Origin of the sequence: Actinomadura sp. 9N407, assembly GCF_044326315.1 — a bacterium.
Lineage (GTDB): Bacteria > Actinomycetota > Actinomycetes > Streptosporangiales > Streptosporangiaceae > Spirillospora.
In genome coordinates this window covers 111,582-167,804 of record NZ_JBIRAW010000004.1, presented here as the reverse complement: position 1 = coordinate 167,804, position 56,223 = coordinate 111,582, and the positions used below count along the sequence as shown (strand labels likewise).

The following is a 56,223-nucleotide window of genomic DNA, read 5'->3' as shown; positions in this document are numbered from 1 at the left end:
GCCAGGCGTCCTCTTCGGGCAGTAGCCGCACCTCGATGGGGAAGCTGATCCGCCAGCCCCGCTTCTCGTAGAGGGCGCGCAGGTCCCGCAGCGTCTGTACGAGGCGCTCGCGCGGGATCGCGTACTCCTGCTCCTTGAAGCGCACCGTACGGGGGCTCGTGAACACCTTGTAGGAGGTGTCGCTGTACGTACGCGCCCCCAGCGCCTTGGCCGAGATGCCGTTGACGAACGGGGTCACCTTGGGGACGCGGTGCGTCACCCGGTTGATGAGGCCGAAGACCTTGTTGGACAGGAACTCGTCGTCCAGCCAGTACTTGAACCTCGACAGCGGCTCGGCGGGGCCCTCGACGCGATTGTTGCGCTTGGTCAGGCAGTTGTCCGTATGGGGGAACCAGTAGAACTCGAAGTGCTCGTTGGCCTCGTCGAACTCGTCCACCCGCTCCAGGACCTCGTCCCAGCGCATCGGCTCCTCGCGTGCCTGGAGCACGAACGCCGGTACGGTCCGCCAGGTCATGGCGGTGACGATGCCGAGGGAGCCGAGACCGGCCCGCGCCGCGTCGAACAGGTCGGGGCGCTCGCCGGGGGAGCAGGTGACCACGCTGCCGTCGGCCAGCACCATCTCCATGGCGGTGATCTGGGAGACGAGCCCGGCGGCGTCGCGGCCGGTGCCGTGCGTGCCGGTCTGGGAGGCGCCCGCGACCGTCTGCTCCTGGATGTCGCCCATGTTGGCCAGGGCGAGCCCGTGCTCTTCCAGGATCCGGTTGAACGTGCGCAGCGGCAGGCCGGCCTCGACCGTGACCAGGCCGCTCGCGGTGTCGACGTAGCGGACCGCGGTCAGGCCGGTGGGACGCAGCAGCACGTCCTCGGCCACGGCGGCGCCGGTGAACGAGTGGCCGGTCCCGGCCATCCGCACCGTGCGGCCGTCGTTGGCGGCGGTGCGGACCGCCGCGGCCACCTCCGCGGTGGTCCGGGGGGTCACGATGCGATGGGGCGTGGCGCGCTGGTTACCTGCCCAGTTGTGCCAGGTATGTGTACTGCCGGGGGACATGCGAGGACTCTACTCGGGCAGCGATCGCGAGGAAAGTTCATGTTTTGTCGGTGGCGGGCGGACCCCCGCCGGCGCGCGCGGCACCGGCGGCCCGGTCGCCGGTTCTCATGATCCCCCGCTTCTCATGATCTTCGTCCCGGCCAGCCCGACCGCGGCCGCCGCCAGCGCCGCCGCCATCGGCACCAGGAACGCCGCCTGCGCCCCGTGCGCGTCCACGACGTACCCGGCGACCGACGAGCCCCCCGCCAGCCCCACCCCGACCGAGGTGGACACCAGCGCGAGGCCCTCGGTGAGCTGGTGTTCCGGTACGAGCCGTTCGACCAGCCCGTACCCCGGGATGATCGTCGGCGAGATCGCCAGCCCGGAGAAGAAGACCACGACCATCATCAGGTAGAGATCGCCGACCAGCACGGGCGGCACCATCGCGACCGCCACCAGCAGCAGGCCGACCCGGAACCGCCGGTCCAGCGGGGTGCGCCAGTGCCGCGCGCCGTACCAGAGCGCCGCCACCCCGCTGCCCAGCGCGTAGCAGCCGAGCAGGACCCCGGCCATCGCCTTGTGCCCCTCCTCCTCCGCGAACGCGACCCCGCTGACGTCGATCGCCGCGAACACCACGCCGAGCAGCAGGAACACCGGGATCATCACCAGCATCGCCGGGTTGCCGAGCACGCCGCGAGCGCGCGCCCCCGGCGGCCGGGGCCGTGGCGGCGGCTCGGTGCCGCGCTGCCCCGCCAGCAGCAGGCAGCCCACCAGCGTGAACGAGGCGGCCGTCCCCAGCCCGGCGGCCGGATGGACCGCGGTGGCCAGCGCGGTGACGATCAGCGGCCCGGCCACGAAGATCGACTCGTCCACCACCGACTCGAACGAGAACGCCGCGTGCAGCCGCGCGGGCGTCTCGCGCAGCACGTGCGACCACCGGGCCCGTACCCACGCGCCCAGCGAGACCTGCGTGAGCCCCGCCATCGCGGCGGCGGGGAAGAGCGTCCAGACGGGCAGTCCGAGCTCCGCGAACAGGATCAGCACGGTGAAACTCACCGCGTTGGCCAGCACCACCGGCACCAGGACGCGGTGCTGCCCGTACCGGTCGGCGTAGCGCGCGCTCAGCGGCGATCCCACCGCGTAGGACAGCGAGAGGGTCGCGGCCACTCCACCGGCGATACCGTACGATCCGGTGACCGCGGACACGAGTAGGACAATTCCGATGCCCACCATCGCCATCGACATGCGTCCCACGAAGCCCGCTGCGACGAAGAGGCGGGCGCCGGGAACGGCCAGCAGCTCCCGGTACGGACCGGACATCCACGCCCCCCTCCACCCCTCGGGAGGCACCCCGCCCCCGGCCGGGCGCCCGACCCCCGGCGCCAAGATCACGTTACCGGGGCGAAACAATGACAAGGACCTGTAACTCGGTCACGGCGACTCTCGTTGGGAATGGATGTGGCTCCACCTTCACCGCGCGCACCCGGCCAAGGCCCCGGCTCCGGCCAGGCCCCCGGCCGTGCGCCCCGTGCGCCGGCGGCCCCGCAGCCCCGCGGTAAGGGGCTGCGCACGGCCGCCCTCGGCATCGCGGTGCTGGCCGCCGCGACCCTCGGCGGGGGCGTGTACGCCGTGGTGACGGCCGAGGACGGCGCGCCGGGACGCAAGGCCGCCGCCGCGGGCGGCGGCGCCCCCGAAGGCCCGGTCAAGAACGTCGCGGATGGCGGCCAGGTCGCCCCGCTCAAGCGGGTGGTGCCCCCGGACGTCCTCGCGGTCGGGACCGCGCCCATCGGCAAGGCCCAGATCCAGAAGATCGCCAAGCTCGGCCGGGTGCGGGACGTGATCGCGGTCGCCGGCGGCGCCGTCCAGCTGCAGGGCCGCTCGGTCAACGCGTTCGCGGTCGACCCGTCCACGTTCCGCTCCTGGACGCCGCCCGGCACCGCCAAGGCCAACGACCTCTGGGCCGCGCTGGCCGCGGACCAGTTCGTGGTCTCCACCGCCGCCGCCGATCAGCTCAAGCTCAGCAAGGGCTTCCCGTACCCGGTGGTCGGACGGACGATGCCCAGCCTGATGATGGGCGGCTCGGGCTCGCTCGGGCTCCCGGGCATCGACCTGCTCGTCCACCAGAAGACCGGTGCCTCGATGGGCCTGGTGCCCAACATCGCGGTGCTCGTCAACGCGCCCGGCGTCGAGCCCACCACCACCGTACGGGCGGTCGGCAGGATCCTCGGCGCGGGCGCCAAAGTGATCAATCTGCACGAGCAGCGCTACCAGGCGCCCTCCGGCGGCAGCTACCTCGACCTCTACAAGAAGGCCGCCAAGACGTGCCCGCGGCTGTCCTGGACGGTCCTCGCCGCCATCGGCCAGGTGGAGAGCGACCACGGCCGCAACCCGGGCCGTTCCAGCGCCGGAGCCCTCGGCCCCATGCAGTTCATGCCCGCGACGTGGAAGTCGTACGGCGTGGACGGCGACAACGATGGCAAGGCCGACATCATGAACCCGTACGACGCCATCCCCAGTGCGGCCCGCTACCTGTGCGACCACGGGGCGTCGGGGGGCGGCCGGGCCCTCTACAAGGCCATCTGGAACTACAACCACGCCGACTGGTACGTACAGAAGGTCCTCGCCCTGGCCAAGGCCTACGCCAACCGCTACAGCTGACCCGGCTCCTGGTTGGATGGAGGCATGAGTCATGCGAGCACGTACGACGCGTTGCTCCTGGTGTCCTTCGGCGGGCCGGAAGGGCCCGATGACGTCATCCCGTTCCTGGAGAACGTCACCCGGGGGCGCAACATCCCGCGCGAACGCCTAGAGGTGGTCGGGGAGCATTACCACCTCTTCGGTGGGGTCAGCCCCATCAATCAGCAGTGCCGCGAGCTGAAGGCGGCCATCGAGGCCGATTTCGCCGCGCACGGGCTGGACCTGCCGGTCTACTGGGGCAACCGCAACTGGGACCCCTACCTGCCCGACACGCTGAGACGGATGACGGCCGACGGCGTACGGCACGCCGCCGCCTTCGTCACCTCCGCCTACAGCGGCTACTCGTGCAGCGACCAGTACGTGGAGGACATCGAACGCGCGCGCGCCGAGGTGCCCGGCGCGCCGCAGGTGGACAAGCTGCCGGTGTACTGCCTGCGGCCCGGGTTCATCGATCCCTTCGTGGACGCGGCGCGGGACGCGCTGGAGCGCCTCCCCGAGGGGCCTCGCCGCCTGGCCTTCACCGCGCACAGCGTCCCGCTGTCGCAGCCCGGACGGCCCGACTACGTGGCCGAACTGGAGCAGGTCGCGCAACGGGTGGCCGAACGCGCCGCGCCCGGCGTCCCGTGGTCGCTGGTCTACCAGAGCCGCAGCGGGCCGCCGTCCCAGCCCTGGCTGGAGCCGGACGTGTCCGACCACCTGGAGAAGCTGCGCGGCGAGGGCGCGCCGGCGGTGGCCGTCGTCCCGATCGGGTTCGTCTCCGACCACATGGAGGTCAAGTTCGACCTCGATGTGGAGGCCGCCGACCGCGCCGCCGAGCTCGGGCTGGCCTACGTCCGCGCGGGCACGCCGCACACCGACCCGCGCTTCGTCGCGCTGCCCCGCGAGCTGCTGACCGAACGCTGAACCGAAAGCCCGGGAACGGGAAGCCGGAACGCGCATCACCGGAAACGCGCATCACCGGAACGCGACCAATGGGGGGAACCGAAGAGATGAGCCTGCCCGAAGAGCTGCTGGAGCTGGCGGTCGCGACCGCCCGCGAGGCGGGCCGGATGCTGGTCGACAAGCGCCCGGCGGGAGGCCCGGACGTGGTGCAGACCAAGTCCAGCCCGACCGATGTGGTGACCCAGATGGACCGGGCCGCCGAGCGGCTGATCATCGAACGGATCCGCGCGGCCCGCCCGGACGACGGCTTCCTGGGCGAGGAGGGCGGCAGCCACGCCGGGGACAGCGAGGTCCGCTGGGTGATCGACCCCATCGACGGGACCGTCAACTACCTCTACGACCTGCCCGACTGGGCCGTCAGCATCGCCGCCGAGGTGAACGGGGTCGCGGTCGCCGGGGCGATCGAGATGCCGCGGCGCGGCGAGACGTACACCGCCGTACGGGGCGGCGGCGCCCTGCTGCACAGTGCCACCGGAACGCGCGAGGCCACCGGAACGCGAGAGCTGCGCTGCAACGCGGACGTACCGCTGGACCGCATGCTGGTCGCCACGGGCTTCGGGTACGCGGCCGAGCGCCGCGCCCACCAGGCCACGGTGCTCACCGCGGTGCTGCCCGCCATCCGCGACATCCGGCGCGGCGGCTCCTGCTGCGTGGACATGTGCGCGCTGGCGGCGGGACGGGTGGACGCGTACTACGAGCGCGGCGTCCAGGCCTGGGACATCGCGGCGGGCGCGCTGATCGTCGAGGAGGCGGGTGGCCGGGTCGGGGGCCTGAACGGGGCGGCGGCCGGGCCGGAGCTGGCCGTGGCCGGCGGGCCCGGCGTCTTCGAGGCCCTGCACGACCTGCTCGTACCGCTGGATCCGGCCCGCGACTGAGCGAGGGCCGGGGAAGAGGGGGAGAGAGCCATCCAGGGGCGGCCGCGCCGGGCGCTGCGGCCGCCGTGACCGCCCCGTCGGATCTGGCTCTCTCAGCGTTGGATCTCTCAGTCGCAGCGGGGTGGTTCGATGCCGATGTCGTGATTCGCTGCGATCCGGCGCAGTTCTTTGATCTCCTCCTGGCGGATGTCCGCCAGGTAGATGTCATCGTCGGCGTGGGCGTGGCGCAACGACTCGTAGGCATCGTCGAGTCGCTGCTTGATGGTCTGTGACAGCTCGCCCATGGGCCTCCCTCCGGATCAGGCCCTGTCTACCCATCCCTACGCTGAAAATAAACCTGTTTCGACCCCCCGGCTTGCGGGTGAATCTCCGGTGAACTCCGGGTGCCGCGCGACGGCCTCCTGAGCTGGGATCCTTCCCGGGGTCCTGCCGGGATCCTGCCGGGATCTTGCCGGCGTCCTTGTGGAGGCGCCGGGGAACGTACGGCTTACGGGCGTCTTACGGGCGCCATGGCATACCTGGATGCTGGACGGCCCCGCCCTCCGGCGGGCGAGCCGCCGCTGCGCGGGTCCGGAGGGAGGGGACGCAGTGCGTGTTCTGGTCGTCGAGGACGAGCGGGTCCTGGCGGACGCGATCGCGACCGGCCTGCGCCGGGAGGCGCTGGCCGTGGACGTGGCCTACGACGGCGCGGGCGCGCTGGAGCGGGCCAGCGTCAACGACTACGACGTGATCGTCCTGGACCGCGACCTGCCCCGGATCCACGGTGACGACGTCTGCCGGGAGCTGGTGACCCACCGCTACCCGGCGCGGATCATCATGCTGACCGCCGCCGGCGAGCTGGACGACAAGGTGGAGGGCCTGTCGATCGGGGCCGACGACTACCTGGCCAAGCCGTTCGCCTTCGCCGAGCTGATCGCCCGGGTGCGCGCGCTGGGCCGCCGCGCGGTGTCGCCGCTGCCGCCGGTGCTGGAACGGGCCGGGATCTCGCTGGACCCGGGCCGCCGTGAGGTCACCCGCGACGGCCGCCCGGTCGAGCTGACCCGCAAGGAGTTCGCCGTGCTGGAGGTGCTGCTGAGCGCCGACGGCGCCGTGGTCAGCTCCGAGCAGCTGCTGGAGAAGGCATGGGACGAGCACATCGACCCGTTCACCAACGTGGTCCGGGTGACGATGATGACGCTGCGCAAGAAGCTGGCCGATCCTCCGGTGATCGAGACCGTTCCCGGCGTGGGGTACCGGCTGTGAGTACCGCCCCGGAGCGGCCAGAACGGCCGGAGCGGCCGGAGCAGGCGCAGCAGTGGCCGCACCCTGGGCGGCCCGAGGCCGGGCCCGCCCAGCCGGTCGCAGGGGCTTCGCCGCCCGCAGGGGCGGCGGCGAGGCCCTTCGCCGGCGGCAGGAAGCGCGGCCACGGGTTCCCCCCGGATCTGCGCATCACGCCCGGACGGGTGAGCGTGCGGCTGCGCCTGACCGTCCTGTACGGGCTGCTGTTCTTCATGGCCGGCGCGCTGCTGCTCTTCGTGACCTACGTCCTGGTCGGGCAGATCCTCGACCAGGTCTTCCCCGAGGGCACCAGGATCTGCTCGCAGACCGGCTGCCTCGATTCCGAGGTGCTCAAGACGCTCACGATGAAGCAGCTGGTGAGCCGGTCGCTGGTGGCGCTGGCCGGGGTCGGGATCATCGCGCTGGCGGTCGGCTACTTCGTCGCCGACCGCGCGCTGAGCCCGCTGCAGCGGGTGACCGGTACCGCCCGCCGGCTCTCGGAGAGCACCCTGCACGAGCGGATCGCGCTGGAGGGCCCCGACGACGAGATCAAGGAGCTGGCCGACACCTTCGACGCGATGCTCGAGCGGCTCGGCCAGGCCTTCGACTCCCAGCGCCGCTTCGTCGCCAACGCCTCGCACGAGCTGCGCACCCCGCTGGCGATCAACCGGACCCTGCTGGAGGTCGCGCTGGGCGATCCCGAGGCGTCCGACGACCTGCGCACGGTCGGCCGCACGCTGCTGGCCACCAACGCCCGGCACGAGCGGCTGATCGAGGGCCTGCTGCTGCTGGCCCGCAGCGAGCGCGAGCTGACCACCCGTACCCCGGTGGACCTGGCCGAGGTCGCCGCCACCGTGCTGGAGAGCTCGGGCCGGCGGAAGAGCGAGCGCGAGCACGAGCTGACCGTCCACCAGGAGCTGACCCAGGGGACCACGCTCGGCGACCCGGTGCTGCTGGAGCATCTGGTCACCAACCTGGTCGACAACGCCGTCAAGCACAACGAGGACGGCGGCGAGGTCTGGACCCGTACGGGCGTGCTGGAGGGCTGGGCCACCGTCCAGGTCGAGAACACCGGCTCGATGGTGCCCGCCTACGAGGTGGACCGGCTGTTCGAGCCGTTCCGCCGGCTGAACTCCGACCGGGTCGAGTCGGCCAAGGGCGCGGGCCTCGGGCTGTCCATCGTCCGTTCCGTGGTGCTGGCCCACCGGGGATCGGTGCACGCGGCGCCGCGCCAGGGCGGTGGGCTCATCGTGACCGTACGGCTGCCGCTGATCCACCCCGCCCCCTGAGGGGCCTGCCGTTTGAGGGCCGTGCTGTTGGAGGGCCCTGCCGCCTGAAGGCCCTGCCACCTGAGGGGCGCTACCCGCCCGCTGGAGGGCTCACTTGTACGCGGCGGTCGCGAGGGTCGGGTCGCCCTCGAAGTCCATCTGGAGGCCGGTGAACTTGCCGTTGCGCAGTGCCGCGGCCCCGGTGTGCAGGAGTGGGATCAGGGCCATGTCGTCCAGGGCCCGCTTCTCGGCCTCCAGCATTCGCTGCCGTACGCCGGCGGCGTCCTTGGTCCGCGGCGCCTCGTAGATCAGCTGGTCGAACCGCGCGTCCTTCCAGCCGGAGTAGTTCGTCCAGCCGTTGTCGGCGGTGGCGACCAGATCGCTCGACAGCAGCGGCCGCAGCATGCTGAACGCGGTCGGGACGTCCGGCCGCCAGGCGAAGGTGGCCAGCCCCGAGGCGTCGTCGGAGGAGAGCTCGCGCGCCCATTCGCCCAGGTCCTTCACGATCTTCATCTCGACCTCCCAGCCGAGCGTGCTCTCCAGCTGGCTCTTCACCACCTCGGCCCAGCGCTGGTACGAGGTCAGCCCCCGGACGTACAGGTTGATCTTGGCGCCCGGACTCAGCCCCGCCGCCTCGGCGTACCGGCGGGCCGTCGCCGCGTCGTGCTGGTCGCAGGAGGAGCAGACCCCCTTCTTGCCGAAACCCGGGACCGCAGGGGAGACGATGCCGTGCGCCACCGGGAACGCACCGCCGTACAGCGTGCTGCTCAGCGCCTGCCGGTCGAGCGCGTACGAGACCGCGAGCCTGGCGTCCTTGGACTTCATCGGGCCGCGCGCGGTGAGCGGGATCAGGTAGTTCAGGCCCTGCGAGGGCTGGTGGACCAGGGCCCGGTCGCTCCGGGACGCGGCGATGTCCTCGGCCGCCAGCGAGGCCCATCCGTACCGCCCGCTGTGGAACCCGGTCCTGGTACGGCTCGTCGCCTCCGTGCCCAGCTCGATGACGACGCGATCGAGCTTGGTCCTGCCGAACGCCCAGGCGTCGTTGCGGACCAGCATGATCTGGCGGTCCTTCTCGTACGACTCGATCGTGAACGGGCCGTTCCCGACCGGCTTCAGGTTGTAGGCCGCGTTGTCGTGCTTGCCCGCGCTCGCCGGAACGGGGGCGAGCATCGGATCGGCCAGCCGCCGGTCGAACGCGCAGTCGGGCGAGATGAGGTCGACGTTGAACCCGCTACCGGACGGGCGTAGCCCCGAGATGGTCGCGCTCTTGCCGGTGCGGGCCTCGCTGAACCCCTTGACGTCCCCGAGCAGCAGCGAGGCCAGCCCGTCGGTCCGCTGCGCGGCGCGCACCCAGGCTCGGACGAAGGCCTGCGCGTCGACGGGATCGCCGTTGCTGAACGTGGTGCCGCCGCGCACGCCGATGTACCAGCTGGAGCAGTCGGTCCCCGGATCGAGCTTGCTGGCCAGCCGGTTGCGGACCGTACCCGACGAGGTCAGCTCGACCAGCCCGGTGAACACCTGCTTGGCCACCAGTCGCTCGGTGCCGTACACGGCGTCGGACGGTGCGAGGCCGTCCCCGGTGACCGCGTCGAGCGACATCCGCAGCTCGCCGCCCGTCCTGCCGGCGCTACCGGACCCGCTGCCGGACGGATCGTCCCCCCGGACCTGCATGGCGATCGCGGTGCCGGTCAGGACCAGCACGACCAGGGCAGCACTGCCGGCTCCGGCCAGCACCCCGATGCCCGGCCGCCGGCGGCCACCGGGCGCGGACGGCGGTACGGCGCCACCGGGCCAGGTGCCGGGCTGCCCCCACTGCGGCGGCTGCGTCTGCTGGGGCGGTGCTTGCTGGGGCAGCGCCTGGTGGGGCGGCGCCTGGTGGGGCGGCGCCTGGTGGGGCGGCGCCTGGTGGGGCGGCGCCTGGTGGGGCGGCGCCTGCTGGGGCGGCGGCGCCTGCTGGGGGAAGGGCGCGGGCGTGGTCCACGCGTCCGGCCGCTGGAAGGGGACGGGAGCCGCCGCGAGGCGGGAGTTGGCGTGCGCGGACGCGGCCTCCACGCCCTGGTTGAGCACCGCGGTGGACTCCAGGTCGGGGCTCTGGGCCTGCCCCGCGCCGGTGCCGGGCTGGGGAAGGCTGCCCGCCAGGCTCAGCAGGTGGACGAGGACCTGCTCGGACGAGGGCCGGTAGGACGGCTCCTTGTTGAGGCAGGCCTGCACGAGCCCGCGCAGCGGCTCGTTCAGCGATCCCAGGTCGGGCGGGAAGCTGAGGATGCGGTGCATGACCGCCGGGATGGAGTCCTGCCCGAACGCGGGCCGCCCGGTGGCCGCGTAGATCATCGTGGCGCCCCAGGCGAAGACGTCGGTCGCCGGGCCGATGGCGCCGCCGGAGATCTGCTCGGGGGCCATGTAGGCGGGCGTGCCCACGGCGGTGCTGGACAGCGTGCCGGTCGCGTCCAGGGCGCGCGCGATGCCGAAGTCGATCACCCGCGGGCCGTCCGGGGCCAGCAGCACGTTGTGCGGCTTGAAGTCGCGGTGCACGACGCCCGCCTGGTGGATGGCCGCCAGCGCGGTCATCGTCCCGATCGCGAGCCGGTCGAGATCGGCCCCCGAACGCGGCCCCTCGGCCGACAGCACCTCCGACAGCGGGGGACCGTCGATGTACTCGCTGACGATGTAGGGGCGGTCGCCCTCGACGTCGGAGTCCAGGACGCGGGCGGTGCAGAAGGCCGCCACGCGCTGCGCCACCCGCAGCTCGTCGGCGAACCGCGCCCGCGCCTTGGCGTCGCCGCTCAGCCGCGCGTGCAGCAGCTTGACCGCGACCCTGCCGCCGCCCTCCGCGCCCGCGCCGTGTTCCGCGCCCGCGCCGGGTTCCGGGCCGTCGTCCGCCGGGCCGCCTCCCGGCGGGACGTGCTCGCCCAGGAAGACCGAGCCCTGCCCGCCCTCTCCGACCAGGCCGATCAGCCGGTACGGGCCGAGAGTCCGGGGATCACCCTCGCGCAATGGGGCGATCTCGGGCATCGCGCTCCTCGAAGGCCGGGGGACGGGGAGATAGATCAACAATAACGGCGACCCGGCGCCGAGGGCGCCGGGTCGCCGGTCGTGACCGGTTCGGGTCAGCTCTTGCGCACGCTGCCGAACGCGTCGTAGGAGGTGGCGGAGATGGTCTGCCGCCATTCCCAGCGCATGCTGGTGCTGGTGATGTTCTTGAACGTGACGTAACCGGAGGCGCACAGGTCGCCCGTCTGGCCCGCGGTGGGCGTCTCGCGGTACTGGGCCTCGCCGTCCTCCTCGCTGCCGGAGATCAGCGTGAGCCTCGTCCGGCAGGTCGCCGAGTCGGAGTAGGTGTAGCTCGCCGACCCGGTCCGGCCCGCCATGTAGAAGGTGGGACTGAAGGTCGTGCGGCCCGATCCGGCGCTGGGCTGGTAGCCAGTGCCCCGGTAGATCCCGATGATCCCGGTCCCGGCGCCTGAGGTGGTCCTCGGCGAGGCCGAGTAGGTGAACGGCGGCGGGTCGGGGTCGTCGTCCCCGCCGCCGATGGCCACCGCGATCACCACGACGACGATGGCCAGCACCGCCAGGACGGCGCAGCCGATCCCGGCGATCAGCGGGCCGTTCGACGAGGACCGCTGGGTGGGCGGCGGCCCCGGGTAGGGCGGCCGGGGAGGCCCGCCCTGCTGCATGGGCTGCATGGGCTGCATGCCCTGCATCGGCGGCTGCATCCCCTGCATGGGCATCGGCGGCGGCGTCGACCCCTGCCCCTGGTACATCGGCATCGGCGGCGGGGTGATCGGCTGCGGCGGCGGCGTGTTCATCCCGCCCTGGTGCATCGGCATCGGGGGCGGGGTGATCGGCTGCGGCGGCGGCGTGTGCTGCGGCATCTGCGGGACGCGCGGCGGCGCCGGCATCTGCGCGGCGATCCGGGTGCCCTGGTTGAGCAGGTCCTCCTGCGCGTTCGGGTTGGCCGGAGCCGCCCCGACATGGCCGAGCAGGTTGAGCAGCAGCTGCGCGGCCGGCGGGCGCAGGCCCGCGTCCTTGGACAGGCAGCGGCCGACCAGGTCGCGCACCGGCCCGGCGGGCAGCGCCGACAGGTCCGGCTCCTCGTTCAGGATCCGGTTGATGATCACCGGCAGCGTGTCGGCCTCGAACGGCGACTGCCCGGTGCCCGCGAACACCATGGCCGCGCCCCAGGCGAAGATGTCCACCGCGGGCGTCAGCGGTGCCCCGGTGAGCTGCTCGGGCGCCAGGTAGCCGGGGGTACCGACGACCATGCCGGTCGCGGTGACCGCGCTCTCCTGCGAGTTGACCGTACGGGCGATGCCGAAGTCGACCACCCGGGGCCCGTCCGAGGCGAGCATGACGTTGTTGGGCTTGAAGTCGCGGTGCACGATCCCGGCCTCGTGGATCGCGGCCAGCGCGGTCACGGTGCCGATCGCGAGCCGTTCCAGCTCGCTCGCGCCGAGCGGGCCGTTGTGCGCGACCACGTCGTGCAGCGACGGCCCGTCGATGAACTCGCTGACGACGTAGGGCTGGTCGCCCTGGACATCGGCCTCGAGCACCCGTGCCGTACAGAACGGCTCGACCTTCTGCGCCGCCGAGACCTCGCGGACGAAGCGGGCGCGCGCGGCCGGGTCGTTCGCCATCTGGGCGTGCAGCAGCTTGACGGCGACGTAGCCGCCGTCGTGCCCCTTGCCGAGGTAGACGGCGCCCTGGCCGCCCGCGCCGAGCCGCCCGACGATCTCGTACTGACCCAGCGCCCGGGGATCGCCTGGCTCCAGCGGAGCGGCATCCGGCATTCTGACCCTCCATTGACCCGCAGTGATGGTGACCTGCAGTGATATTGACCCGCAGTGATGTGCCGCGGGACGGTCGTGATGGTCCGGTGTGACACCGGCCCCCCGCCGGCCGTTCTCGCGTGCCCCGGGCCGCCCGTACAGTGGGGCCCGTTTCTTACGACCTCAGGCGGGCACGATATCGCGTTACTTCTGACGTTTCACCGCCGCGGCTGGTTCGCCTCGCGGCCGATCGATCTTCCCGAGTGGCCGCCCACGGCCGGGTCGCCGCGCGCAAGCCGCCCGGGACCGATATGATCCCGGCCGCCGCGGCATCCCGCGGCACGCGTTCCGACCCAGATCAACGTCGTGACCTTCGTCCGGATATGTGACATACGACACATAGGCGGGGATGGTTTCGGGTGTTCGGTGTCACCACAGGGGCCCGTCGCGCCTCGTGTGTCGTACACCACCGCCCGTGACAGAATTTCCCGCCCGGATCGGGCACAAGAACGGTCCCCCGTGCGTTAGATCCGCGCGACGGGGCGCATAAAGCACTGAGGGGGATGGAGATAGAAGATGGCGACCGACTACGACAGTCCACGTAAGACGGATGACGACCTCAACGAGGACAGCCTCCAGGAGCTCCAGGCTCGCCGGGCCGACAAGGCGGCGAGCATCATCGACGAGGACCTGGACGCCGGCGAGGTCGCCGAGCTTCCGGGCGCCGACCTGTCGAACGAGGAGCTGACCTTCCGCGTCGTCCCGCGGCAGGCCGACGAGTTCACCTGCACACGCTGCTTCCTGGTGCACCACCGCAGCCAGCTGGCCACGGAGAAGAACGGCCGGCCGGTCTGCCGCGAATGCGCCGCCTGACCTCCTGACCCGTGCCTCTGGAGTAGGCGTGCTTCTGGAGCACCCGTGTTTCTGAAGCGCCCTTGCCTCGGGAACGCGTGCTTCTGGAACGCGTGCTTCTGGAACACCTGCTTCTGGAACACGGGAGGGCCAGGGCCCGCCCAGCGGCACGGCGGGAGGCTGGGAAGTGTGTCCTAAAGGAAAGTAGAGGCAGCGATCGGAGCGGCCGGTGACGGGAGATCTCGAACGCCACGAGGAACGCGACGCGGAGCATGACGGGGAACGGGACGAGGTACGCGGCGCGGAGCACGAGCAGGAGCAGGAGCGCGGCGCGGACCTCATCCCGGTGGAGGGCGGCCCGCTGGAGGGCGAACCGGTGGAGGGCGGCGACTCGGCCGAGATCGGCGCGCTGATCGGCCGGCTCTCCGGCGACGAGGGGCTGGACGGCGAGTCCCGTGGCCGCCTGCTGGGCCGGCTGACCAGGTTGCTGGGCAGGCACGCGCGCCAGGCGGGCGCCTCGGGCGTGGCGCGCGGCCGCTGGCTGACCGAGCTGCTCGTCGCCGCGGCTCCGCACATCCCGATCCGGGACGCGCGGACGCTGAGCGAGCACCACCACGGCCTGACCGGCGAGGAGCTGGCAGACAGCGTGGTCCGCGTCGCGGGCAACGCCACCACAGCGGTGGGCGCGGCCGGCGGTGCGCTGGCCGCGGCCGAGTTCGCCGCCCCGCCCCTGCTGCTCACCGCCCCGGCGCAGCTGGCGGCCGAGACGCTGGTGGTGGCGGCGATCGAGGTCAAGATGATCGCCGAACTGCACGAGGTGTACGGGGTGCGGGTGGACGGCTCGGGCACCGCCCGGGGCGCCGCGTTCCTCACCTCCTGGGCCAGGCAGCGCGGCCTCAACCCCCTGGAGGCCGGCTCGTTCACCAGCGCGCTCGGCTCGGCGGCCAAGTCCGCCCTGCGCAAGCGGCTGCTCAGGACGTTCGGCCGCAGCATGAGCACGCTCGGCCCGTTCCTGACCGGCGCGGCCGCCGGTGCGGTGCTCAACCGCACCGCGACCAAGAGCCTCGCCGCCGCCGTCCGCAGGGACCTGTCGCCCAACCTGGCGTCCCCCGGCGCGCTCCCGGGTCCCCTCCCCGTGATCGGCCCCGGCGAGCGCAAGGGCCGCCAGGGCAAGGGGCGCGCAGGCAGGGGCGGCAAGAGCTGACCCTGCCCGGGGGGAGCGCCGACCTTGCTCGGTGAACGCTGATCTTGTCCGGGAAACGCTGATCTTGCCCGGAGAGCATCGTGGCCGGTCCCTTCGTGATGCGGGACCGACCACGATACCGAGCGTTTGCTCGGTCAGACCTTCGCCTCGGTCAGACCTCGGCCTTCAGCTGCGAGGGGAGCTCGCCCGTTCCCTTGGCCCACTGCTTCGCCGCCGCCCGGGTGGCCAGCAGCCGCGCCACCTCCATGCCGATGCCCATGACGACGACCCAGCCGATCGCCTCCTTGAGCGCGACGTCGGGGGATTCGGGGTTGGTCGGCGGCTCCTTGCCGGTGCTCTTCTTCCAGGCGAGCGCGATCGCCTTCTTGGCGACGAAGCCGCCCGCGAAGGCCGCGGCGCCGGCCGTGACCCGCCAGCCGAGGTCGCCTCTGTCCGCCATGATCGTCCTTCCGTCGTCCACGTGCCTCCGACGCTACCGGACCGGCATCGGCTCGATGACCTTCGCCGTGCGCGGTTCAATCGGCGTGCGGGCGTCCCGGCTGTTACTAGCATTGGCGCATGACCGCTCAGCCACGTACACCCGAAGTTCCCGCCAAGCCCACCCTGGACGGCTTGGAGGACAAGTGGGTACGCCGCTGGGACGACGCCGGCACGTACCGCTTCGACCGGACCCGGCCACGCGCCGAGGTCTACTCGATCGACACCCCGCCGCCCACGGTCAGCGGATCGCTGCACGTCGGCCACGTCTTCTCCTACACCCACACCGACGCCATCGCGCGCTACCAGCGGATGCGCGGGCGCGCGGTCTTCTACCCGATCGGCTGGGACGACAACGGCCTGGCCACCGAGCGCCGCGTCCAGAACCACTTCGGCGTCCGCTGCGAGCCCGCGCTGCCGTACGACCCCGGCTTCGAGCCGCCGGCCAAGCCCGATCCCAAACGCCAGGTCTCGGTCAGCCGGCGCAACTTCATCGAGCTGTGCGAGCGGCTCACCGAGGTCGACGAGCAGGCGTTCGAGGAGATGTGGCGCCGGGTCGGGCTCTCGGTCGACTGGAGCCTGCTCTACACGACGATCGGGAACCACTCCCGCGTCGCCTCGCAGCGGGCGTTCCTGCGCAACCTGGCGCGGGGCGAGGCGTACGGCTCGGAGGCGCCCACGCTCTGGGACGTCACGTTCCGTACCGCCGTCGCGCAGGCGGAGCTGGAGGACCGCGACCAGCCGGGCGCGTTCTACAAGCTCCGGTTCCTTGGGCAGGACCGGCCGGTCTACATCGAGACGACGCGGCCGGAACTGCTGCCTGCCTGCGTCGCGCTGGTCGCCCACCCCGACGACGAGCGGTACAAGGAGTTGTTCGGCACCACGGCCCGCACGCCGCTGTTCGGCGTCGAGGTCCCGATCCTGCCGCACCGGCTGGCCGAGCCTGACAAGGGCACCGGGATCGCGATGATCTGCACGTTCGGCGACACCACCGACGTCACCTGGTGGCGCGAGCTGGACCTGCCGACCCGGCCGATCATCGGCTGGGACGGCCGGCTGGCCGCCGAGCCGCCCGCCGGGGTCCCGGCCGGGCCGTACGCGGAGCTGGCCGGCAAGACCGTCTTCTCCGCCAAGGAGCGCATCGCCGAGCTGCTGCGCGAGTCCGGTGACCTGGACGGCGAGCCGCGCGCGATCGTCCGGCCGGTCAAGTTCTACGAGAAGGGCAGCAAGCCCCTCGAGATCGTCACCACCCGGCAGTGGTACATCCGCAACGGCGGGCGCGACCGCGCGCTGCGCGACCGGATGCTCGCCCGCGGCGGCGAGCTGGCCTGGCATCCCTCGTACATGCGGGCCCGCTACGACAACTGGGTCGAGGGCCTCAACGGCGACTGGCTGATCTCCCGGCAGCGGTTCTTCGGTGTCCCGTTCCCGGTCTGGTACCGGCTGGACGACTCCGGCGAGCCGCTCTACGACGACCCGATCGTCGCGCAGGAGGCGTCCCTTCCGGTCGATCCGTCGTCGGAGCCCGCGCCCGGCTTCACCGAGGACCAGCGCGGCGAGCCGGGGGGCTTCACCGGCGACACCGACGTGATGGACACCTGGGCGACCTCGTCGCTCACCCCGCAGATCGCGGGCGGCTGGGAGCGCGACCCCGACCTGTTCGCCCGCGTCTTCCCGTACGACCTGCGCCCGCAGGGCCACGACATCATCCGCACCTGGCTGTTCGCCACGATCGTCCGCGCCCATCAGGAGCACGGCTCGCTGCCGTGGACCGACACCGCGTTGTCGGGCTGGATCCTCGATCCGGACCGCAAGAAGATGTCCAAGTCCAAGGGCAACGTCGTCACCCCTGTCGGGCTGCTGAAGGAGTACGGCTCCGACGCGGTCCGCTACTGGTCGGCCAACGGCCGCCCGGGCACCGACACCGCGTTCGACACCGGCCAGATCAAGGTCGGCCGGCGGCTCGCCATCAAGATCCTGAACGCCTCGAAGTTCGTGCTGGGGCTGGGCGACGTCGCCGCGGACGCCCCGGTCACCGAGCCCATCGACCTGTCGATGCTGGCCGCGCTGGGCGCCGTCGCGACCGAGGCGACCGAGGCGTTCGAGGGCTACGACTACGCCCGTGCCCTCGAACGCACCGAGCGGTTCTTCTGGGAGTTCTGCGACGACTACCTGGAGCTGGTCAAGACCCGCGCCTACGGTGACGGCCCGGAGGCGCAGTCGGCCCGTGCCGCGCTCCGTACGGCCCTGTCCGCCCTCCTGCGGCTGTTCGCGCCCGTCCTGCCGTTCGTGACCGAGGAGGTCTGGTCCTGGTGGCGTGAGGGCTCGGTCCATCTCGCCTCCTGGCCGCGGGCGTCGGAGCTTCCCGCCGGCGGTGACCCGGACGTGCTGGCCGCCACCGCCGAGGCGCTGCGCCAGGTCCGCAAGGCCAAGTCCGCGGCCAAGGCGTCGATGCGCGCGGACGTCTCGCACGCCGCCGTGCAGGGGTCCGCCACGTCCCGCATCGCCCGTACCGACCTGGTCGCCGCCGGGCGCATCGCCGACCTGACCCTGAAGGAGACCCCGGACGATCTGACGGTGACCGTCACGCTGGCGCCCGTGCCCTGACCCAGCCGTCCTGACCCGGCCGTCCTGATCGGGCGGCTCTACCGAATGACATTCGGGTTGCGGCGCGCTAGCGTAAGCAGCCGCTGACATCGTCGTCTCCGGAGGAGCCGCCCCGTGACGGATCTGGACGAGTACGGGCGCGAGGCCCGCGCCTGGCTCGAGGCCAACGCGCGCGACCTGCCGCGCGAGACCGACCTCGCCACCGCCCGTACGTTCATGGCCGGGCTGTACGACGCCGGGTACTCCGGCATCACCTGGCCGTCGGAGTACGGCGGGCAGGGGCTGAGCGCGGCGGAGGAGCGCGCGTTCCAGCAGGCCTCCCGCGACTTCACGCTGCCGGTCGGGGCGTTCGGCATCGGCCTGGGCATGTGCGGGCCCACGCTGCTGTCGATCGGGACCGAGGAGCACAAGCGCCGCTACATCCGGCCGCTGCTGCGCGGCGAGGAGATCTGGTGCCAGATGTTCTCCGAGCCGGGCGCCGGATCGGACGTGGCCTCGCTGCAGACCCGCGCCGTCCTGGACGGGGACGCCTGGATCGTCAACGGGCAGAAGGTGTGGACGTCGGTCGCCAAGCAGGCCGACTTCGGACTGCTGATCGCCCGGACCGACGCGGACCTGCCCAAGCACCAGGGCATCACGATGTTCGTCATCGACATGCACGACCCGGGCGTCACCGTACGGCCGCTGCGCGACATGACCGGCGACGCGCACTTCAACGAGATCTTCTTCGATGACGTGCGGGTCGCGCCGGACCAGGTGGTGGGCGAGGTGAACGGCGGCTGGTCGGCCGCGGTCACCACGCTGCTGCACGAGCGGGTCTCGATCGGGATGGGCGCGACCCGGACCGAACGGCCCGCCTCGTTCGAGAAGATGACCAAGGCCGCGCGCGAGCGGGGGCTGCTGGACGACGCCGCCGTCCGCGACCAGTTGCTGGACCTCTACCTGCAGGAACGCGCGTTCGACCTGTTCAACGCGCGGCTGTCGCAGGAGGTCCACGCCGGGCTCCAGCCGGGCGCCCGGGGCTCGATCGCCAAGCTGCTGCTGGCCGAGCTGACCATGTCCAGTGCCGACGCGGCGAGCGAGATCCTCGGCGCCGACGCCGTCGCCTACGACGAGGACGGCCGGATCGCGCGGGCGCTGGCGTTCGCGCCCGGGATGGCGCTGGGCGGCGGTACCAACGAGATCATGCGCAACATCATCGGCGACCGCGTGCTCGGCCTGCCGCGCGAGCCGCAGGTCGACCGGACGGTGCCGTTCCGCGATCTCAAGGTCGGCACCCAGGCGAAGGAGGCGGGCAAGTGAAGCTGATCATGACCGACGACCAGCGGGAGCTGGCGTCCTCGGTCCGGTCCTTCCTGGCCGGTACCGCGCCGATGGCCCGGGTCCGGGAGATCGCCGAGTCGCCCGAGCCGTACGACCCCCGGGTCTGGGAGCGGATGTCGGGCGAGCTGGGCCTGACCGGGCTGGCGATCCCCGAGGAGCACGGCGGCGCCGGCGCCGGGCACGGCGAGGTCTCGGCGGTCCTGGAGGAACTGGGCGCCGCGCTCACGCCCGCGCCGTTCTTCGCCTCGGCGGTCCTGGCGGCGAACGTGCTGCTGGAGGCCGGCGACCAGGAGGCGCGCAAGGCGTACCTGCCCGGGATCGCGGCGGGCACCACCGTCGCCACCTTCGCCGTGCCGGGTGATGGCCCGGCACCGGAGGTACGTGACGGCAAGCTGCACGGTTCCGTCCCGCACGTTCTGAACGGGGCGGACGCCGGCCTGATCCTGATCGCGGCCGAGGACGGGCTCTACGCGGTCGAGTCAGGCGCCGAGGGCCTCACCCGCACGCCGCTGACGACCCTCGACCTGACCCGGCCGGAGGCCCGGCTCGAGTTCGCGGGCACGCCGGCGCGGCGGATCGGCTCTGTCGGCGGGGTTCGGGCCGACGGGGTCCGGGCCGGCGGGGAGGGGGCCGACGGGATCCGGCGGGCCCTGGACCTGGCCACCGTGGCGCTCGCGGCCGAGCAGCTCGGCGGGCTCCGCCGCTGCCTGGACACGATCGTCGAGTACGCCAAGCTGCGCGTGCAGTTCGGCCGTTTCGTCGGATCGTTCCAGGGCGTCAAGCACAAGCTCGCCGACATGCAGTGCACGCTCGAACAGGCCGAGTCGATCGTCCGGTACGCCGCCTGGGCCGCCGACGAGAGCCCCGAGGAGCTGCCCGTCGCGGCGGCGCTGGCCGGGTCGTACATGGGCCGGGCCTACTTCCAGGTCGCCAAGGACCACCTGCTCCTGCACGGCGGCATCGGGTTCACGTGGGAGCACGACGCCCACCTGTACTACAAGCGGGCCAAGAGCTCCCAGGTGCTGCTCGGATCCCCCCGCCACCACCGAGCCCGCCTTTCAGAGGCGTTGTTCGCCTGACGTACGCGCCGGTGCGGTGACCACGACCTTCACCGCCGCCTCAGGTTGACTCGTGGCGTGTTAGCCTCCAAGAGCGACGCCAGGGGCGAACACGCCACGAGTCAACGAAGAGAGCGCCGGCCGGGAGCCGGGGAACGTAGGTGGTCACCGCGCTAGTACGCGAACGGCAGGTGCTTGATGCCGTTGATGAAGTTGGAGAAGAGCCGGTCGGGCCGTCCCGTGGAACGGATCTCGGGGACCCGCGTGAACAGCTCGCGGAACATCACGGTGATCTCCTGCCGGGCCAGGTTGGCGCCCAGGCAGAAGTGCGGTCCCGGGCCGCCGAACCCCACGTGCGGGTTCGGCGAGCGGGTGATGTCGAACGTGTCGGGGTCGGGGAAGACGGCCTCGTCGCGGTTGGCCGAGTTGTAGAACAGCAGGACCTTGTCGCCCGGCCGGTAGGTGTGGCCGTTCATCTCGTGCTCGCGGGTCACGGTGCGGCGGAACTGGATCACCGGCGTCGCCATCCGGACGATCTCCTCCACCGCGCCGCCGATCCGGCCGTCGAAGTCGGCCATCAGCAACTCCCGCTGCTCGGGATTGTCGGTCAGCAGCTTGAGGCCGTGCGACATCGCGTTGCGGGTGGTCTCGTTGCCGGCCACGACCAGCAGGATGAAGAACGAGCCGATCTCCTGGTCGGTCAGCGACTCGCCGTCGACGTTGGCGCTGATCAGGGCCGAGACCAGGTCGTCCCCGGGCTGCCGGCGCCGCCGCCTGGCGAGCTTCATCGCCAGGTGGTTCAGCTCGTACCCGGCGGCCATCCCGGCCGCGAGCCCGTACAGGACGCCGGTACGGGTGATGCCGTCGGTGTACTGCCGCCCTCCGGTGTACTCCGGATCGCCCAGGCCCAGGATCGTGTTCGTCCGCTCGTACACCATCGGCCGGAGCGGCTCGGGGATGCCCATCATGTCGCAGATGACCTGGACGGGCAGCCGGGCGGCGACGTCGGTGACGAAGTCGCCCGGCCCGTCCAGGCCGGTCACGATCCGGGTCGCGGAGGCCTGCAGGTCGGTCTCCAGCTTGGCCAGCACCCGTGGGGTGAACGCCCGCGAGACGATCCGCCGGATCTTGGCATGCCGGGGGTCGTCCATGTTGATCATCGAGCCGAAGTAGCGCGCCATGTAGCGGGGCAGGTCGGCGATGCTGTTGGAGCACGGTTCGCTGCTGAACACCTGCGGGTTGCGGCTGGCCTCGACCACGTCGGCATGGCGGGCCAGCGCGTAGTAGCCCGGCCCGTGCTTGATGAACGGCAGCTTGAGCTCGGGGAAGAACGCCGGATGGTCCAGCCCGCGCAGCCGCGCGAACGCCCGCTCGCGCTCGCGCGGCGGCAGGGACCAGAACTCCAGGTCCGAGAGGTCGACGCCGGCCGTGTCCCGTATCTCGGTCGCCATGCCCGTCCCTTCAGATCCGAACGTGGTTCGGTTGCCATCGAACCCGTGGCCCGGACGCTGCGTCAAGGGATCGCGACGATACGGCGATGCAAGATGGCGCGTTCCGAAGCCGCCCAGGTGGTCGAGGCCAGCAGGTAGAGCCCCGCCGCCAGCGGTACGAACGCCGCCACCGCCACGGTCCCGAACGGCAGCAGCCGCGCCACGTTCCCCATCGGCCCCGTGACGGTCACCCGCCGCGACGACCACCACGCCACCAGCGCGAGCAGCACCAGGAGCCCCGCGAACACCAGGGCCCCAGAGGAGAACAGCCCCACGCTCAGCAGGTTCTGCCCGAGGGGTGCGCCCAGCAGCGTGTGCGTGAGCAGCAGGTTCTGATGTCCGGCCACAGTGGCGGACACGAAGAGTTGATACATGACCGCGAAGAACGGCCACTGCGCTAGACCGGGCAGGCACCCCGCCAGGGGCGACGCCCCCTCTGCCGCGTACAGATCGGCCGTCGCCTTGCGGAGCTGTTGCGGATCCTTGGCGTGCTTCTTCTGCAGTGCCTGAAGCTGGGGGAGGAGTCGTGTACGGGTCCGTTCCGCGCGCGCTTGGGCGACGGCCAGCGGGAGGAGCAGCAGCCGTACGGCCGCCGTGAACAGGACGATGGCAGCGGCAGTGGACGGCTCACCGAGGGCGTCCAGCGCCCCGGCCAGCGAGCTGACCAGGTCATGGGCAGCCGAAACAGGGACATCGAGCAGGAACATGAGAAGGCCTTCCGGGGAGATGGAGATCGATCAGCGAACTGCGATCTCCGGTCCCGGGGCTCTCGGGCGCGGCCGTCCCGCCGCGTCCGGATCGCGCTGAGGCAGGAAGGCCATGCGCAACGTACGCTCGCGCAACGTCGTGCGGACACGGGCCGGTGAGGCGCGGTGATCGTGCCGTACAGCAAGGGGCGTGGCCACCAGCAGGAGCAGCCCTGCCACCGCGAGCGTGCCCACGCCCACCGCCAGGCTCTGCCCGGAGACGAGGTCCGCCACGGCCATCAGCAGCGGCGGCAACAGCACGGGTGAGCCTTCCTCAAAGCGAGCGATCCGCCCATAGAGACGTCTCAGCCACCCGGAGGGTTCCCGCCGTTCAGCAGGAGGAGGGCCAGGGCGGTGGGGATGGTCAGGGCGGTGGTGTTCTTGATCCAAGGCATGCGATGGGTGATGGTGGCGGCGCGGCCGGGGTCCTGGGAGGCGTAGGTCAGGGCGGCGCTGAGGGCTCGCCCCAGGCCGAAGGCGGTTCCGGCCAGGAGTGTGGGGATGAGGGCGTGCCTGCTGAGGAGCAGGCACAGGGCCAGGACGTACGGGGCGGACGCGGAGACGTAGGTGCGTACGCCCGTTCCCAACTCGAAGCCGAACTGCAGCGAGCCCCGGCGCATGCGGAACTGCAGGACCTCCTGCGGGATCTGGCGGGCGTTCTGCGGCAGCGGCAAGGGGAAGAGGCCGAGTTCGCGGGCCGCGCCCAGTACGGCGATGAGCAGGATCGCCGACGTGCGCGCGTACGAGGGGAGCGGGGCGGTGAGGCCCGACAGCAGCCAGACGACCGTTCCGCTCAGGGTGCCCCCCAGCAAGAGGCCGAGGGTGAAAACGGCGAGGATCTCGCCCTGCCGTACGTGGGCCCGCCAACCTGGCGAGAACAGCACCGACTCGCTGTTACGCGTTCAAACGGAGCCCGAGAGCGCGTAGCCGGCCATCGCGCCCACCGAGGCCCAGCACAGGACGGTCGCCTCCAGGGCGGCCGAGGCCACGGCCAGGAGGGCGAGCGCGGCGACGGGCAGGAGCGGTTCGGTGAGGCCCCGGCGGAGGCGCCCGGCCGTCAGTTGAGGCACGAGGTCGCCTTGCGGCAGATGGTCTTGTACCAGTTGCCCTTCTTGGACTTCTTCCAGCCGTCGTGGCAGCGCCAGGTGACGCCCTTCGAGCAGCTGCCGCAACTCTTGGAGTACGACCAGAGCCAGCCGTCCCAGCCACTGCCGTAGCACTGGCCGGGGCGGAGCTTGTAGCGGCCCGGGTCGGAGACGCCCGACTTGTGGAAGCCCTTGTACTTGCCGCTCGTACGGCAGCACACCGAGCAGACCAGGCTCGGCCCGCAGCCGGGCGAGCAGTTGTGGTTGGCCGCGTACGACGGGCAGCGCCCGTAGATGTCGTAGTAGCCGCGCATGCTGTACCCGGCGGCGATGGCCTTGCGGGCGGGCGGGAAGACGCCGAGCGCGTTGAGGCCCACGGCGGCGCCGGTGGCGGCGATCCCCGACAGGACGCTGCGGCGGCCCACCCGCGTGCGCGGAGTCTCGCGGCGCCGCCGGACCCGTTCGGCCCCCGCGGGACGGGGGCCGTTCAGCGGCGGGATGTCCTCAAGCTCGATCATCGCGTTCCCTCCGGTTCGATTCCCGCCTCAACCCGCCCTGTGTCTGTTCCCGCCTCACCCCGCCCCGGACCTGTTCCCACCTCAACCCGCCCCGGTTCCAATAGCTCACGGAGTACCTCGGGCGAGCCGGCCGGCTCCGCGGTACGGATGCGGCCGGAGGCGTCCACGATCACGGCGAACGGGGTGGCGGGTACCCGGTAGTCGGCGAACAGGCCGTCCTGCTCATGGGTGAGCACCGTTGCGGGCGAGCCGTCGGGCGCGGGCCCGGAGAAGATCGCCGTGACCGGGCCCTCGACCGCCCCTTGGCCCTCGACCGACTCCAGGCCCTCGACCGACTCCAGGACCTCGGCGCACACCCCGCAGTCGCGGTCGAGGAAGAGCAGCAGCCCCGGGCCGAGCCGGTCGAACGCGGGCGCGGCCGAGCCGGGCGGCAGGCCGAGCGCGCGGCGGCGCTCCGATGGGCTCTGGCCGAGCGCGTGCACCTGCCGTACGAGCCCGGCGACCACCAGGGACAGCAGCAGGATCGCGACCCACGAGAGCAGCAGCGCGCTGGTCTGGAAGCTCATGCCGCGGTTCTCCCCTCGAGTTGCTGGTTCATCTGCTCGTTCATCTGCTCGTTCATCTCGAGTTGCTGGTTCGTCTGTTCGTTCATCGCCCGCGGAAGCGTCCAGAGGAGCACGGCGAAGGTCAGCCCCGCCAGGACGGTCATCGCGGTCTCGGCGCCACCGCCGGACGGAAGGGCGGCGAACGCGCCGACGGCCGCCGGCAGCGCGAGCGCGGCGGCCCGTACGGCCACCCAGATCGTCATAGGGGAGTCGAGGTCTCCCGCGCAGCCGCAGGGTGCGGCAGGCCGGGTACGGGTGACGTGGAGGCTGTACGCGGCGTACGAGGCCAGCAGGACGGCGGTGCACCCCAGGGCGCCGCGCAGCAGATCGTCGCGTCCGAGCAGCAGGCCGGTCGCGGCGGCCAGGCCCAGGACCGCCTCGGCGGCCGGGACGAGGACCGCGACGGGCCTGATCAGGAACGCCGGCAGCGTCCGCTGGGCGCGCAGCGCGGAGCCGAGCAGGCCGGGACGGCGCAGGTGGCCGGCCAGGGAGCCCAGCAGGACGAGCGGGACCGCGATCGCGCCCACGCCCGCGAGCAGTCCGCTCACCGGACCGCCTCGACCGCCAGCCCGGCGAGCCGCCCCGGGACCTCGCGCACCCGGTCCTCCTCCGGCAGCACGGTCACCAGCAGGGCGCGGGTGGCGAGCAGGAAGTACGGGCCCTGCCCCTCGACGGTGTCCTGGAAGAGTTCGCCGCCCGCGACCTGGGCGCCGCGCCAGGGCGGCAGCCGCCGCCGGGTCCGCCCGTTCAGCGCGGTGATCTCCAGCAGGCCGAGCCCGGGGACCTCCTTGACCAGGTCGGCGGGGTCGGGACGGGCCGCGCGGCCGCGTGGCTGCGCGGTGACGCCGTCGTCGTGCTCGGTCAGCCGCAGGGTGCCGAAGAACTCGATCGCGTCGGCCGGGACCCCGTGGTAGAGGTGCGTGAAGACCGCGTGCCTGCGGCCCTCCCAGACGGCGGCGAGCACCGGGTCGGCGACGCGGGTCTCGGGGTCCCGGGCGGAGGTACGGCCGATCCGCAGCCGCCCGCCCTGGATCCGGTACTCCTGGTGGAAGCGCTCGACGCCGATGTCCTCGGCCCACGCCCGGGCGTCGGCCTTGGTGCCGCTGGAGATCTCGTGCAGCCGGCCGCCGTCGGCGATCCGCGCGACCGAGGTGGTGGGACGGTCCAGCTCGTACGCGCCGCGGAACCGCACGCGAGTGCCGTCCAGGGACCGATGGGTGACGTCTCTCAGCAATTCGGACCCTCCGTACGAAAAGTACGGTCAGTGACATCGTTGACGCTACGCGCCCAGGGCCGTCCCTGGGATGGGCGTGCCGGAAGTGGTCACGCTGTCCAGGCGGGCGGCGCCCGCCGGGCGGCGCCCCTCCGAGTAGATCACGTTCAGTAGATCATGGGCGACGCTCCGTACCCGGATGGACGCGCCCACCGCGCGTGCCTGGCGCGCCGCGGACCGGGCAGTCGATAGGGTCGGACGCGCCCCGGCGGGCGCGACACATCCCGAGCTTGAGGCACATCCCCGAGCTTGAGACACATCCCCGAGCTTGAGACACATCCCGAGCTCGAGGCACATCCCCGAGCTTGAGACACATCCCGAGCTTGAGACACATCCCGGACTTGAGGTGACCCCGTGACGAACAAGGTGGACGTGCTCATCCGCCGGCTGGACCCGGAGCTGCCCCTTCCCTCGTACGCGCATGCGGGCGACGCGGGCGCGGACCTGGTCGCCGCCGCCGACGTGGAACTGCCTCCGGGAGAGCGCGCGGTCGTCCCCACCGGGATCGCGATCGCGCTGCCCGACGGCTACGCCGCCTTCATTCACCCCCGTTCGGGTTTGGGCGCTAGGTTTGGGGTGACCATCGTCAACGCACCCGGTACGGTCGATGCCGGTTATCGGGGTGAGATCAAGGTGACCCTGCTGAACACCGACCCCCGCGCCACCGTTCGGCTGCGGCGCGGTGACCGCATCGCCCAGATGGTCGTGCAACGGGTGGAGCACGCGGTCTTCCACGAGGTCACCGAACTTCCGGGAGCGGCGCGCGGCGCCGCCGGATTCGGTTCCACGGGTGGATTCGCGGATAATGGGCTGAGCGAAGAAGGAGCGTGAGTCGTGGCTTTTGGACGTCGCCGTCAGGCCGAGGAGCCCGAGAAGGAGCCCCGGACGGCCGACGAGGAGACCGAGACCGCCGCCTCGGCCGCGGACAGCGAGGCCGATGAGGCTCCGGAGACCGCCGAGGCGGCCGAGCCGGCCGCCGTCGAGGGCGGGCCCTGGGACTCGGAGGAGAAGTTCCCCGAGCTGCAGCGCCTGGACTTCGGGGCGATGCAGGTGCCGGTCGCGCCGGGGCTGGGCTTCCAGGTCAACTTCGAGGCCACCCAGGTCGACGACGAGGGCAACCCGCTGGACGGGCGCCCGGTCGCCGTGCTGGTGCAGTACGAGGAGAGCGCCATGCAGCTGCAGGCGTTCGCCGCGCCCAAGCGCTCGGGCATCTGGGCCGACATCCGGCGGGACACCGCCAAGGACATCGAGGAGGACGCCCAGGGCCAGACCCAGGAGGGCGAGGGGCCGTTCGGTCCCGAGCTGCTGGCGATGGTCCCCGCGGCGCTGACCGAAGAGGTCCTGGCCGAGATGCCGCAGGAGATGCGCGAGCAGATCCCGGCCGAGTTCATCGAGCAGGGCTGGGCACCGCAGCTGATCCGCTTCATCGGGGTGGACGGCCCGCGCTGGTTCCTGCAGGCGATCGTGCAGGGCGCCGCGATCGAGGACGAGGAGCAGTGGCAGGTCCTGGAGGACGTGTTCCGCAACATCGTCGTCGTCCGGGGCGAGTCCCCGATGCCGCCGCGCGAGCTGCTGGAACTGCAGGTCCCGCAGGAGTTCAGCGAGGCCGCCGAGGACGACGAGGAGAACGTCGAGACGTTCGACCCCTTCGAGCGCGGCCCCGAGATCACCGAGGTCCGCTAGGCGCGCGCTGATGGCGTCGGCGCGTTGATGGCGTCGCCCTTGGCGTCGGGCCTTGGGGGCCCTCCTTCGGCGGGCGCCGACGGCGATCGCTGCATCGCTCCGGCTCGCCCAGGGGCTCGCTTCGCGATCAGGTTCTCGCAGGCTCGAACCTGGCTTCGCACGCGATCGCAGCGTTGAGGGTCGGGCCGCACGCCTGTTTCGGGCGTGCGGTCCGGTGCTTTTCGTCCCTCGGTGCTCCGGTCCGTTCCTTGCCGAACGGCGCCCGCGGGTGGTCAATGGGGCATGTCCAAGAAGACCCGCAAGCGCCGTTCCCGCAAGCGCCGCAAGGCCAACGGGGGCAAGCGCCCCAACGCCCGCCACTGACCTCTGCCTCCCGGCTCCGCCCGTAGCTCCCGCTTCCCTGCTTCCCCGGTGCCCTGCTTACCCGCTTCCCCGGTGCCCCGCTTCCCCGGTGCCCCGGTGCCCCGGTGCACGATCGTGCAACCGGCACGGATGTGAAAGACGCCCCACCGCCCGCTCGGCAGCATCGAGCGGGACGGAATCGACCAGGCGGTCGATCGCATCGGTGAGGAGCATCCATGACGGCGGACCACCCCTCGCGGCGGAAATTGATCAAGGGAGCGGGCGCCGGCGCGCTGATCGCGACCGGGCTGGCCGGGACGGCCGGGGCGGCGAGCGCCTCGGCCGGGCCCGGCTTCCGGGACCTGATCACCCGCCGGATCCCGCGTACCGGTGAACGGGTCCCAGCGGTGGGACTGGGCACGTTCATGACGTTCGACAGGCTGCCGCACGCCCCGCGGGGTCACATCCGCGACGTCATGAGCCGTTTCTGGGAGGGCGGCGGCCGGGTCCTTGACACCTCCGCGCTGTACGGGGCGTCGGAGGCCAACGTCGGGGAGTTCGCCCGCGGGCTCGACATCACCGACGGGCTCTTCCTGACGGACAAGAGCTGGGCGTGCGGGGAGTACTTCACGGATCCCTCCCACGCGCTGCGGCAGTTCGAGCAGTCGCTGCGGCGCTTGCACCGAGAGCGGCTCGACGCCGTCCAGGTGCACAGCCTCACCAACACCCCCATGATCCTGCCGATCCTGCGGCGGTTGAAGGACGAGGGCCGGATCCGCTACCTCGGGGTCACCCATCACGAGATCCCCGAGCAGTCTGCGGCGCTCGAGCGCTGGATCCGGACCGGTGACCTGGACATGGTGCAGGTCCGTTACTCGATCTTCATGCGGGAGGCGGAGCGGCGGATCCTGCCCGCCGCCGCCGACCACGGCACCGCGGTCATGGTCAACATGCCGCTGGAGAAGGCCCGGCTGCACGAGGTCGTCCGGGGCCGGCGGCTCCCGGGGTTCGCTCGGGAGATCGGCTGCACGACCTGGTCGCAGTTCTTCCTCAAGTACGTCATCTCGCACCCGGCCGTGACCTGCGTGCTCCCGGCGACCACCGACGCCGCTCACGTCCGCGACAATCTCGCGGCCATGCGCGGCCCCCTGCCCGATCGCGAGCTGCGGCGCAGGATGGTGCGGCACATGGAGTCGATCCCGGGATTCTCCGCGATCGACGGCCGGCCGTGGTATCCGGGGAAGACCTTCCCGGACAGCCAGGTCAAGCTCTGAGCCGTCCGGCCGGTCCGCTCCTGCCGTGCAGGCCTTCAATGAGGGATGTGGGCCTGCCGGTAGGAGCGGGGGGTCGCGCCGTACCGCCGGCGAAACGCGGTCGTGAGGTGGCTCTGGCTGGCCAGGCCCACCTGGTAGGCGATGTCGGCGATGGGCAGGTCGGTGCGCTCGCGCAGCAGCCGCGCGGCGCGTTCCAGCCGGCGCTCGGTCACGTACCGGTGGGGCGAGGTGCCGCTGGCGGCCTTGAACGCGCGGGAGAAGCGGTGCCGGTCCATTCCCGCGACCGCCGCCAGCGCGTCCAGGCGCAGGCTCTCGCCGAGATTCTCGTGGATGTGGTCGAGCACCTCGTGCAGGGCCGTCCCTTCCAGGCGCGCGGGGGATCGCCGGTGGACCGCTCCGCTGGACGGCGCCAGACTGGAGTACCGCCGCAGGAGGTGCAGCATCACCGTCGTGGCGACGCTGTCGGCGAAGAGCTGGTCGGCGGCGCAGTGCACGGCGGGCCCTTCCACCAGTGTGGTCGCCACCTGGTGGAGGAACGGGTCGGACCTGTTGGTATGGGCCGCGAACTCGATCCGGGAGAGGTCGCCGAGGGCTCCGGACGCGCCGAGGGCGTCCAGGTGCCCGGGATCGAGCCGGACGGCGGCATAGGTGATCGTCCCCTTCCGGTAGCGCGTCCAGCGGCGGCGCGTGGCCGGGATGAACGTCGTCGCCCCGGGAAAGTCGACGCTCTCCGAGCGCCGCTCCCCGTCGACGACGGCGGTGGTGCGGCCCCCGGTGCCCGACAGCGTGACGAACACCAGGTGGTCCGGCCGTTGGGTGAGGCCCTCGACGTCGTCGGCCGTCCGCCAGCGGACGTGTTCGACGCCGAGGCCGCCCCACTCCAGCGACCGCCGCCACAGGTCGCGCCCCCCGTACTCGTGGACCTCGCGGATCGGGGCCGGCCGTTCCTCCATGAACCGTCCTCCGGGTCGCCGGGGTCGATGAACTCGCCGCCAGCCAACCGGCTCGGAGCGAAAGAGGGCCTAAAGAACCCGCGCTCGGTGAGCCACCGCTAGAACGGGATGAGTTCGAGCGGCAGCGCGTGCGTGACGCCGACCTCCTTGCCGGCCGGCTCGACCATGCCGGTGAGGAACTCCCGAGGGTCGAAGTCGGCGCCCAGACCCGCGAAGTAGACCTTGTGGGCCTGGAGTGAGGCGACGCCGGCGTCGAGGTGGCCGGTGACGTCGACGTAGTGGGTGGACTGCGGCGAGCCCCCGAACAGCGCGAACCGTACGCCCTGCCAGGGCTCGGCCTCCAGGTCGCGGAACACCCACCGGTTGGCGGCGTCGCGGATCGCGTCCACGACGGCCAGGCCGAGCACCCGGTGGTCGGCCATGTTGAACGCGCCACCGGGGAAGCTGTCCCGGAAGTTCACCGAGATCACGACCTCGGGGCGGTGCCGCCGGATGGCTTCGGCCAGGGCCCGGCGCAGCGGCAGCCCGTACTCCAGCATGCCGTCGGGCAGGTCCAGGAACTCCACGGTCTCCACGCCGACCGCGCGGGCGGCCTCGACCTGCTCCACGCTGCGGACCCGGGCGGCCTCGTCAGGATCCATCCCGTCGATGCCCGCCTCGCCCCGGGTGGCCAGCAGCTCGGCCACCACCTTGCCCTGCGCCGTCCATTTCGCCACGGCGGTCGAGCCGCCGTACTCCAGATCGTCGGGATGCGCCACGATCGCCAGCGCCCGCGTCCAGTCCTCCGGTACCGGTTCCATCCCCTGATTCTGGCGGATCTCAGGCCAGATGGCGGAACCACAGGCAGGGCGTGGCGAGCAGAACGCTGACCAGCGTCACGATCAGACCGTACTTCGTAAAGGTCCAGAGCCTGATCGGCGTGCTAACGGGTCACCGATAGTGATGACCAAGCCGGGGCGGCACCGCCATGCGGACACCGTGCCATGTGACATCGAGCCCATGTGACACCGAGCCCATGTGACACGGAGCCCATGTGACACCGAGCCGATGGGGGAGTGCCGATGGGGGTGTTAGGCCTACCCCGGTTGGCGGTTTGAGCCCATCGTCGCGCGTTCCGGCTGTCCATAGCGTCTTCACCAGGCGCCGATGGGCGGCGGACGAAGGAGGTAGGGCGATGTTGGGAAGGAAGGAAGCGGCCCCGGTCACGACCGGTGAGGCGCTCCGGCTCGAAGGCGTGCGGAAGGTCTACGGCGCCGAGGGCAACCAGGTGGCGGCGCTGGACGGCGTCTCGCTCTCGCTGCCGGCCGGGTCGTTCACCGCGGTGATGGGCCCGTCGGGTTCGGGCAAGAGCACGCTGCTCCAGTGCGCGGCTGGCCTGGACCGGCCCACCGAGGGCCGGGTGTACGTGGACGGAGCCGAGCTGCCCGGCGGCGGCGAGGCGGAGCTGACCAAGTTCCGGCGGCAGCGGATCGGGTTCGTGTTCCAGCAGTTCAACCTGCTGCCGACGCTGACCGTCACGCAGAACGTGACGCTGCCGCTGAAGCTGGCCGGCCGCAAGGCCGACCGGCGGCGGGCGGAGGAGGTCCTGGCACGGGTGGGGCTGGGCGACCGGCTCGGCCACCTGCCGTCGGAGCTGTCGGGCGGCCAGCAGCAGCGGGTCGCGATCGCCCGCGCGCTGGTCACCGAGCCCAGGGTGCTGTTCGGGGACGAGCCCACCGGGGCGCTGGACACCCGCAGCGCGCGGGAGGTGCTCGGCCTGCTGCAGGAGGCGGTACGGGTGTACGGGCGGACCGTGGTGATGGTGACGCACGACCCGGTCGCCGCCGCGTACGCCGACGGGGTCGTGTTCCTGGCCGACGGCCGGCTGGTCGGTTCGATGGCCACGCCCACCGCCGAGGCGGTGGCCGAGCGGATGACGCATCTGGCCGACGAGGTCGAGCGGCAGCGGGTCAAGGGCGCCGCGGGCGTCACGGCGGGGGTGTGACGATGTTCGGGCTGGCTCTGCGCTCGCTGCGGAAGCGGGCGGGCGGATTCCTGGCGAGCTTCCTGGCGATGTTCCTCGGCGCGGCGATCATCATGGCGTTCGCCTCGATGCTGGACACCTCGATCCGCGGCGAGGCCACCGGTGCCGCCGCGGAGACCCTGACGGTCATGGCGATGGTGGTGGGGAGCTGGGGGCTGGTCCTGGTGATCCTCGCGGTGACCTCCACGCTGACCCTGTCGGTCCGGCAGCGGGCCGAGGAGATGGCGCTGCTCAAGAGCATCGGCGCGACCCCGGCCCAGCTGGGCCGGATGGTCGTGGGCGAGGCGGCCGGCCTGGCCCTGGTGGCGTGGGCGCTGGCGATCGTCCCGGCGATGCTGATGGGCATGGGGCTGCTGTCGCTGCTGCACTCCACCGACCAGGTGCCCGAGAGCATCGGGTACGCGTTCGGGCCGATCGCGCCGGCGATGGGGCTGGGCATCACGCTGGTGTCGGCCGCCGGCGCCGCGGTGATCACCGTTCGCCGGACGGCCCGGGCGCGGGTGGCCGAGTCGCTCGCGGACGCCGCGGTCGGCGAGGCGAGCATGAGCCGGAAGCGCGTCGTGGGCGGGATCCTGTTCCTGCTGCTCGCGCTCTACCTGGGGGTCATGACCGCGACGCTGATGCGCGGCAAGGGGACCGACGCCATGGCGATGGCCGGGCAGGCCGACATCTTCGCCGCGCTGGGGCTGGCGCTGCTGGCCCCGTGGCTGATCCGGCGGATCGCCGGCGCGCTGGCGGGCCCGCTGGGCCGGCTGGGTGTGGCTGGTGACCTGGCGGTGAGCACGATGCGGCGCCGCACCGGGCAGATGGCCGGCGTGGTGATGCCGATCATCCTGTTCACCGGTATCGCGGTCGGCACGATCTACCTCCAGGAGATCGAGAACGACGCCACGGCCGCCGCCGGGCTGCTCAGCACCGTGGAGCAGAAGAACATCGCCACCCTGAACTTCGTGGTCATCGGGATGATCCTGGTCTTCACCGCGCTGATGCTGGTGAACACCCTGATCGCGGCGACCGCGTACCGGCGCCGGGAGTTCGGCCAGCAGCGGCTGGCCGGCGCCACCCCCGGCCAGGTGCTGGGCGCGGTGACGCTGGAGGGCGTGCTGCTGACCGGGATCGGGCTGGTGTGCGGTGCGTTCGCGGCGCTGTTCACGGTGATTCCGTTCAGCATCGCCCGGGTGGGCACGGCGCTGCCGGACGTCGGCCCGCTCACCTTCGCGGGGGTCGCGGCGATCGCCGCCGCGCTGACGATGGTGACGGCGCTGGGGGCCGCCCGCCGCGCGGTCCGCGTCCCGGCGATCGAAGCGGTAGCCGTCTGACCTTCGCCGCCATCGTCGACTCGTGGCGTGTTCTGGGGCGGATGGCGTCCGCGTAGGGTCCCTCCTGTGGAGGAACGGGATGTCGGCGAGCGGGTGAATCAGCAGCGGGGGCGCGACCGCGGCCGGGTGGTCATGCCCGCCGTGTTCGACGCGGCCGAGCGGTTCGAGCCGCCCACCGAGCCCGAGCCCGGCCTGGTGCCGCTGCGCGATCCGGCCGATGTCGGTGATCCGGGGCCGGGTGACAAGCCGTGGGCGGCGAGCCGGGACGAGATCGACGGCGCCGCGCAGGCCGCGCCGCCCGGGGTGGCGCATTCCAGTGCGGTGATGGCGATCGGGACGGTCTTCTCCCGCGCCACCGGCTTCCTGCGCACGACCGTGCTGAGTGCCGCGCTGGGCGTCGGGCTGCTGGGGGACGCGTACCAGACCGCCGACATGATCCCGTACACGGTGTACGCGCTGCTGCTCGGCGGCCTGCTGACGAGCGTGTTCGTGCCGTTCCTGGTCAAGCGGCGCAAGCGGGACGCCGACGGCGGCGCGGCGACCGAGCAGCGGCTGTTCACGGCCGCCGTGGTGGGCCTGCTGGTGCTGACCGTGGTCGCGGTGCTGGGCGCCGACCTGCTCGTCACCCTGTACGCGGGGGAGTACGAGGGCCGCCAGCGCGAGATCGCGGTGCTGCTCACCCGGCTGCTACTGACCCAGATCCTGTTCATCGGGGTGAGCGGGGTGGCCGGCACGTTGCTGAACGTCCGGCAGCGGTTCGGCGCGCCGATGTGGGCACCGGTGATCAACAATCTGATCACCTGCGGTGCCGGGCTGGCGTTCCTGTGGATCGCCGGGTCCGGCCAGGACGTGGGGTCGGTCACCGACGCGCAGCTGATGGTGCTCGGGATCGGGTCGGCGTTCGGGACGGTGGCGCAGAGCCTGCTGCTGGCCTGGTCGCTGTGGGCGGCCGGGTTTCGCTGGCGGCCCCGCCTGGACCTGCGCGGGTCTGGATTCGGCGAGGCGGCGCTGGCGGCGCTGTGGATGTTCGTCTACATCGTGGTGGCGCAGGGCGGGCTGCTGGTGACCGCGAACGTGGCGACGCGCGCGGGCGCCCGCGCGGCTGAGCAGGGGCAGCCGGGGGCGGGTCTGGCGGCGTACAAGTTCGCGGAGGTGGTGTTCCAGCTGCCGTACGCGATCATCGCGGTGTCGGTGATCACCGCGCTGCTGCCGAGGATGAGCGCGCACGTGACCGATGGGCGCCGGGACCTGCTCCGCGCGGACTTCTCGCGCGGGCTGCGGCTGGCGTCGGCGCTGCTGGTACCGCTGTCGGTGGCGATGCTGGTGTTCGCGGTGCCGGGGGCGATCCTGCTGTTCGCCTACGGGAGCACTCAGCCCGACGACGCCCGGCGGATCGGGCTGGTGCTGATGGTGTTCGCGGTGATGGTCGTCCCGTTCACGGTGTTCCAGCTGCAGATGCGGGTCTTCTACGCGATGGGCGACACCCGGACGCCGGGGCTGCTGGCCGTTCCGGCGGGGATCGTCCAGTCGGGGACGGCGATCGGCATGCTGCTGGTGCTGCCGCCCCGGCACGTGGTGCTCGGCCTGCCGGTGGCGTACGGGCTGTTCTATCTCGTCGGGACGATCGGCGCGTCGTGGGTGCTGCGGCGGCGGCTCGCGGGCATGGACGGCCGGCGGATCTTCCGTACGCTCGCGCTGCTCTACCTGGCGGCCCTGCCGGGCGGGCTGTTCGCGGCGGGGTGCGTATGGGGGTTCGGTCAGCTGATGGACGGTGACCGCCTGCCGGGACTGCTGGCGATGGCTGTCGGCGGACTCGTCGGAGGCGTACTGTACGTGGTGTGCGCCCGGTTGCTGAGAGTGGCCGAGGTGGGCTACTTCGTCGATGTCGCCCGCACCATCGCCCGGACCACGGCCCGTACCCGGGTGCCAGGTCTCCGTTCCCTGGGTTGACGTCCGGCAGAAATTCTCTGCTAATCGGTCACATGAGAAATATAGGAACTATCTGGGCGTTCAGATGACGCTCACGACCCCGCTCCCCGCCCTCGGGCGCGCCGTCCTGCGGTACTCGGCGTTCAGTGCCGATCCGATCGGCGCCGATCCGTTCAGTGCCGATCCGTTCAGTGCCGATCCGTTCAGTGCCGATGCGCGCGGCGGCAATCCGGCCGGCGTCGTCCTCGACGCCGCCGGTCTGGCCGACTCGGCGATGCTCGCCATCGCCGCCGAGGCGGGCTGCTCCGAGAGCGCCTTCCTCACCCTCCCGCCACCTGTCACCCTCCCGCCACCTGGCCTGTACGCCCCCGGACGGACCTACGGCCTGCGCTACTTCAGCCCCAAGGCCGAGGTCCCCTTCTGCGGCCACGCCACCCTCGCGACCGCCGCCGCCCTGGCCGAGCGCGACGGGCCCGGGCGCCTGCTGTTCGCCACCCAGGTCGGGCTCGTCCCGGCCGAGGCGTCGATCGGCCCGGACGGGATCGCGCGGGCGACCCTCACCAGCGTCGAGCCGTACGTCCAGGAGGTCAGCCCCAGCTACATCGCCGAGGCGCTGGACGCGCTGCGCTGGAGCGAGGCGGACCTCGACCCGGCGCTGCCCCCCCATGTCGCGTACGCGGGGGCACGGCACCTGATCCTGGCCGCGGCGACCCGCGAACGGCTGGCCCGGCTGTCCTACGACTTCGACCGGCTCGCCGAGTACATGCGCCCGCGCGACCTGACGACCGTGCAGCTGGCCTGGCGCGCGTCGCCGGACACCTTCCACGTCCGCGACCCGTACCCGGTGGGCGGCGTGGTGGAGGATCCGGCGACCGGCGCCGCCGCGGCCGCGTTCGGCGCGTACCTGCGGCGGCTCGGTGCCGTACCGCCGGCCGCCCGCCTCACCCTGTACCAGGGCGAGGACATGGGACGCCCCGGGGTACTGCGCGTCGAGCTGCGGGAGGGCGACACGCGGGTCCGGGTCTCCGGAGCCGCCGTCCCGCTGCGCCGCTGAACGCCGCCCGGCCGAGCCCCGCTGAGCCCCACTGAACGCTGCCCGGCTGAGCCCCGCTGAACGCTGCCCGGCTGACGGCGTTCAGCGGCGCAGCAGCGGCTCGATCGCCGCGACCCGCCCGGCCGGCTCGTCCTCGGTGAACCAGAAGACGTGGTCGACGGCGAGCTCGTCCAGCTCGGCCAGATCGCCGGCGACCTGCTCGGCCGAGCCGGTCAGCGGCGCCCGCTCGTCCAGCGGCTCGGCGGTGACCGGGCCGTTGACCTGCACCACGATGGGGCCGCCGGGATTCCCGGCCGTCTCCGCCGCCCGCCGGTACGCCTCGATGGTCGCGCGCAGCACGTCCCAGTCGAAGATCACCAGGGTGAGCCCCAGGCCGAGCCGCGCGGCGCGGTCGACCGCGGCCGGGGACGCGGCGCCCAGCACCACGGCCGGGCCTCCGTCGCGCACCGGCTTGGGACCGATCCGCGAGGTGGGGATCGTGTGGAAGCGGCCCTCGAAGCTCACCGGGTCCGGTCCCCAGACCGCGCGCATCGCCCGCAGATGCTCCTCGAAGCCGGCCCCGCGCCGCCGCATCGGGACCCCGGCCGCCTCGAACTCCTGGGCCATCCAGCCCTGCCCCAGCCCGGCCAGCAGCCGCCCGCCGCTCAGCCGGTCGAGCGTGGCGATCCGGCGGGCCAGGGTGACGGGATTGTGGAACAGCGCGGCCACCACGCTGGTGCCCAGCGTGATCCGCTCGGTACGGGCGGCGGCATGGCCGAGCGCCTGCAGCGGGTCGTACACGTTGGCGAACGACTCCGGCGGGTCCATCACCGGCCCGCCCGGGCCGCCCATCGCGATCGGGCCGTCGGGCCTCAGCAGGCGCTCGTACGCCCAGACCGAGCCGAGCCCGGCCCGTTCGGCCTCCTCGGCCACCTGGACGATGCCCTCCGGCGAGGCGTGCTCGCCTGACACGGGCAGGCTGACTCCGAGCTTCACGGTGTTCGTGCCTGTGACAGCGTCCTCGGTAACTGCAGCGTCCTCTGTAACTGCGTCGTCCTCTGTATCTGCGTCCATGTCGGTAACAGACCACGCGGTGCCGCGGAAGTCATCGGTCGCGGTGCGGCCGGATCGGGCGCTCGAACGCGCCGCCCTTGACCCACTGCGCCCAGGGGATCTGCCAGTAGCCCCAGCCGTTGTCCGATTCGAGGGGACGGTCGGTGCCCGTCACGTTGATCACGTCGCCGCGCAGCGAACGGCTGTAGAACCACTGCGCGAAGGCGGGTGAGGCGTTGACGCAGCCGTGGCTGACGTTCCGCTTCCCCTGGTCCTTGATCGACCACGGTGCCCCGTGCACGTACTCGCCGCTGGCCGAGATCTGCACGGCGTGCCGCACCCTCTTCTTGTAGTAGCGCGGATCCTTGGGGTCGGTGACGCCCATCCACGCCGACGTCATGGTGACCGGGTCGTACTTGCCCATGGCCAGATGGACGCCGTTGGTCGTGGTGTACGCGCGCTTGCCGCCCTTGCCCGCGCTGATCCCGATCGAACGGACGGTGGCCCCGTTCTCCTGGACGGTCATGCGCCGCCGCCGGACGTCCACGGTGCTGATCCTGCGGGGACCGACCTGGAACCCGGAGACATGGCCGGACGCCCCGTACAGGCCGCGCCCGGCCCGGACCCCGGTGGTGCGGGCCTGCAGCGTGACGCGCTGCCCGGCGGGCCAGTAGTGCCGCGGGCGGAACACGACCTGGCGCGGGCCGGTCCAGTGCCAGGCGCCGGTCACGGGTCGCGACATCCGGACCTGCAGCGCCCGCTCGACCGCGCGGCGCCGGGCGATCGAGCGGTCGAAGGTGACGATCAGCGGCATGCCCGCCCCGACGGTCTCGCCGGAACGCGGCGTGACATCGGCGATCCTGAACATGGCCGGGGGCTTGAGCGTGCTGAACCGGCCGGTGAGCGAGGTGCGCTCGCCCGCGGCGCCGGTGCCGGTGGCGGTCACGGTGTAGGCGGTGGCGGGCCGCAGCGGCCAGCGGCTGCGCCAGCTGCGCCGGTCGGCCGACAGCCGCCCGGCGGCGGTGCCGCCGCCGCCCCTCACGATTACCCGGTCGAGGGTGCCGCGTACCGCCGAGACCGTGACGGGCCGGTCCGGGGGAACGTCGCGGGTGCCGTCGCCCGGCACGATCGCGATCGCTGCGGGGGCCGGCGGTGCGGCCTTGGCGGCCGACGCCCCCGGCCGTGCCCCGCCGCTGCCGCCCCCGCCCGCGCATCCCGAGATCAGCACGGCGCATCCCGAGCCCAGCGCGACCACGGCCGTGATCGGCCCGTCTCCGCGTCTCCCTGGCCGCCTCGCCAGTCGTCTCTCCAGTCGTCTCCCCGGTCGTCTCTTCTGCTGTCTCTTCGGTCGTCCACGTCGCAGCATTCCGCCCCCGTTGTGCCGCGTGCATCCCCTATGAAGGGATTGCTTACAGAGAGTCTTTACTTACAGAGAGTGATAGTTGCACGACAAAGTAGCCGCCCCGGAGCGCGCCCGGGGGCCGTTCGGGAAAGGCGGGCGGGCCCGTTTCGGTGAACGGGCCGGGCCCGCCGCCGGACGGAAGATCGGGAGCCGCGCGCGCGGTGCCGGGCGAGGGCGGAGAGCCGCGCGGGGCCGGGACGCGATATCGGCGGTTTGACCGTTCATCTGGAGGTTCGTGGTTTAGGCGGCGGTTCGTTTGGGGGTGGTATGCCTTAGGGTTCGATTCATGGACGACGTTCCGGCGAGTACGACGCCGGGGAGGGACGACTCCGCCGCGACCGAGAGCGGCCGTGGCGGGCTGCGCGGCTTCCTGCGGCGGATGGCGTCGAGCAAGACCGAGCTGGAGGCCGCGGAACTGCAGAAGACCTCCGGCGAGGAAGGGGCCACCCCCATCACCGACTGCGCGACGCGCAAGCGCGCGTGCGTGGCGGGTACGCTACGTACCGTGACACTGAGACCCCGAGGTGGAGCCCCGGCCCTGGAGGCCGAGCTCTACGACGGCACCGATGTGATCAACCTGGTCTGGCTGGGCCGGCGCAAGATCGCCGGAATCGACCCGGGCCGCCGGCTGCGCGCCGAGGGCCTGGTGAGCCTGCAGGACGGCCGCAAGGTCATGTTCAACCCCCGCTACGAGCTGCGCGGCAGCGCGTGACGGGGCCTGACGGGGCTGCGGGCCGGACGGGAGACGCCATGCGGTCGACCAGCGACGGCGCGGGCAAGACGAGCAGGACTGACGAGACGGACGAGACGGCGGGGGCCGCCAAGCCGGCCACGGCGGCCGAAGAGGCGCTGGCCGACGAGCTGTTCGCGGACGCGCTCGACGAGCTGACCCGTACCGACACCGCCGGTGCCACCGAGCCGACCGGTACCTCCAAACCGACCGATACGTCCGAAGCCTCCAAGGCTTCCGGGACCCCGGCCAAGGGGAGTGCGCACGACTCCGGTAGTGCGCACGACACCGTCGAGGCGGCGGTACGGACCCAGCTGTCCAAGGCGCTGGGCGGCGTGCGCGGCATGTTCGAGGCCGCCGTGCCGACGATCGGGTTCACCCTCACCTACGTGCTGACCGACCAGGTCAAGACGGCGGTGATCGTCGCGGTGAGCGTGGCGGTGCTGCTGGTCGTGGTCCGGCTCGCGCAGCGGTCCAACCCGCAGTTCGTGATCAACAGCCTGCTCGGCATCGCGGTCGCCGCGTTCTTCGCGCTGCGGTCGGGCAAGGCCGAGGACGCCTTCATGCCGGGCATCATGATCAACGCCGGCTACGGGGCGGTGATGATCCTGTCGATCGTGGCCCGCTGGCCGGTGGTCGGCTTCATCATCGGCTCGGTCACCGGCGATCCGACCGGCTGGCGGTCCGATCCGGGCATCCTGCGGCTGTGCTCGCGGCTCACCTGGATCCTGCTGGCCCCCTGCGTGCTCCGGGTCGCCGTGCAGTACCCGATCTACGTGGCCGACGGCGACCAGAGCGCGCTGCTGGGCACCGCGAAGATCGTGATGGGCTGGCCGCTGCAGGTCGCGGCGCTGGCCGCGATGGTCTGGCTGCTGGCCCGCGGCCGTACCCCGATGGAATCGAAGGCGCCCGCCGCGTGAGCGCGGCCGGAAAGGCCTGTCCATAAAGCCCTGGCCGTAAAGCTCGATCCGAAAAGCTCTGTGTATAAAGCTCTGTGCATAAAGGTAAGAGAACGGTAACCTGACCCTAGGTGTGCCGGGAAGCCTGGTCGGCGACGGAGATCACTCTGCCCGACGGGAGACACCCGGATGACGACGTACACGGTCCTGCCGCACCCTCGCCTCCACTCCTTCACCCGATCCTTTAGCTGCGCCCACGCCTGCGCCCACGCCTTCACCTGGGCCTGCGCTCACTCTTTCGCCTGGGCCTTCGCCTTCCCTGATCGGCCGGTGGCCTGACGGCTCGATGCCCGCGCGTCCGCGCGCGCCCATCTCGCCTCGCCCCGCTCACCACAGCCGATGACACGGGTGGAGACGATGAACGCTGTCCTGACCTCCTGCTCCCATACCAACTCCCACACCAACTTCGGCAACAACTCCCGCACCAACTCCGGCACGACTTGCCCAGGCCACATCCATGACGGGTACTGCGATGTGTGCGGCCTGGCCCCCGATCGGGAGCCGCCCACGACCCCGGTCCCCAAGGCGAGGCCCAAGACGGTGCCGCCGAAGCCGGCGTTCCCGCATGGCAGCGGCGGCCGTACCGTTCCCTCGGCGGCGAGCCTGCGAGGCATGCCCAGTGCCGTCACGCCCAGTGCCGTCATGCCCAGTGTCGGCATGCCCAGTGCGGGTCGGCTCGGTGCCGGTCGGCTTGGCGCCGGCCTGATCGAGGTACCGCCCGTCCCGTACCGCGACCCGGAGTCGGCGGTCATGGCCGATCCGCAGATCGCCGAGCACAAGCGCTTCTGCGGGTCCTGCGACCAGCCGGTCGGCCGGGGGCGCGCGGAGCAGCCCGGACGAGCCAGCGGCTTCTGCGGCCGGTGCGGGACCCACTTCTCCTTCCTTCCGAAGCTCGCGCCCGGCGACCTGGTCGCCGCGCAGTACGAGGTGCTGGGCTGCCTGGCGCACGGCGGTACCGGCTGGGTCTACCTGGCCAGGGACCGCAGCGTCTCGGGACGCTGGGTCGCCCTCAAGGGCATGCTCGGCTCGGCCGACCCCGACCTGCTGGCGGCCTCGGTCGCCGAGCGGCGCGTCCTGGCGGCCGTCGAGCACCCCAACATCGTCCAGATCCACAACTTCGTCCGGCATTTCGGCGAGGGCTACATCGTCATGGAGTACGTCGGTGGCCGCTCGCTGAAGGAGATCGTGCTGGAACGGCGCCGAGCGGGGGAGTCGCCGCCGCTGGCGCACGTGCTCGCGTACGGGCTGGAGGCGCTGCGCGCGCTCGGCCACCTGCACGACCTCGGCCTGCTCTACTGCGACTTCAAGCCCGACAACGCCATCCACTCCGGCGACCGGCTCAAGCTGATCGACCTCGGCGGCGTTCGCCGGATCGACGACGCCGAGGGGCCGGTGTACGGGACGGTCGGCTACCAGGCACCGGAGATCGCCGATTACGGCCCGTCGATCGGCTCGGACCTGTACACGGTGGCGCGCACGATGGCGGTGCTGAGCTTCGAGTTCACCGGATACACCGGCAAGTACCGCGAGTCCCTGCCGGACCGCGACCGGGTGCGGGTGCTGGCGCGGAACGGGTCGTACGACCGGCTGCTGCGCCGGGGCGCCCACCCTGACCCGGCCGAGCGGTTCGGATCGGCGGCGGAGATGGCCGAGCAGGTCGCCGGGGTGCTCGCCGAGGTCCTCGCCGCCGAGGGCGGGCCGCCGCAACCCCGGAGGGCCCGCGCCACCTGGACGTCGGGGCTGTTCGAGCCCGGGACGGCGGCCGCCGTGGCCGGCCCCGGCGCGCTGCCAGGCGCGGCCTGGGTCGCCGATGTCCTGCCCGCCCCGGTGATCGAAACGCCGGAGGCCGGGGCGGCCTCGTCTCTCGCCCTGTCCCCTGCCCCGCCCCTGGCACCGGACGGGGCCGTCGCCGACCCGCTCAGGCTGGCCGTGGACCACATCGCGAACGGCGACCACGAGACGGCCCGGCCGCTGCTGGAGGGCGAGACCGGCGACTGGCGGTACGCCTGGTACCTCGGGATCTGCGCGCTTCTGGCGGGCGAGGTCGACGGCGCGGTCCGGCACTTCGCCCGCGTCCACGCCCTGGTGCCGGGGGAGACGGCCCCGAAGCTGGCCCTCGGCCTGTGCGCCGAGCTGCGCGGCCGGCATGCGGTCGCCGCTCGCCGCCACGAGTCCGTGTGGCGGACCGATCCGACCTATCTGAGCGCGGCGTTCGGCCTGGCCCGGGCCAAATTCGCGCAGGGCGACCGGAACGCGGCGGCGGAGGCGCTGACCTCCGTACCGGAGTCCTCGCGCCACTACACCGATGCCCAGGCCGCCGCCATCGTGGCGGCGCTCGCGGGCCGGGATCCCGCGAGCATCGGCGGCCAGGAGCTGGTAGAGGCCGCCGAACGCCTGGAACGGCTGGAACTGACCGGCGAGCGGCACCATCGCCTCACCGTGCTGATCCTGCGGGCGGCGCTGGACCGGCTCGGCGCGCCGGCCCGGACGGGCTGGACCGGCGCGGTCGAGATCCTCGGCATCCCGATGACCGATCGCGGCCTGCGGTCCGGTCTGGAGCGCGGTTACCGCGCCCTCGCACGCCTCTCGGACCGGCGCCGCGAGCGCGTCGCGCTGGTGGAGCTGGCCAATGCCGTACGCCCCAAGACCGTGTTCTGAACGCCCGTGCCCTGCAGCCCGCGCATTAAGCCCGTTTTCTGTAGCCGAGTTCTAACAGCCCGTGTTCTAGCAGCCCGTTCTCTGTAGCCCGTTCTCTGTAGCCCGTGTTCTGCAACCCGTGTTCTGCAACCTGAATTGAATAAAGATCGAGGGAGGCGATAGACCCGTGACCACGCTCATTCCAGTGACCGGGCTCGACGTACCGGACCCGATCCCACCGCGCGGTGACGCGCGCCGCCGCGTGTGGACGACCCCCGCACGCCTGCGGATCCTGACCGCCCTGGCCGTCGCGCTCGTCCTGGTGTTCGGTGCCCTCGTCTCGGCCACCGCGGCCGACCTGCGCACCGGCTTGCGCCGCGTCAGCGGGCGCGCGATTCCGCAGTCGCTCGTCGCCGCGGACCTGTACGTGCAGCTCAGCGACATGGACGCGGCCCTGGCGCCGATGCTCGCCGCCGGACGTCCAGAGGACCGGGCGGGACGCACAGCGGCACTGAGCCCCTTCCAGCAGGCGCTCGCGCGTACCAACGCCGACCTGCGGCGGCTGGCCGCCGTGACCGACGGCGATCCCGCCGCGCGGCGCGAGGTGGGCACGCTGATGGACGCGCTGGGCCGCTACCAGGCCCTGGCCGCCGTACCGGAACGACACCGGGAGGCCACGGCCCTGATGCGGGGCACGATGCTCCCGTCCGCCAAGCGCCTCGCCGACGCGGGCGCGCGCGACCTGGACCGCACGTACCGGGAGCGGCGCAGCACGGTGAACGAGTCGTTCACCGTGGCCTTCCTGCTGGGCTTGGCACTGCTGGCCGTCCTCGCCGCCCTGAACGTGACGCTGGCCCGCCGCCACCGCCGGCTGGTCAATCCGCTGATCGTCCTGGTGACGCTGGCCGCCTGCGTGCTCACGGTGGCGAGCGTACGGATGCTCGCGGCCCAGGACGAGGAACTGCGGGACGCCAAGGAGGGCGCGTTCGACGCAGCGCGGGCGCTCTCGACCGTCCGGATGACCGAACGGGACAGAATTGCCGAGGGACACAGAGTTGCTGAGAGAGAAAGAGTTGCTGAGAGAGAAAGAGTTGCTGAGAGAGAAAGAGTTGCTGAGAAAGAAAGAGTTGCTGAGAGCCGCAGAGTTGCTGAGAGAGGCCGTGCCGCCGAGAAGCGCCCTACCGCCGAGAAACGCCCTGCCGCCGAGAACGGCCGCTTGCCGGCCTGGACGGTCCCGGCCGATGTGGACCGGGCCCTTCGCTACACCGCCGACACGCTCGGGTCCGACATCACGATCGGGGACGAGGGGCTCCTGCGGTACTCCTACGAGCGGGCCCCCGACCGCTTCTTCGGCCCGTACGACCGGTTCCTGGCGAATCTGGTCGAGGTGAACCGCCGCGACCTGGACGAGCGTCTCGACGAGGGGCTGCGCGAGGCGGAGCCCTGGGGCACGGCGCCGATCAGTGCCGCGGTCCTCCTGGCCGGCCTGCTGATCGCCGGGATCCGCCCACGGCTGGCCGAATACCGCTGAACGCGCCGCGGCGCCCCCCGATCCGCCGGGAGGCGCCGCACCGCGTCCAACACTCAGCTGGCCCAACTCGTTCAGCGCTATTCAGCGCGCTCAGCGCGCTCAGTTTGCTCAGCGTGCTCAGTTTGCCCCAGCGCCTAGTTTGCCCCAGCGCCCAGCGTGCTCAGCGGGGGCTGAGCAGCTCCGCCAGCTCGTCCTCCACGTCCTGGCTGGCCACGAACATCAGCTCGTCACCCGGCTCCAGCGTGTCGTCGGCGGTCGGTACCAGGACCCGGCCCTCGCGCAGGATCGCCACCAGCGCGGTGTCGCGCGGCCAGTCGACCGAGCCGACCCGCTCGCCGCCCATCGGGGCGTCCTCGGGCAGCGTCAGCTCGACCAGGTTGGCCTCGCCCTGCCGGAACGTCATCAGCCGGACCAGATCACCGACGCTGACGGCCTCCTCGACCAGCGCCGACAGCAGCCGGGGAGTGGAGACCGCGACGTCCACGCCCCACGACTCGTTGAACAGCCACTCGTTCTTGGGATGGTTGATCCGCGCGACCACCCGGGGGACCCCGTACTCGGTCTTGGCCAGCAGTGACACCACCAGGTTGACCTTGTCGTCGCCGGAGGAGGCCACCACGACCTGGCAGCGCTCCAGCGCGGCGTCGTCCAGCGAGGCGATCTCGCAGGCATCGGCCAGCAGCCACTCGGCCCGCGGCACCATCTCCACCTTGATCGCCTTGGGACTCTTGTCGATCAGGAGCACCTCGTGCCCGTTCTCCAGCAGCTCCTGCGCGATGGAGCGTCCCACCGCGCCGGCCCCGGCGATCGCGACCCGCATCACGCGTCCTCCTCGGTACGCACCGCGACCGCGGCGTTGACCCGCTCCAGCTCGTCGGCCCTGGCCATGATGTGCACCACATCGCCGTCCTGGATCACCGTGTCCGCGTGCGGGACCAGCGCCTCGCCCATCCGGGACAGGAACGCCACCCGCGTGCTCGCCGCCTCCTCCAGCGCGGCGACCTTGTCGCCCACCCAGATCGGACCGGTGTCCAGCTCGGCCAGCACCACCTCGCCGGTCGGGTCGCGCCACAGCGGCTCGGCCCCCTCGGGCAGCAGCCGGCGCAGGATCTGGTCGGCGGTCCACCGCACGGTGGCGACGGTCGGGATGCCCAACCGCTGGTAGACCTCGGCCCGGCGAGGGTCGTAGATCCGGGCCACCACGTTGTCCACACCGAACGTCTCGCGGGCCACCCGGGCGGAGATGATGTTGGAGTTGTCACCGCTGCTGACCGCGACGAACGCCGACGCCTGCTCGATGCCGGCCTCGGCGATCACGTCCCGGTCGAAGCCGAACCCGGTCACCCGGCGGCCCCGGAACCCGCTGCGCAGCCGGCGGAAGGCCTCGGGGCTCTGATCGATGATGGCCACCGAATGGCCCTTGTCCTCAAGGATGTGGGCCAGCGTCGACCCGACGCGGCCGCACCCCATGATCACGATATGCACGCCCGTTCCTTCCCCGTTACCGCGGGACAGCTCCGGCCAGATGATCCATGCCGGGCTGCAAAACTACACATCCGCCCAGGCAAGTTACTACCCAGCGGACCTGGCACCAGCCACTCCGCAAGGCCCGCCGGGCGGTTTCCCGGGCCCGCCGGGCCGTTCTTCTGAGCCTGCCGGGCGGTTCTCTTGCCCGCCGGGCCGTTCTCTTGCCCGCCGGGCGGTTCTCTTGAGTCCGTCGGCCCGGTTCCGATCGCGGCGGTGGTCCGTTCGGGAAGGCGTCACCACCTAGGGCTAGAGTCACCTGAGTGTCGAAGGCATCGGACCTCGCCAAACGTGTCCTGCTCGGGCGCGCTTTGCGCAGCGCCCAGCAGCGCGAGCAACTGCTTCCCAAACGGATCGCGCTCCCGGTGTTCGCCAGCGACGCCCTGTCGTCGGTGGCCTACGCTCCGCAGGAGATCCTCATCACCCTGGGGATCGCCGGGGTCGCCGCGTACCACTACACCCCGTGGGTCGCGGCGGCCGTCGTCATCGTCCTGCTCACCGTGGTCGCCTCGTACCGGCAGAACGTCCGCGCCTACACCAGCGGCGGCGGCGACTTCGAGGTCGCCACCGAGAACCTCGGCGGCAACTGGGGCGTGGTCGTGGCCAGCGCGCTGCTGGTCGACTACGTGCTCACGGTCGCGGTGTCGATCTCCTCGGCGGTCGACAACCTCGGGTCCTTCGTGGGCCTGGTACGCGAGCACCAGGTCGGTTCCGCGATCGTGCTGGTGCTGCTGATCACCGTGCTCAACCTGCGCGGGCTCAAGGAATCGGGCATCGCCTTCGCCATTCCGACCTACCTGTTCATGTTCGCGATCTTCTCCATGCTGATCTGGGGCTTCGGCCGGCTGGCGATGGGCGCCGAACTGAAGGCCGAGACCGCCCATCTGGAGGTGCACGGCGCGGAGATGGGGCTGGGCGGCTTCGCGCTGATCTTCCTGCTGATGCGGGCGTTCGCCTCCGGCAGCGCCGCGCTGACCGGTGTCGAGGCGATCAGCAACGGGGTCCCGGCGTTCCGCAAGCCGAAGGGCCGCAACGCCGCCACCACCCTGCTGGCCCTCGGCGTGATCGCGGTCACGATGTTCTCCGGGGTCACCGCGCTGGCCTACGTCACCGGCGCCAAGTTCGCCGACCCGTCCCATGACAGCACCCTGGTCGACCCCGCCACCGGCAAGGACGTCTCCGAGCAGGACCCGGTGATCGCCCAGGTCGCGCACACGGTCTTCAGCAACTTCACGCCGATGTTCGGCTTCATCACGCTGATGACCGCGCTGATCCTGGTGCTGGCCGCCAACACCGCCTACAACGGCTTCCCCGTCCTCGGCTCGGTGCTGGCCCAGAACCGCTACCTGCCGCGCCAGCTGCACACCCGCGGCGACCGGCTCGCCTACAGCAACGGCATCATCATCCTGGCCACCGCGGCCGGCCTGCTGATCTACGCCTACGGCGCCGACGTGTCCCGGCTGATCCAGCTCTACATCGTCGGCGTCTTCGTCTCGTTCACCGTCAGCCAGACCGGCATGGTGCGGCACTGGAACCGGCTGCTGCGCACCGTGACCGACCCCGCCGCCCGCCGCGAGATGCGCCGGTCCCGCGCGATCAACGCGTTCGGCCTGGTCATGACCGGCACCGTGCTGATCGTCGTGCTGGTCACCAAGTTCACCCACGGCGCCTACATCGTCTGCATCGCGATGCCCGTGCTGTTCCTGCTCATGAAGGCGATCAGGAAGCACTACGACCGGGTCGCCGAGGAGCTCGTCCCCTCCGGCGAGGACGTCGCGCTGCCCGCCCGCAACCACGGCATCGTGCTGGTCTCCCAGATCCACAAGCCCACCCTGCGCGCCCTCGCGTACGCCCGCGCGACCCGTCCCTCCACCCTGGAGGCCGTCTCGGTCGCGGTCGACGCCAAGGCGTCCCGGCGGCTGCAGGAGGAGTGGGACGCCCTGGACGTCCCCGTCCCGCTGAAGATCCTGGACTCCCCGTTCCGGGAGATCACCCGTCCCGTCCTCAACTACGTCAAGAGCGTGCGGCGCAAGAGCCCCCGCGACGTGGTGACCGTGTTCATCCCCGAATACGTCGTCGGCCACTGGTGGGAGCAGCTGCTGCACAACCAGAGCGCCCTGCGCCTCAAGGGCCGGCTGCTGTTCGTCCCCGGCGTGATGGTGACCAGCGTGGCCTGGCAGCTCCACTCCTCCGACCGCCTCAAGAGCCGTCCCGAGCCGCCCGCGCCCGGCGCGTCCCGCCGCCCGCCGCGTCAACAGGAGGGAGCACGGCCGGACGACGGTATCGTTTCGGAACGTGAGTGAACCCGAACTGCTCGACCTCGAAGTCGGCAACGTCGCCAACGGCGGATTCTGCGTGGCCCGGCACGAGGGCAGGGTGGTGTTCGTCCGGCACGCCCTGCCCGGCGAACGGGTTCGCGCCCGTGTCACCGACACCACCAAGAACTTCCTGCGCGCCGACGCCGTGGAGATCATCACCGCGTCTCCGGACCGCGTCGACGCCCCCTGCCCGTTCGCGGGCCCGGGCCGCTGCGGCGGCTGCGACTGGCAGCACGCATCGCTCCCGGCCCAGCGCAGGCTCAAGGCGGCCGTCGTCGAGGAGCAGCTCCAGCGGGTGGCCGGCATCACCCGCACGGTCCTGGTCGAGGACCTCGAGGACCCCGATGCGCTGCATCCCGGCCTGGGCTGGCGCACCCGCGTCCAGTTCACCGCCTCGCACGGCGCCATCGGCCTGCGCCGGCACCGCTCGCACGACATCGAGCCGATCGACGAATGCCTGATCGCCCACCCCGGCGTCGAGGAGATGGGCATCGAGCGCAAGACCTGGCCCGGCGCCGCTTCCGTCGAGGGCATCGTCTCCGCCACCACCGGCGACCGCGTCGTCGCCCTCAAGGGCTCCCGCAAGGCCCGCGTCCCCCACCTGGACGTCCCCGTACGGCTCGCGCGCAAGGGCCAGGAGAAGCCCCCGTACATCCGCGAGCAGGTCGGCGAGCGCCTCTACCAGATCAGCGGCAGCGGCTTCTGGCAGGTCCACCCGGCACTGGCCCCGCTCCTGGCCGACGCCGTACTGGACGCCCTGGACCCCAAGCCGGGCGAGATCGCCCTCGACCTGTACTGCGGTGTCGGCCTCTTCGCCGGCCTCCTGGGCGACAAGGTCGGCCCCGACGGCCTGGTCGTGGGCATCGAGTCCGACGCCCAGTCCGTCCATGACGCCAAGTTCAACCTGCGCGACCTGCCCCAGGTCGCCATCGAGTCCGGCCAGGTCGAGACCGTCCTGCCCGACCTGGAGTTCGGCCGCGCCGACGGCTCGACCCGGACCCAGTCCAAGCGCGGTGGCGGCCACCACCGCGGCGCCCGCGTCCAGGGCGCCGACGTCGTCGTCCTCGACCCGCCCCGTTCCGGCGCCGGCCGCGAGGTCGTCGACCAGATCGCCCGGCTGGCGACCCGCAAGATCGCCTACGTCTCCTGCGACCCCGCCACGCTGGCCCGCGACCTGGCCTACTTCAGCGAGCGGGGCTGGACCCTGGAGACGTTCAGGGCCTTCGACGCCTACCCGATGACCCAGCACGTGGAGTGCCTGGCCATTCTCATCAAGGGCTAGTCATCAAGGGCTGGTCGCCAAAGCCTGAATCACCAAGGGCTGAATCACCAAGGGCTTGAGACAACAAGGGCTGAGTCATCAAGCCTGGATCGCTAAGGGCTGAATCATTCAGGCCCTCATCATCGAGGGCTAACCTTTGCCCGCTGACCAGGGCATTCACCCCTAGACTCGGTCATAACGACATGGCCCGCAGTGCCGGAGGCGGCCGTGGCCGGCCGCCTCCGGCGCCCCCACCAGGTCATGACCCATGACCGACGATGGGGGACACCCATGCGTACCATCCTGACCGGCCTCGGCCTGATCGGAGCGCTGACCCTCACGGGCTGCGCCATGGAGACCGAGCCCACCGAGATCCAGAAGGCCGGCGAGCAGGAGGCCGAGCCCGGCAAGGCCACACCGATCAAGCTCACCGCCAAGAAGACCGCGTTCTCGCCGGGCATCCTGAACAACGGCGGCGACTTCTCCTGCGCCAAGGTCGCCCTCACCAACAAGACCGCCAAGAACCTGGCGGTCAACCCGCTCGACTTCTCCCTCACCGGCACCGACGGGGTCAAGCACGACTCGTTCTCCGGCTTCGGCGAGCACGACGAGGAACTCGGCGCCGTGACCCTGGCCCCCGAAGAGAAGGCCACCGGCGCCGTCTGCGCCGAAGGTGACTTCACGCCCGACATCGTGACGTTCGCCCCCGCCTTCGCCGACGGCGCTCGAGCAGAAGTCAGCTGAATACACTTGGGGACAGTGTGAAAACTCAGTAAACCAACGTTCACAGCGGCGCGTCATACCAGTACGTTCCAAGCGTTCCTGGAGACCGCCATGTACCCCCCTCCGCCGCGCCGTTCCGGCGTACCCGTCCCGGCCGTCGCAGCCGTAGGCGTCACCTGCCTGCTGCTCGGCAGCCTCTTCGGATGCGTCGCCGGCGTCGGCATCGCACCGCCCCCAGAACCCCGCCCGCCCGCCGCCGCGAGCCCGAGTGCTCCGAGCGCGAGTATCCCGAGCGCGAGTACCCCGAACCTGAGTGACATCCCCGAGCCGCGGCCTACGGCCACGGCATCCGCGAGTACGCCGTCCACGCCGGCGCCCCGTCCGGCAAAGATCACCGTTCCGGACGTCGTCGGCGAGAACCACCAGGCGGCGCAGAACCGGATGCAGGCCGCGGGCCTGTTCAGGCTGGCCGAGGAGGACGCCACGGGTCAGGGCCGCGCCCTCCTGTGGGATGCCAACTGGCAGGTCGTACGGCAGTCCCCGAGAGCGGGCACGAGGGTCGCACCGGACACGATCATCACCCTCTATAGCCAGAAGACCGCAGACTAGCTCCGCGCCCGCCGCTCCGGCGCCGTCGAGCCCAGGTCGCTGACATACACGCTAGGATTATGTGAAAACTCGGTAAACCAACAGTCGCTTGGATGCGTCATACCAGTACATTCCAAGCGTTCCTGGAGACCGCCATGTACCCCCCTCCGGCCCCTCCGCCCCGCCGTTCCGGCGTACCCGTCCCGGCCGTCGCCGCCGTGGGTGTCGTGTGCCTGCTGCTCGGCAGCCTCTTCGGATGCGTCGCCGGCGTCGGCATCGGTAGCGCGCCCTCACCCGAGGGCAGTCCCGTGGCCGCGTCCAGTACCGCTGCGTCACCCTCGGCCGAGCCGACCGTGACGCCGACGCCCACCCCGACCCCGACACCCACCCCGACAACCACTGAGACCACCGAGCCGGAGTTGCCGGACCCGGACCCCACCAGGACCACGCGGAAGCCCCGGCCTAGGCGGACGACCGCCAAGCCGAAGCCGCCGAGCACCGATCCGCGCTACGGCACCTGTCGCGAAGCCAACGCCGCAGGTCACGGACCGTACATCCGGGGCGTGGATCGCGAGTACGCCTGGTACCAGGACCGCGACAACGACGGCAGGGTCTGCGAACGCTGACGGCCGCTCCCAGCAAGCGCCGTACCCGCAGCACCACTCCAGAGGGAGCCCCCCGCCGGCACTTCCCTCCGATCTGACAGGGGCATCCCATGCGTCTCATCACCGCCACCGTCGCCCTGCTGGCCGCGTTCACCCTGACCGCCTGCGAGGTTCCCGCCGAGGAGCCCGTCGCCGTCCAGCCCGCCGACAAGAAGGGCGGCGACAAGAAGAGCGCCACGCCCGCCAAGAAGGTCCCCGTCAAGATCGCGGCGAAGCGGACCACCGCCAAGACCACCATCCTCAGCAGCGGCGGCAGCCTGTCCTGCGTCAAGGTCACCATCCTCAACCAGCGCAAGGGCAACCTGGCGGTCAACCCGCTGTACTTCTCCCTGGTCGACACCAAGGGCGAGAAGCACGACGCCTCCGAAGCGCTCGCCGAGTACGAGGGCCAAGTGCCCACCACCAACCTGGCACCGGGCGAGAAGGTCAGGGGCACCGTGTGCGCGAAGGGCAAGTTCGTCCCCAAGATCGTCGCGATGACCGACGAGCTCCTCCAGGAGCAGGCCCGCGCCGAGGTCTCCTGACCCCTCGCCCACCCGCGCTCAGTGCAGGCCGCGCTTGCCCGGGGCCCAGAACGGCTTGACCTTGATCGAACGGCGGTCCCAGCCGCGTTCGCGGACGAGATGGTCGCGGACCATCTGGCAGGTACGAGCCTCCCCGGCCAGGTAGGCGGCGCCGTCGCCGTCGGGGAGCTCCAGTTCGGCGATCGCCGTCCGCAGCGTCCTCGACGAGGCGGCCGGCGCGCCGTGGCGATACACGCGCCGCAGCCGGTGCGGGCCGGGCATCGGCAGGTCATGCTCAGGAGACTCGCTCTCCAGGAGCCCGTACACGACGGCCGACGGGTCGAGCGCCCGCAGCATCGGGCCGAACGCGGCGCCGGCGGTCTCCTCGCCGACGAACAGGTGGAACGGCGCCGGACGGGTGAAGAAGTCTCCCTGGGGCCACCAGAGCGTCACCCGTTCGCCCGAGGCCGCCGCGCGCATCCACTTCAGGCCGATGCCGTCCCCGTCGTACAAGTGCACGCGCAGCTCAACGGCCCGCTCCTCGGGAACCAGCTCCCAGATCGTGTACGTGCGCAGCGTCTCGCCCGGGCGGAGGAGCCCCGACACCGACAGCGGGTCGTTGATCTGGACCCGTACATGCTGACCGGGAACGTACGCGAAGTCGATCGGCTCGTCGGCGACCAGGCGGATCCGCCGCATCGTCGGTGTGACCATCCCGGCGTCGGTGACGGTGGCCTCCAGGCGGTACTTGGCGAACGCGCCGGCCAGCGGGTTGCGGGTCATCGCACATCTCCTTAGAGCTTATAGAAGTTCTAGAGGCTCTAAGGAAACATAGAGGCATTAGACTGTCAAGCCGTCGAGAAGGGACGCTCATGGCCCCACCCGCGCGCCGGCGCGAAAAACTCCGCGAAGCCACGCTCACCGAGATCCGCGAGGCGGCACGCCGTCTGCTGACCACCCAAGGCTCGGCGGCGGTGACGATCAACGCCGTCGCCCGCCAGATCGGCATGAGCGGCCCGGCGCTCTACCACTACTTCGCGTCCCATGAGGAACTCGTCGCGGCGGTCACCGCCGACTTCCTTCGCGAGCTGACCACGGCGATGGAGACCGCCCGCGACGCGCACGCCGCCGACCCGCCGGCCGAACGGCTGCTGGCCACCTGCCGCGCCATGCGCGGCTGGGCCATCGCCCACCCCGCCGAGTTCGGATGGATCTTCGCCAGCCCCATCCGGCCCGCCGACTCCGCCCGGCACCGTCCCGACTCTCCGCGCAACCAGGCCGGCCGCGACTTCGAGCTGGTCTTCCTCCAGCAGATCGAGGAACTGTGGGTCAGCGCTCCCTTTGCCGTCCCCGCGCCCGAGGATCTGGACCCGTCGGTACGCGAGCAGTTGCATGCCTACGCCACCGCGCTGGACGGCAAGCTGCCCATCGAGGCCCTCCACGTCGCCATGTCCTGCTGGATCAGGCTGTACGGGCTGCTGTGCATGGAGATCCTCAACCAGCTCGACTTCGTCTACTCCGACCTGACACCGATCTACGAGGAGACCCTCCGCGACCTCATCGCCATGCTCAGTGCTCAAGAGCCCCCTGCACCCGCCTGAATCTCAGTGCGGTACCCCGCGCCGTGTACGTCGCGTACACGCTTTGCCCGATGGCTGCCGAACGGCCGGCCTGTCAGAGACGGTGCGGACCATCCGGCCACCTGGGGACCCTTGTGGCACAAGCAGGGACCAATGGCAGGCATGTGGCCCCAGGTCCGTGGAGCTCGCGGTGTGTCGCGGGCTGAACCGGCTGACGCAGGCGGGCGCTCGGTGATCAGCGCGTACTGACGGGAGTCAACGGGATTCCCACAGCCATGAGGGGCTCATGGCCATGGCCATCTTCAGTGAGGAAACTGGTTGTGATCACACGGATGCAGGCTGTAGCATTAGCTCATGTGTTCGAGCGTGGTCGATGTGGAGTCGCTGTCCACCGGTGAGCTGGTGGACGCGGCGGCGTCGATCGCGGCCGAACTGGCCCGCCGTGACACCCCCGATTCGGCCGCCGCCTGCATGGAGCAGGCCGAGACCCTGGCACGTGCCGCCGACGTGCAGGAAAGCACTCTGGCCCGCCTGATCGCGGTGGTGGACACCGCCGGTGAGATGCGCCGGTGGGGCTATCCATCGGCGCAGGCGTGGCTCCGTTCCGGGCTGGGGATGCGTGATGCCCGCGCCAAGGAACGCGTCCTGCTGGCCCGGCACCTGCCCCGGCTTTCCGAAGTCGCTGAGCGGCTCGCCGGCGGTTCGCTGTCGCTGGGGCATGCGGTCGCGATCGTTCAATCGGTGGCGCGGCTGGACGATGACGACTGCGGCAAGGCCGAGACGCTGCTGCTGGAGATGGCCGATGACGGGTTCTCCGCCGGGAAGGTCGCGGCGTTCGGGTCCCGGATCCGGGACGTCATCGCCGAACGCGACGGCACCGAGCAGGCTCCCGACGACGCCGCACGCGGCTACCAACGCTCCTGGCTCACCTCGACGCGGTCCCTGGACGGCGGACGGTACATCAAAGGCTGGCTGAACGCCGAAGACGCCGCCGTCCTCGACGGCACTTTAGGGCCGCTGGCCAAACCTGCCGGTCCCGAAGACCTACGCGACCTGGCCGAACGCACCGCCGCCGCCCTCACCACCGTCCTATCCGGCGGACACCACACCACCAAGGTCACCCTCATCTGCGAACTGGACACCCTCACCGGCGGTGATACCCCCGCACGACTGCCCGACGGCACCCCCATCCCCGCCGAACAGGCACGCCGGATCGCGCTGTCGGCCGGAGTGTCACCGCTGCTGCTGGGATCTGGTGGTCTCCCGCTGTACCTGGGGCGGCGGGCCCGGTTCGCCAGCCCTGCCCAGCGCCGCGTCCTGGAAGCCCTCTACCCCACCTGCGCCGTCCAAGGCTGCCAAGTCCCCGGCACCCTGGCCGAAGTCGACCACGTCGACGGCTGGGCCCTGAACAGTGGCGCCACCGACATCGACCGCCTCACCCTGTGCTGCGGCTGGCACAACCGCTGGCGCCACACCAACCCCCACCAAATCAGCATCGAGACAGATAAGAACGGACGATTCGTCTACCAACTCCTGCCACCGTCCGGACACGACCACAAACCCCGAACGCCCTACCCTTGGTCATCGGGGGAGGGGCGCCCTACAAAGACGATCTTCCACCGTAACCGCGCCGGTCCCCATAGCACAGCGGCGTGACCGTTGATGCGCGTGAAAGCGCGCAACCGGACAAAATGAGTCCGGCGACAAACGAGTCCGGCAGAGCGTGACGGCCTCGCAGCGCCTGCTGGGTGAGGGATGGTGCGGTTTCCTGCTCGGCGGTGAGCTCGCCGAGGAGACCGAGCCCGGTGAGGACACCGAGCCCCTTGCCGTGTTCGTTGAGGAGGTCGGTGCCGAAGGCATGGGGAGCGGTCCTCACGCGGTCGAAGATCGATCGTGACGAGCAGTGATTCGACGAGCAGTGATTCGACGAGCAGTGATTCACGACCTGGCAGCGGCGTTCGTTCAGCCGACGCGGCCGACCTTCCAAAGCCGGTGCGAGGTCTGGCGCGCTTTCGTGAGTGCGCTGAGCAGGACCCTTGTCCGACGACGAAATCCAGGGGGGCGACGACCTCGCCGACGAGACCCGGCATCTCGCCAGACCCGGCATCTCGCTGAGCATCGCG

54 protein-coding genes (1 of these 54 cut by a window edge) are annotated in these 56,223 nt (G+C 71.6%); 31 read left to right on the top strand and 23 right to left on the bottom strand.

Translation table 11 applies throughout. The features are described from left to right. Both ACH34Q_RS08485 and ACH34Q_RS08480 read right to left on the bottom strand, forming a co-directional pair. A protein-coding gene (locus tag ACH34Q_RS08485) for a D-arabinono-1,4-lactone oxidase (RefSeq protein ID WP_395982229.1) crosses the window boundary here: on the bottom strand, positions 1–1,048 show its 5' portion. 263 nt of this gene lie to the left of the window's left edge; the window shows 1,048 of its 1,311 coding nt (coding positions 1–1,048); the start codon lies at positions 1,046–1,048; the stop codon falls past the left edge of the window. 105 nt (positions 1,049–1,153) lie between these two features. After that, positions 1,154–2,347 carry an MFS transporter gene (locus ACH34Q_RS08480; protein ID WP_395982228.1) on the bottom strand — a complete coding sequence of 398 codons (1,194 nt, stop codon included), beginning with the start codon at positions 2,345–2,347 and terminating at the stop codon, positions 1,154–1,156. 132 nt (positions 2,348–2,479) lie between these two features. Here ACH34Q_RS08480 and ACH34Q_RS08475 point away from each other — a divergent pair, with 132 nt between their 5' ends. The 3 genes from ACH34Q_RS08475 to ACH34Q_RS08465 all read left to right on the top strand — a co-directional run bounded on the left by ACH34Q_RS08475 (position 2,480) and on the right by ACH34Q_RS08465 (position 5,541). Further along, positions 2,480–3,685 (top strand): lytic transglycosylase domain-containing protein, encoded by a 1,206-nt coding sequence (locus tag ACH34Q_RS08475; protein ID WP_395982227.1) that lies wholly within the window; start codon positions 2,480–2,482, stop codon positions 3,683–3,685. Positions 3,686–3,709: 24 nt separating this feature from the next. Beyond that, positions 3,710–4,627 (top strand): ferrochelatase, encoded by a 918-nt coding sequence (locus ACH34Q_RS08470; protein ID WP_395982226.1) that lies wholly within the window; start codon positions 3,710–3,712, stop codon positions 4,625–4,627. Between the two features lie 86 nt (positions 4,628–4,713). Then, positions 4,714–5,541: an inositol monophosphatase family protein gene (locus ACH34Q_RS08465; protein WP_395982225.1), complete on the top strand. Its 828-nt coding sequence runs from the start codon at positions 4,714–4,716 to the stop codon at positions 5,539–5,541. Positions 5,542–5,648: 107 nt separating this feature from the next. Here the strand turns inward: ACH34Q_RS08465 and ACH34Q_RS08460 are convergent, their stop codons facing one another. Further along, positions 5,649–5,825, bottom strand: a complete 177-nt coding sequence (locus ACH34Q_RS08460) for a hypothetical protein (protein WP_395982224.1) — start codon at positions 5,823–5,825, stop codon at positions 5,649–5,651. Between the two features lie 304 nt (positions 5,826–6,129). On the opposite strand from ACH34Q_RS08460, the gene ACH34Q_RS08455 reads away from it, so the two are divergent. Both ACH34Q_RS08455 and ACH34Q_RS08450 read left to right on the top strand, forming a co-directional pair. Then, positions 6,130–6,783 carry a response regulator transcription factor gene (locus tag ACH34Q_RS08455; protein ID WP_395982223.1) on the top strand — a complete coding sequence of 218 codons (654 nt, stop codon included), beginning with the start codon at positions 6,130–6,132 and terminating at the stop codon, positions 6,781–6,783. Continuing rightward, positions 6,780–8,087 carry a sensor histidine kinase gene (locus ACH34Q_RS08450; protein ID WP_395982222.1) on the top strand — a complete coding sequence of 436 codons (1,308 nt, stop codon included), beginning with the start codon at positions 6,780–6,782 and terminating at the stop codon, positions 8,085–8,087. Before ACH34Q_RS08455 ends, ACH34Q_RS08450 begins: the two co-directional genes overlap by 4 nt. Before the next feature lie 90 nt (positions 8,088–8,177). On the opposite strand, the gene ACH34Q_RS08445 is transcribed toward ACH34Q_RS08450, so the two are convergent. Together ACH34Q_RS08445 and ACH34Q_RS08440 are read right to left on the bottom strand one after the other, a co-directional pair. Beyond that, positions 8,178–11,078 (bottom strand): ABC transporter substrate-binding protein, encoded by a 2,901-nt coding sequence (locus tag ACH34Q_RS08445; RefSeq protein ID WP_395982221.1) that lies wholly within the window; start codon positions 11,076–11,078, stop codon positions 8,178–8,180. Between the two features lie 95 nt (positions 11,079–11,173). After that, the gene (locus ACH34Q_RS08440; protein WP_395982220.1) at positions 11,174–12,853 is read right to left on the bottom strand and encodes a serine/threonine-protein kinase; all 1,680 of its coding nucleotides are present in this window, start codon (positions 12,851–12,853) and stop codon (positions 11,174–11,176) included. A 555-nt stretch (positions 12,854–13,408) separates the two neighbouring features. On the opposite strand from ACH34Q_RS08440, the gene ACH34Q_RS08435 reads away from it, so the two are divergent. Next, positions 13,409–13,705 (top strand): DUF4193 domain-containing protein, encoded by a 297-nt coding sequence (locus tag ACH34Q_RS08435; protein WP_395982219.1) that lies wholly within the window; start codon positions 13,409–13,411, stop codon positions 13,703–13,705. A gap of 208 nt (positions 13,706–13,913) precedes the next feature. Further along, positions 13,914–14,888, top strand: a complete 975-nt coding sequence (locus ACH34Q_RS08430) for a hypothetical protein (protein ID WP_395982218.1) — start codon at positions 13,914–13,916, stop codon at positions 14,886–14,888. Positions 14,889–15,039: 151 nt separating this feature from the next. Here the strand turns inward: ACH34Q_RS08430 and ACH34Q_RS08425 are convergent, their stop codons facing one another. Continuing rightward, positions 15,040–15,327, bottom strand: a complete 288-nt coding sequence (locus ACH34Q_RS08425) for a DUF4235 domain-containing protein (RefSeq protein ID WP_395982217.1) — start codon at positions 15,325–15,327, stop codon at positions 15,040–15,042. 119 nt (positions 15,328–15,446) lie between these two features. Between ACH34Q_RS08425 and valS the strand changes: the two genes are divergently transcribed. From valS to ACH34Q_RS08410, 3 genes are all read left to right on the top strand, one after another. Next, positions 15,447–17,972 (top strand): valine--tRNA ligase, encoded by a 2,526-nt coding sequence (valS, locus tag ACH34Q_RS08420; RefSeq protein WP_395982216.1) that lies wholly within the window; start codon positions 15,447–15,449, stop codon positions 17,970–17,972. Between the two features lie 114 nt (positions 17,973–18,086). Then, positions 18,087–19,274, top strand: a complete 1,188-nt coding sequence (locus ACH34Q_RS08415) for an acyl-CoA dehydrogenase family protein (protein ID WP_395982215.1) — start codon at positions 18,087–18,089, stop codon at positions 19,272–19,274. Beyond that, the gene (locus tag ACH34Q_RS08410) at positions 19,271–20,374 is read left to right on the top strand and encodes an acyl-CoA dehydrogenase family protein (RefSeq protein ID WP_395982214.1); all 1,104 of its coding nucleotides are present in this window, start codon (positions 19,271–19,273) and stop codon (positions 20,372–20,374) included. The genes ACH34Q_RS08415 and ACH34Q_RS08410 overlap by 4 nt, the downstream gene beginning before the upstream one ends. Positions 20,375–20,526: 152 nt before the next feature. Here the strand turns inward: ACH34Q_RS08410 and ACH34Q_RS08405 are convergent, their stop codons facing one another. The 10 genes from ACH34Q_RS08405 to ACH34Q_RS08360 form a co-directional block, all read right to left on the bottom strand. Next, the gene (locus ACH34Q_RS08405) at positions 20,527–21,804 is read right to left on the bottom strand and encodes a cytochrome P450 (protein ID WP_395982213.1); all 1,278 of its coding nucleotides are present in this window, start codon (positions 21,802–21,804) and stop codon (positions 20,527–20,529) included. 62 nt (positions 21,805–21,866) lie between these two features. Then, a complete protein-coding gene (locus ACH34Q_RS08400) occupies positions 21,867–22,550 on the bottom strand; it encodes a YidC/Oxa1 family membrane protein insertase (protein ID WP_395982212.1) in 684 nt (227 codons plus the stop codon). A gap of 30 nt (positions 22,551–22,580) precedes the next feature. Next, entirely contained in the window at positions 22,581–22,850 is a 270-nt protein-coding gene (locus tag ACH34Q_RS08395; protein WP_395982211.1) for a DUF6412 domain-containing protein, read from the bottom strand. Positions 22,851–22,894: 44 nt separating this feature from the next. After that, on the bottom strand, positions 22,895–23,401 hold the full coding sequence (locus ACH34Q_RS08390; RefSeq protein ID WP_395982210.1) for a hypothetical protein: 507 nt from the start codon (positions 23,399–23,401) through the stop codon (positions 22,895–22,897). Between the two features lie 90 nt (positions 23,402–23,491). Continuing rightward, complete coding sequence (locus ACH34Q_RS08385) at positions 23,492–23,659, bottom strand: hypothetical protein (protein ID WP_395982209.1); 168 nt, start codon at positions 23,657–23,659, stop codon at positions 23,492–23,494. Then, entirely contained in the window at positions 23,647–24,192 is a 546-nt protein-coding gene (locus ACH34Q_RS08380; protein WP_395982208.1) for a hypothetical protein, read from the bottom strand. The genes ACH34Q_RS08385 and ACH34Q_RS08380 overlap by 13 nt, the downstream gene beginning before the upstream one ends. Further along, positions 24,189–24,758, bottom strand: a complete 570-nt coding sequence (locus ACH34Q_RS08375; protein ID WP_395982207.1) for a hypothetical protein — start codon at positions 24,756–24,758, stop codon at positions 24,189–24,191. The genes ACH34Q_RS08380 and ACH34Q_RS08375 overlap by 4 nt, the downstream gene beginning before the upstream one ends. Beyond that, positions 24,755–25,345 (bottom strand): MauE/DoxX family redox-associated membrane protein, encoded by a 591-nt coding sequence (locus tag ACH34Q_RS08370; protein WP_395982206.1) that lies wholly within the window; start codon positions 25,343–25,345, stop codon positions 24,755–24,757. Before ACH34Q_RS08370 ends, ACH34Q_RS08375 begins: the two co-directional genes overlap by 4 nt. Continuing rightward, positions 25,342–26,031 carry a hypothetical protein gene (locus tag ACH34Q_RS08365; protein ID WP_395982205.1) on the bottom strand — a complete coding sequence of 230 codons (690 nt, stop codon included), beginning with the start codon at positions 26,029–26,031 and terminating at the stop codon, positions 25,342–25,344. Before ACH34Q_RS08365 ends, ACH34Q_RS08370 begins: the two co-directional genes overlap by 4 nt. Before the next feature lie 45 nt (positions 26,032–26,076). Then, positions 26,077–26,223, bottom strand: coding sequence for a hypothetical protein (locus tag ACH34Q_RS08360; RefSeq protein WP_395982204.1), 147 nt, complete (start codon positions 26,221–26,223; stop codon positions 26,077–26,079). 201 nt (positions 26,224–26,424) lie between these two features. On the opposite strand from ACH34Q_RS08360, the gene dut reads away from it, so the two are divergent. From dut to ACH34Q_RS08340, 4 genes are all read left to right on the top strand, one after another. Continuing rightward, positions 26,425–26,901: a dUTP diphosphatase gene (dut, locus tag ACH34Q_RS08355; protein WP_395982203.1), complete on the top strand. Its 477-nt coding sequence runs from the start codon at positions 26,425–26,427 to the stop codon at positions 26,899–26,901. A gap of 3 nt (positions 26,902–26,904) precedes the next feature. Continuing rightward, entirely contained in the window at positions 26,905–27,753 is an 849-nt protein-coding gene (locus ACH34Q_RS08350) for a DUF3710 domain-containing protein (protein WP_395982202.1), read from the top strand. A gap of 282 nt (positions 27,754–28,035) precedes the next feature. Continuing rightward, the gene (locus ACH34Q_RS08345; protein ID WP_395982441.1) at positions 28,036–28,116 is read left to right on the top strand and encodes a 50S ribosomal protein bL37; all 81 of its coding nucleotides are present in this window, start codon (positions 28,036–28,038) and stop codon (positions 28,114–28,116) included. Positions 28,117–28,331: 215 nt separating this feature from the next. Continuing rightward, a complete protein-coding gene (locus ACH34Q_RS08340) occupies positions 28,332–29,369 on the top strand; it encodes an aldo/keto reductase (RefSeq protein WP_395982201.1) in 1,038 nt (345 codons plus the stop codon). A 35-nt stretch (positions 29,370–29,404) separates the two neighbouring features. Here ACH34Q_RS08340 and ACH34Q_RS08335 read toward each other — a convergent pair whose 3' ends face one another. Together ACH34Q_RS08335 and ACH34Q_RS08330 are read right to left on the bottom strand one after the other, a co-directional pair. After that, the gene (locus ACH34Q_RS08335) at positions 29,405–30,322 is read right to left on the bottom strand and encodes a helix-turn-helix domain-containing protein (protein WP_395982200.1); all 918 of its coding nucleotides are present in this window, start codon (positions 30,320–30,322) and stop codon (positions 29,405–29,407) included. Positions 30,323–30,420: 98 nt separating this feature from the next. Next, on the bottom strand, positions 30,421–31,122 hold the full coding sequence (locus ACH34Q_RS08330) for a PIG-L deacetylase family protein (RefSeq protein WP_395982199.1): 702 nt from the start codon (positions 31,120–31,122) through the stop codon (positions 30,421–30,423). Positions 31,123–31,496: 374 nt separating this feature from the next. Here ACH34Q_RS08330 and ACH34Q_RS08325 point away from each other — a divergent pair, with 374 nt between their 5' ends. The 4 genes from ACH34Q_RS08325 to ACH34Q_RS08310 all read left to right on the top strand — a co-directional run bounded on the left by ACH34Q_RS08325 (position 31,497) and on the right by ACH34Q_RS08310 (position 36,647). Continuing rightward, positions 31,497–32,306 carry an ABC transporter ATP-binding protein gene (locus ACH34Q_RS08325; protein ID WP_395982198.1) on the top strand — a complete coding sequence of 270 codons (810 nt, stop codon included), beginning with the start codon at positions 31,497–31,499 and terminating at the stop codon, positions 32,304–32,306. Between the two features lie 2 nt (positions 32,307–32,308). Next, positions 32,309–33,664 (top strand): FtsX-like permease family protein, encoded by a 1,356-nt coding sequence (locus ACH34Q_RS08320; protein ID WP_395982197.1) that lies wholly within the window; start codon positions 32,309–32,311, stop codon positions 33,662–33,664. 132 nt (positions 33,665–33,796) lie between these two features. Next, positions 33,797–35,614 (top strand): murein biosynthesis integral membrane protein MurJ, encoded by a 1,818-nt coding sequence (murJ, locus tag ACH34Q_RS08315; RefSeq protein ID WP_395982440.1) that lies wholly within the window; start codon positions 33,797–33,799, stop codon positions 35,612–35,614. A 64-nt stretch (positions 35,615–35,678) separates the two neighbouring features. Next, on the top strand, positions 35,679–36,647 hold the full coding sequence (locus ACH34Q_RS08310; protein ID WP_395982196.1) for a PhzF family phenazine biosynthesis protein: 969 nt from the start codon (positions 35,679–35,681) through the stop codon (positions 36,645–36,647). A gap of 81 nt (positions 36,648–36,728) precedes the next feature. Here the strand turns inward: ACH34Q_RS08310 and ACH34Q_RS08305 are convergent, their stop codons facing one another. After that, on the bottom strand, positions 36,729–37,622 hold the full coding sequence (locus tag ACH34Q_RS08305; RefSeq protein ID WP_395982195.1) for a TIGR03619 family F420-dependent LLM class oxidoreductase: 894 nt from the start codon (positions 37,620–37,622) through the stop codon (positions 36,729–36,731). Between the two features lie 109 nt (positions 37,623–37,731). After that, positions 37,732–38,907, bottom strand: coding sequence for an Ig-like domain-containing protein (locus tag ACH34Q_RS08300; RefSeq protein WP_395982194.1), 1,176 nt, complete (start codon positions 38,905–38,907; stop codon positions 37,732–37,734). Between the two features lie 460 nt (positions 38,908–39,367). Here ACH34Q_RS08300 and ACH34Q_RS08295 point away from each other — a divergent pair, with 460 nt between their 5' ends. The 4 genes from ACH34Q_RS08295 to ACH34Q_RS08280 all read left to right on the top strand — a co-directional run bounded on the left by ACH34Q_RS08295 (position 39,368) and on the right by ACH34Q_RS08280 (position 44,938). Continuing rightward, the gene (locus ACH34Q_RS08295; RefSeq protein ID WP_395982193.1) at positions 39,368–39,793 is read left to right on the top strand and encodes an OB-fold nucleic acid binding domain-containing protein; all 426 of its coding nucleotides are present in this window, start codon (positions 39,368–39,370) and stop codon (positions 39,791–39,793) included. Between the two features lie 173 nt (positions 39,794–39,966). Further along, entirely contained in the window at positions 39,967–40,731 is a 765-nt protein-coding gene (locus ACH34Q_RS08290; RefSeq protein ID WP_395982439.1) for a DUF3159 domain-containing protein, read from the top strand. Positions 40,732–41,127: 396 nt separating this feature from the next. Further along, complete coding sequence (locus tag ACH34Q_RS08285; RefSeq protein ID WP_395982192.1) at positions 41,128–43,428, top strand: tetratricopeptide repeat protein; 2,301 nt, start codon at positions 41,128–41,130, stop codon at positions 43,426–43,428. Positions 43,429–43,594: 166 nt separating this feature from the next. Next, positions 43,595–44,938, top strand: a complete 1,344-nt coding sequence (locus tag ACH34Q_RS08280; protein ID WP_395982191.1) for a hypothetical protein — start codon at positions 43,595–43,597, stop codon at positions 44,936–44,938. Between the two features lie 160 nt (positions 44,939–45,098). Here ACH34Q_RS08280 and ACH34Q_RS08275 read toward each other — a convergent pair whose 3' ends face one another. Further along, a complete protein-coding gene (locus ACH34Q_RS08275; protein ID WP_395982190.1) occupies positions 45,099–45,758 on the bottom strand; it encodes a potassium channel family protein in 660 nt (219 codons plus the stop codon). Then, on the bottom strand, positions 45,758–46,423 hold the full coding sequence (locus ACH34Q_RS08270; RefSeq protein WP_395982189.1) for a potassium channel family protein: 666 nt from the start codon (positions 46,421–46,423) through the stop codon (positions 45,758–45,760). The genes ACH34Q_RS08275 and ACH34Q_RS08270 overlap by 1 nt, the downstream gene beginning before the upstream one ends. Positions 46,424–46,725: 302 nt before the next feature. Between ACH34Q_RS08270 and ACH34Q_RS08265 the strand changes: the two genes are divergently transcribed. The 6 genes from ACH34Q_RS08265 (at position 46,726) to ACH34Q_RS08240 (ending at position 52,541) form a co-directional block, all read left to right on the top strand. After that, positions 46,726–48,765, top strand: coding sequence for an APC family permease (locus tag ACH34Q_RS08265; protein WP_395982188.1), 2,040 nt, complete (start codon positions 46,726–46,728; stop codon positions 48,763–48,765). Then, on the top strand, positions 48,758–50,062 hold the full coding sequence (locus ACH34Q_RS08260; RefSeq protein WP_395982187.1) for a class I SAM-dependent RNA methyltransferase: 1,305 nt from the start codon (positions 48,758–48,760) through the stop codon (positions 50,060–50,062). The genes ACH34Q_RS08265 and ACH34Q_RS08260 overlap by 8 nt, the downstream gene beginning before the upstream one ends. A gap of 270 nt (positions 50,063–50,332) precedes the next feature. Beyond that, entirely contained in the window at positions 50,333–50,785 is a 453-nt protein-coding gene (locus tag ACH34Q_RS08255; protein WP_395982186.1) for a DUF4352 domain-containing protein, read from the top strand. A gap of 90 nt (positions 50,786–50,875) precedes the next feature. Beyond that, positions 50,876–51,373: a PASTA domain-containing protein gene (locus ACH34Q_RS08250; RefSeq protein WP_395982185.1), complete on the top strand. Its 498-nt coding sequence runs from the start codon at positions 50,876–50,878 to the stop codon at positions 51,371–51,373. Between the two features lie 134 nt (positions 51,374–51,507). Continuing rightward, the gene (locus ACH34Q_RS08245) at positions 51,508–51,978 is read left to right on the top strand and encodes an excalibur calcium-binding domain-containing protein (RefSeq protein WP_395982184.1); all 471 of its coding nucleotides are present in this window, start codon (positions 51,508–51,510) and stop codon (positions 51,976–51,978) included. A gap of 89 nt (positions 51,979–52,067) precedes the next feature. After that, positions 52,068–52,541 carry a DUF4352 domain-containing protein gene (locus tag ACH34Q_RS08240; protein WP_395982183.1) on the top strand — a complete coding sequence of 158 codons (474 nt, stop codon included), beginning with the start codon at positions 52,068–52,070 and terminating at the stop codon, positions 52,539–52,541. An 18-nt stretch (positions 52,542–52,559) separates the two neighbouring features. Here the strand turns inward: ACH34Q_RS08240 and ACH34Q_RS08235 are convergent, their stop codons facing one another. Next, positions 52,560–53,303 carry a siderophore-interacting protein gene (locus ACH34Q_RS08235; protein ID WP_395982182.1) on the bottom strand — a complete coding sequence of 248 codons (744 nt, stop codon included), beginning with the start codon at positions 53,301–53,303 and terminating at the stop codon, positions 52,560–52,562. Positions 53,304–53,392: 89 nt separating this feature from the next. On the opposite strand from ACH34Q_RS08235, the gene ACH34Q_RS08230 reads away from it, so the two are divergent. The 3 genes from ACH34Q_RS08230 (at position 53,393) to ACH34Q_RS08220 (ending at position 55,997) form a co-directional block, all read left to right on the top strand. After that, positions 53,393–54,121: a TetR/AcrR family transcriptional regulator gene (locus tag ACH34Q_RS08230; protein ID WP_395982181.1), complete on the top strand. Its 729-nt coding sequence runs from the start codon at positions 53,393–53,395 to the stop codon at positions 54,119–54,121. A gap of 333 nt (positions 54,122–54,454) precedes the next feature. Then, a complete protein-coding gene (locus tag ACH34Q_RS08225; RefSeq protein WP_395982180.1) occupies positions 54,455–55,756 on the top strand; it encodes a DUF222 domain-containing protein in 1,302 nt (433 codons plus the stop codon). 67 nt (positions 55,757–55,823) lie between these two features. Then, positions 55,824–55,997 (top strand): hypothetical protein, encoded by a 174-nt coding sequence (locus ACH34Q_RS08220; protein ID WP_395982179.1) that lies wholly within the window; start codon positions 55,824–55,826, stop codon positions 55,995–55,997. The last annotated feature ends 226 nt before the right edge of the window (positions 55,998–56,223 follow it).

Coding starts and splice junctions, on each gene's coding strand:
- ACH34Q_RS08480 (WP_395982228.1), bottom strand. CDS start 2,347: ATGTCCGGTCCGTACCGGGAGCTGCTGGCCGTTCCCGGCGCCCGCCTC.
- ACH34Q_RS08475 (WP_395982227.1), top strand. CDS start 2,480: ATGGATGTGGCTCCACCTTCACCGCGCGCACCCGGCCAAGGCCCCGGC.
- ACH34Q_RS08470 (WP_395982226.1), top strand. CDS start 3,710: ATGAGTCATGCGAGCACGTACGACGCGTTGCTCCTGGTGTCCTTCGGC.
- ACH34Q_RS08465 (WP_395982225.1), top strand. CDS start 4,714: ATGAGCCTGCCCGAAGAGCTGCTGGAGCTGGCGGTCGCGACCGCCCGC.
- ACH34Q_RS08460 (WP_395982224.1), bottom strand. CDS start 5,825: ATGGGCGAGCTGTCACAGACCATCAAGCAGCGACTCGACGATGCCTAC.
- ACH34Q_RS08445 (WP_395982221.1), bottom strand. CDS start 11,078: ATGCCCGAGATCGCCCCATTGCGCGAGGGTGATCCCCGGACTCTCGGC.
- ACH34Q_RS08440 (WP_395982220.1), bottom strand. CDS start 12,853: ATGCCGGATGCCGCTCCGCTGGAGCCAGGCGATCCCCGGGCGCTGGGT.
- ACH34Q_RS08435 (WP_395982219.1), top strand. CDS start 13,409: ATGGCGACCGACTACGACAGTCCACGTAAGACGGATGACGACCTCAAC.
- ACH34Q_RS08425 (WP_395982217.1), bottom strand. CDS start 15,327: ATGGCGGACAGAGGCGACCTCGGCTGGCGGGTCACGGCCGGCGCCGCG.
- valS (WP_395982216.1), top strand. CDS start 15,447: ATGACCGCTCAGCCACGTACACCCGAAGTTCCCGCCAAGCCCACCCTG.
- ACH34Q_RS08405 (WP_395982213.1), bottom strand. CDS start 21,804: ATGGCGACCGAGATACGGGACACGGCCGGCGTCGACCTCTCGGACCTG.
- ACH34Q_RS08400 (WP_395982212.1), bottom strand. CDS start 22,550: ATGTTCCTGCTCGATGTCCCTGTTTCGGCTGCCCATGACCTGGTCAGC.
- ACH34Q_RS08380 (WP_395982208.1), bottom strand. CDS start 24,192: ATGATCGAGCTTGAGGACATCCCGCCGCTGAACGGCCCCCGTCCCGCG.
- ACH34Q_RS08375 (WP_395982207.1), bottom strand. CDS start 24,758: ATGAGCTTCCAGACCAGCGCGCTGCTGCTCTCGTGGGTCGCGATCCTG.
- ACH34Q_RS08345 (WP_395982441.1), top strand. CDS start 28,036: ATGTCCAAGAAGACCCGCAAGCGCCGTTCCCGCAAGCGCCGCAAGGCC.
- ACH34Q_RS08340 (WP_395982201.1), top strand. CDS start 28,332: ATGACGGCGGACCACCCCTCGCGGCGGAAATTGATCAAGGGAGCGGGC.
- ACH34Q_RS08335 (WP_395982200.1), bottom strand. CDS start 30,322: ATGGAGGAACGGCCGGCCCCGATCCGCGAGGTCCACGAGTACGGGGGG.
- ACH34Q_RS08330 (WP_395982199.1), bottom strand. CDS start 31,122: ATGGAACCGGTACCGGAGGACTGGACGCGGGCGCTGGCGATCGTGGCG.
- ACH34Q_RS08325 (WP_395982198.1), top strand. CDS start 31,497: ATGTTGGGAAGGAAGGAAGCGGCCCCGGTCACGACCGGTGAGGCGCTC.
- ACH34Q_RS08320 (WP_395982197.1), top strand. CDS start 32,309: ATGTTCGGGCTGGCTCTGCGCTCGCTGCGGAAGCGGGCGGGCGGATTC.
- murJ (WP_395982440.1), top strand. CDS start 33,797: ATGCCCGCCGTGTTCGACGCGGCCGAGCGGTTCGAGCCGCCCACCGAG.
- ACH34Q_RS08310 (WP_395982196.1), top strand. CDS start 35,679: ATGACGCTCACGACCCCGCTCCCCGCCCTCGGGCGCGCCGTCCTGCGG.
- ACH34Q_RS08295 (WP_395982193.1), top strand. CDS start 39,368: ATGGACGACGTTCCGGCGAGTACGACGCCGGGGAGGGACGACTCCGCC.
- ACH34Q_RS08285 (WP_395982192.1), top strand. CDS start 41,128: ATGAACGCTGTCCTGACCTCCTGCTCCCATACCAACTCCCACACCAAC.
- ACH34Q_RS08275 (WP_395982190.1), bottom strand. CDS start 45,758: ATGCGGGTCGCGATCGCCGGGGCCGGCGCGGTGGGACGCTCCATCGCG.
- ACH34Q_RS08255 (WP_395982186.1), top strand. CDS start 50,333: ATGCGTACCATCCTGACCGGCCTCGGCCTGATCGGAGCGCTGACCCTC.
- ACH34Q_RS08250 (WP_395982185.1), top strand. CDS start 50,876: ATGTACCCCCCTCCGCCGCGCCGTTCCGGCGTACCCGTCCCGGCCGTC.
- ACH34Q_RS08245 (WP_395982184.1), top strand. CDS start 51,508: ATGTACCCCCCTCCGGCCCCTCCGCCCCGCCGTTCCGGCGTACCCGTC.
- ACH34Q_RS08240 (WP_395982183.1), top strand. CDS start 52,068: ATGCGTCTCATCACCGCCACCGTCGCCCTGCTGGCCGCGTTCACCCTG.
- ACH34Q_RS08235 (WP_395982182.1), bottom strand. CDS start 53,303: ATGACCCGCAACCCGCTGGCCGGCGCGTTCGCCAAGTACCGCCTGGAG.
- ACH34Q_RS08230 (WP_395982181.1), top strand. CDS start 53,393: ATGGCCCCACCCGCGCGCCGGCGCGAAAAACTCCGCGAAGCCACGCTC.
- ACH34Q_RS08225 (WP_395982180.1), top strand. CDS start 54,455: ATGTGTTCGAGCGTGGTCGATGTGGAGTCGCTGTCCACCGGTGAGCTG.